At 38.6% G+C, this 57,671-nt stretch carries 54 protein-coding genes and 3 pseudogenes (1 of these 57 running past the window's edge); 19 read left to right on the forward strand and 38 right to left on the reverse strand.

Going from position 1 to position 57,671, the window contains the following annotated elements; all coding sequences use genetic code 11:
- A pseudogene (locus BTO22_RS15915) lies at positions 1-624 on the reverse strand (IS5 family transposase); the annotation flags it as partial.
- A 95-nt stretch (positions 625-719) separates the two neighbouring features.
- Between BTO22_RS15915 and BTO22_RS15920 the strand changes: the two are divergent.
- Positions 720-902, forward strand: a pseudogene (locus tag BTO22_RS15920) (IS1595 family transposase); the annotation flags it as partial.
- 13 nt (positions 903-915) lie between these two features.
- Here the strand turns inward: BTO22_RS15920 and BTO22_RS15925 are convergent.
- Positions 916-1,575, reverse strand: a complete 660-nt coding sequence (locus BTO22_RS15925; RefSeq protein ID WP_105056318.1) for an HAD family hydrolase — start codon at positions 1,573-1,575, stop codon at positions 916-918.
- A gap of 163 nt (positions 1,576-1,738) precedes the next feature.
- Complete coding sequence (locus BTO22_RS15930) at positions 1,739-2,353, reverse strand: LysE family translocator (RefSeq protein ID WP_105056319.1); 615 nt, start codon at positions 2,351-2,353, stop codon at positions 1,739-1,741.
- A gap of 77 nt (positions 2,354-2,430) precedes the next feature.
- On the opposite strand from BTO22_RS15930, the gene BTO22_RS15935 reads away from it, so the two are divergent.
- Complete coding sequence (locus tag BTO22_RS15935; RefSeq protein WP_105056320.1) at positions 2,431-2,955, forward strand: outer membrane beta-barrel protein; 525 nt, start codon at positions 2,431-2,433, stop codon at positions 2,953-2,955.
- Positions 2,956-3,030: 75 nt separating this feature from the next.
- Here the strand turns inward: BTO22_RS15935 and fruA are convergent, their stop codons facing one another.
- From fruA to fruB, 3 genes are read right to left on the reverse strand one after another with little or no spacing between them, the layout of a single operon-like run.
- On the reverse strand, positions 3,031-4,773 hold the full coding sequence (gene fruA / locus BTO22_RS15940) for a PTS fructose transporter subunit IIBC (RefSeq protein ID WP_105056321.1): 1,743 nt from the start codon (positions 4,771-4,773) through the stop codon (positions 3,031-3,033).
- 29 nt (positions 4,774-4,802) lie between these two features.
- A complete protein-coding gene (pfkB, locus tag BTO22_RS15945; protein ID WP_105056322.1) occupies positions 4,803-5,786 on the reverse strand; it encodes a 1-phosphofructokinase in 984 nt (327 codons plus the stop codon).
- Between the two features lie 3 nt (positions 5,787-5,789).
- Complete coding sequence (fruB, locus tag BTO22_RS15950) at positions 5,790-6,926, reverse strand: fused PTS fructose transporter subunit IIA/HPr protein (protein WP_105056323.1); 1,137 nt, start codon at positions 6,924-6,926, stop codon at positions 5,790-5,792.
- Positions 6,927-7,220: 294 nt separating this feature from the next.
- On the opposite strand from fruB, the gene cra reads away from it, so the two are divergent.
- Complete coding sequence (gene cra, locus BTO22_RS15955; protein WP_105056324.1) at positions 7,221-8,198, forward strand: catabolite repressor/activator; 978 nt, start codon at positions 7,221-7,223, stop codon at positions 8,196-8,198.
- Positions 8,199-8,236: 38 nt separating this feature from the next.
- On the opposite strand, the gene BTO22_RS15960 is transcribed toward cra, so the two are convergent.
- From BTO22_RS15960 to BTO22_RS15985, 6 genes are all read right to left on the reverse strand, one after another.
- Positions 8,237-8,863, reverse strand: coding sequence for a DUF2931 family protein (locus tag BTO22_RS15960; protein WP_258132635.1), 627 nt, complete (start codon positions 8,861-8,863; stop codon positions 8,237-8,239).
- A gap of 5 nt (positions 8,864-8,868) precedes the next feature.
- Positions 8,869-9,486, reverse strand: a complete 618-nt coding sequence (locus tag BTO22_RS15965; RefSeq protein WP_181044671.1) for a DUF2931 family protein — start codon at positions 9,484-9,486, stop codon at positions 8,869-8,871.
- The gene (locus BTO22_RS15970; RefSeq protein ID WP_181044672.1) at positions 9,483-11,285 is read right to left on the reverse strand and encodes a T6SS phospholipase effector Tle1-like catalytic domain-containing protein; all 1,803 of its coding nucleotides are present in this window, start codon (positions 11,283-11,285) and stop codon (positions 9,483-9,485) included. Before BTO22_RS15970 ends, BTO22_RS15965 begins: the two co-directional genes overlap by 4 nt.
- On the reverse strand, positions 11,282-12,079 hold the full coding sequence (locus BTO22_RS15975) for a DUF4123 domain-containing protein (RefSeq protein WP_105056325.1): 798 nt from the start codon (positions 12,077-12,079) through the stop codon (positions 11,282-11,284). The genes BTO22_RS15970 and BTO22_RS15975 overlap by 4 nt, the downstream gene beginning before the upstream one ends.
- A 5-nt stretch (positions 12,080-12,084) precedes the next feature.
- Complete coding sequence (locus BTO22_RS15980; RefSeq protein WP_105056326.1) at positions 12,085-14,121, reverse strand: type VI secretion system Vgr family protein; 2,037 nt, start codon at positions 14,119-14,121, stop codon at positions 12,085-12,087.
- 164 nt (positions 14,122-14,285) lie between these two features.
- Complete coding sequence (locus tag BTO22_RS15985) at positions 14,286-14,804, reverse strand: Hcp family type VI secretion system effector (protein ID WP_045104268.1); 519 nt, start codon at positions 14,802-14,804, stop codon at positions 14,286-14,288.
- A 366-nt stretch (positions 14,805-15,170) separates the two neighbouring features.
- On the opposite strand from BTO22_RS15985, the gene BTO22_RS15990 reads away from it, so the two are divergent.
- Genes BTO22_RS15990 through BTO22_RS16005 form a run of 4 tightly spaced genes read left to right on the forward strand, consistent with a single transcriptional unit; the run spans position 15,171 to position 17,454 of the window.
- A complete protein-coding gene (locus BTO22_RS15990) occupies positions 15,171-15,905 on the forward strand; it encodes a DUF1538 domain-containing protein (protein ID WP_105056327.1) in 735 nt (244 codons plus the stop codon).
- Complete coding sequence (locus BTO22_RS15995; protein WP_105056328.1) at positions 15,902-16,693, forward strand: DUF1538 domain-containing protein; 792 nt, start codon at positions 15,902-15,904, stop codon at positions 16,691-16,693. Before BTO22_RS15990 ends, BTO22_RS15995 begins: the two co-directional genes overlap by 4 nt.
- Positions 16,694-16,708: 15 nt before the next feature.
- Positions 16,709-17,059, forward strand: coding sequence for a P-II family nitrogen regulator (locus BTO22_RS16000; protein WP_105056329.1), 351 nt, complete (start codon positions 16,709-16,711; stop codon positions 17,057-17,059).
- Positions 17,056-17,454: a CBS domain-containing protein gene (locus tag BTO22_RS16005; protein ID WP_060992096.1), complete on the forward strand. Its 399-nt coding sequence runs from the start codon at positions 17,056-17,058 to the stop codon at positions 17,452-17,454. Before BTO22_RS16000 ends, BTO22_RS16005 begins: the two co-directional genes overlap by 4 nt.
- Positions 17,455-17,508: 54 nt before the next feature.
- On the opposite strand, the gene BTO22_RS16010 is transcribed toward BTO22_RS16005, so the two are convergent.
- Positions 17,509-18,636 carry a DUF3103 domain-containing protein gene (locus BTO22_RS16010; RefSeq protein ID WP_105056330.1) on the reverse strand — a complete coding sequence of 376 codons (1,128 nt, stop codon included), beginning with the start codon at positions 18,634-18,636 and terminating at the stop codon, positions 17,509-17,511.
- Between the two features lie 174 nt (positions 18,637-18,810).
- Between BTO22_RS16010 and BTO22_RS20270 the strand changes: the two are divergent.
- Both BTO22_RS20270 and BTO22_RS16020 read left to right on the forward strand, forming a co-directional pair.
- Positions 18,811-18,957, forward strand: a pseudogene (locus tag BTO22_RS20270) (ABC transporter ATP-binding protein); the annotation flags it as partial.
- Entirely contained in the window at positions 18,957-19,424 is a 468-nt protein-coding gene (locus BTO22_RS16020) for a transcriptional regulator (protein ID WP_105056331.1), read from the forward strand. The pseudogene BTO22_RS20270 and the gene BTO22_RS16020, both read left to right, overlap by 1 nt.
- 60 nt (positions 19,425-19,484) lie before the next feature.
- Here BTO22_RS16020 and BTO22_RS16025 read toward each other — a convergent pair whose 3' ends face one another.
- From BTO22_RS16025 to BTO22_RS16120, 19 genes are all read right to left on the reverse strand, one after another.
- On the reverse strand, positions 19,485-21,116 hold the full coding sequence (locus tag BTO22_RS16025; protein WP_105056332.1) for a methyl-accepting chemotaxis protein: 1,632 nt from the start codon (positions 21,114-21,116) through the stop codon (positions 19,485-19,487).
- Between the two features lie 112 nt (positions 21,117-21,228).
- Positions 21,229-21,519, reverse strand: coding sequence for a hypothetical protein (locus tag BTO22_RS16030; RefSeq protein ID WP_105056333.1), 291 nt, complete (start codon positions 21,517-21,519; stop codon positions 21,229-21,231).
- Between the two features lie 959 nt (positions 21,520-22,478).
- Entirely contained in the window at positions 22,479-22,892 is a 414-nt protein-coding gene (locus BTO22_RS16040; RefSeq protein WP_258132639.1) for a tyrosine-type recombinase/integrase, read from the reverse strand.
- Positions 22,893-22,955: 63 nt separating this feature from the next.
- The gene (locus tag BTO22_RS16045; RefSeq protein WP_105056335.1) at positions 22,956-23,840 is read right to left on the reverse strand and encodes a metal ABC transporter solute-binding protein, Zn/Mn family; all 885 of its coding nucleotides are present in this window, start codon (positions 23,838-23,840) and stop codon (positions 22,956-22,958) included.
- A 52-nt stretch (positions 23,841-23,892) separates the two neighbouring features.
- Positions 23,893-24,768, reverse strand: coding sequence for a metal ABC transporter permease (locus tag BTO22_RS16050; protein ID WP_105056336.1), 876 nt, complete (start codon positions 24,766-24,768; stop codon positions 23,893-23,895).
- Complete coding sequence (locus BTO22_RS16055; protein WP_105056337.1) at positions 24,768-25,532, reverse strand: metal ABC transporter ATP-binding protein; 765 nt, start codon at positions 25,530-25,532, stop codon at positions 24,768-24,770. Before BTO22_RS16055 ends, BTO22_RS16050 begins: the two co-directional genes overlap by 1 nt.
- Positions 25,532-26,455 carry a metal ABC transporter solute-binding protein, Zn/Mn family gene (locus BTO22_RS16060; protein WP_105056338.1) on the reverse strand — a complete coding sequence of 308 codons (924 nt, stop codon included), beginning with the start codon at positions 26,453-26,455 and terminating at the stop codon, positions 25,532-25,534. The genes BTO22_RS16055 and BTO22_RS16060 overlap by 1 nt, the downstream gene beginning before the upstream one ends.
- Before the next feature lie 22 nt (positions 26,456-26,477).
- Positions 26,478-27,035, reverse strand: a complete 558-nt coding sequence (locus BTO22_RS16065) for a DUF6162 family protein (protein WP_105056339.1) — start codon at positions 27,033-27,035, stop codon at positions 26,478-26,480.
- Positions 27,032-27,349, reverse strand: coding sequence for a hypothetical protein (locus BTO22_RS16070; RefSeq protein ID WP_105056340.1), 318 nt, complete (start codon positions 27,347-27,349; stop codon positions 27,032-27,034). The genes BTO22_RS16065 and BTO22_RS16070 overlap by 4 nt, the downstream gene beginning before the upstream one ends.
- A gap of 57 nt (positions 27,350-27,406) precedes the next feature.
- Positions 27,407-28,237 carry a DUF4198 domain-containing protein gene (locus BTO22_RS16075; protein ID WP_105056588.1) on the reverse strand — a complete coding sequence of 277 codons (831 nt, stop codon included), beginning with the start codon at positions 28,235-28,237 and terminating at the stop codon, positions 27,407-27,409.
- A gap of 50 nt (positions 28,238-28,287) precedes the next feature.
- A complete protein-coding gene (locus BTO22_RS16080; protein WP_258132679.1) occupies positions 28,288-28,770 on the reverse strand; it encodes a DUF2271 domain-containing protein in 483 nt (160 codons plus the stop codon).
- Positions 28,771-28,844: 74 nt separating this feature from the next.
- Positions 28,845-29,489: a PepSY-associated TM helix domain-containing protein gene (locus tag BTO22_RS16085; RefSeq protein ID WP_060992085.1), complete on the reverse strand. Its 645-nt coding sequence runs from the start codon at positions 29,487-29,489 to the stop codon at positions 28,845-28,847.
- A 160-nt stretch (positions 29,490-29,649) separates the two neighbouring features.
- Entirely contained in the window at positions 29,650-30,849 is a 1,200-nt protein-coding gene (locus BTO22_RS16090; RefSeq protein ID WP_374954027.1) for a tetratricopeptide repeat protein, read from the reverse strand.
- On the reverse strand, positions 30,849-31,469 hold the full coding sequence (locus tag BTO22_RS16095; protein ID WP_105056343.1) for an energy transducer TonB: 621 nt from the start codon (positions 31,467-31,469) through the stop codon (positions 30,849-30,851). The genes BTO22_RS16090 and BTO22_RS16095 overlap by 1 nt, the downstream gene beginning before the upstream one ends.
- On the reverse strand, positions 31,469-31,873 hold the full coding sequence (locus BTO22_RS16100) for an ExbD/TolR family protein (RefSeq protein WP_105056344.1): 405 nt from the start codon (positions 31,871-31,873) through the stop codon (positions 31,469-31,471). The genes BTO22_RS16095 and BTO22_RS16100 overlap by 1 nt, the downstream gene beginning before the upstream one ends.
- 2 nt (positions 31,874-31,875) lie before the next feature.
- Positions 31,876-32,379 (reverse strand): MotA/TolQ/ExbB proton channel family protein, encoded by a 504-nt coding sequence (locus tag BTO22_RS16105; RefSeq protein ID WP_105056345.1) that lies wholly within the window; start codon positions 32,377-32,379, stop codon positions 31,876-31,878.
- A complete protein-coding gene (locus BTO22_RS16110; protein ID WP_105056346.1) occupies positions 32,379-33,734 on the reverse strand; it encodes a MotA/TolQ/ExbB proton channel family protein in 1,356 nt (451 codons plus the stop codon). The genes BTO22_RS16105 and BTO22_RS16110 overlap by 1 nt, the downstream gene beginning before the upstream one ends.
- Before the next feature lies 1 nt (position 33,735).
- Positions 33,736-34,503: a DUF3450 domain-containing protein gene (locus BTO22_RS16115; RefSeq protein ID WP_105056347.1), complete on the reverse strand. Its 768-nt coding sequence runs from the start codon at positions 34,501-34,503 to the stop codon at positions 33,736-33,738.
- A gap of 110 nt (positions 34,504-34,613) precedes the next feature.
- Positions 34,614-36,716, reverse strand: a complete 2,103-nt coding sequence (locus BTO22_RS16120) for a TonB-dependent siderophore receptor (RefSeq protein ID WP_105056348.1) — start codon at positions 36,714-36,716, stop codon at positions 34,614-34,616.
- A gap of 358 nt (positions 36,717-37,074) precedes the next feature.
- Between BTO22_RS16120 and BTO22_RS16125 the strand changes: the two genes are divergently transcribed.
- Positions 37,075-38,166 carry a NapC/NirT family cytochrome c gene (locus BTO22_RS16125; RefSeq protein WP_105056349.1) on the forward strand — a complete coding sequence of 364 codons (1,092 nt, stop codon included), beginning with the start codon at positions 37,075-37,077 and terminating at the stop codon, positions 38,164-38,166.
- Between the two features lie 10 nt (positions 38,167-38,176).
- Positions 38,177-40,630, forward strand: a complete 2,454-nt coding sequence (locus BTO22_RS16130; RefSeq protein ID WP_105056350.1) for a molybdopterin guanine dinucleotide-containing S/N-oxide reductase — start codon at positions 38,177-38,179, stop codon at positions 40,628-40,630.
- Between the two features lie 110 nt (positions 40,631-40,740).
- On the opposite strand, the gene BTO22_RS16135 is transcribed toward BTO22_RS16130, so the two are convergent.
- Both BTO22_RS16135 and BTO22_RS16140 read right to left on the reverse strand, forming a co-directional pair.
- Positions 40,741-42,123, reverse strand: a complete 1,383-nt coding sequence (locus BTO22_RS16135; RefSeq protein WP_374954028.1) for a histidine kinase sensor domain-containing protein — start codon at positions 42,121-42,123, stop codon at positions 40,741-40,743.
- A gap of 9 nt (positions 42,124-42,132) precedes the next feature.
- Complete coding sequence (locus tag BTO22_RS16140; RefSeq protein WP_105056351.1) at positions 42,133-42,798, reverse strand: response regulator transcription factor; 666 nt, start codon at positions 42,796-42,798, stop codon at positions 42,133-42,135.
- A gap of 238 nt (positions 42,799-43,036) precedes the next feature.
- Between BTO22_RS16140 and BTO22_RS16145 the strand changes: the two genes are divergently transcribed.
- The 7 genes from BTO22_RS16145 to BTO22_RS16175 all read left to right on the forward strand — a co-directional run bounded on the left by BTO22_RS16145 (position 43,037) and on the right by BTO22_RS16175 (position 53,465).
- The gene (locus BTO22_RS16145) at positions 43,037-43,396 is read left to right on the forward strand and encodes a DUF3316 domain-containing protein (protein ID WP_105056352.1); all 360 of its coding nucleotides are present in this window, start codon (positions 43,037-43,039) and stop codon (positions 43,394-43,396) included.
- Between the two features lie 110 nt (positions 43,397-43,506).
- On the forward strand, positions 43,507-44,190 hold the full coding sequence (locus BTO22_RS16150) for a heavy metal response regulator transcription factor (RefSeq protein ID WP_105056353.1): 684 nt from the start codon (positions 43,507-43,509) through the stop codon (positions 44,188-44,190).
- A gap of 4 nt (positions 44,191-44,194) precedes the next feature.
- Positions 44,195-45,532: a heavy metal sensor histidine kinase gene (locus BTO22_RS16155; protein ID WP_105056354.1), complete on the forward strand. Its 1,338-nt coding sequence runs from the start codon at positions 44,195-44,197 to the stop codon at positions 45,530-45,532.
- A gap of 387 nt (positions 45,533-45,919) precedes the next feature.
- The gene (locus BTO22_RS16160; RefSeq protein ID WP_105056355.1) at positions 45,920-47,467 is read left to right on the forward strand and encodes a pyridoxal phosphate-dependent decarboxylase family protein; all 1,548 of its coding nucleotides are present in this window, start codon (positions 45,920-45,922) and stop codon (positions 47,465-47,467) included.
- A gap of 17 nt (positions 47,468-47,484) precedes the next feature.
- The gene (locus BTO22_RS16165) at positions 47,485-48,810 is read left to right on the forward strand and encodes a lysine N(6)-hydroxylase/L-ornithine N(5)-oxygenase family protein (protein ID WP_105056356.1); all 1,326 of its coding nucleotides are present in this window, start codon (positions 47,485-47,487) and stop codon (positions 48,808-48,810) included.
- Positions 48,811-48,822: 12 nt separating this feature from the next.
- A complete protein-coding gene (locus BTO22_RS16170; RefSeq protein WP_105056357.1) occupies positions 48,823-51,282 on the forward strand; it encodes a GNAT family N-acetyltransferase in 2,460 nt (819 codons plus the stop codon).
- Positions 51,283-51,305: 23 nt separating this feature from the next.
- Positions 51,306-53,465 carry a TonB-dependent siderophore receptor gene (locus tag BTO22_RS16175; RefSeq protein WP_105056358.1) on the forward strand — a complete coding sequence of 720 codons (2,160 nt, stop codon included), beginning with the start codon at positions 51,306-51,308 and terminating at the stop codon, positions 53,463-53,465.
- A gap of 118 nt (positions 53,466-53,583) precedes the next feature.
- Here the strand turns inward: BTO22_RS16175 and BTO22_RS16180 are convergent, their stop codons facing one another.
- The 4 genes from BTO22_RS16180 to BTO22_RS16195 form a co-directional block, all read right to left on the reverse strand.
- The gene (locus BTO22_RS16180) at positions 53,584-54,630 is read right to left on the reverse strand and encodes an ion channel (protein ID WP_105056359.1); all 1,047 of its coding nucleotides are present in this window, start codon (positions 54,628-54,630) and stop codon (positions 53,584-53,586) included.
- An 81-nt stretch (positions 54,631-54,711) separates the two neighbouring features.
- Positions 54,712-55,872: a glyceraldehyde-3-phosphate dehydrogenase gene (locus tag BTO22_RS16185; protein ID WP_105056360.1), complete on the reverse strand. Its 1,161-nt coding sequence runs from the start codon at positions 55,870-55,872 to the stop codon at positions 54,712-54,714.
- 102 nt (positions 55,873-55,974) lie between these two features.
- Complete coding sequence (locus BTO22_RS16190) at positions 55,975-56,457, reverse strand: methylated-DNA--[protein]-cysteine S-methyltransferase (protein ID WP_105056361.1); 483 nt, start codon at positions 56,455-56,457, stop codon at positions 55,975-55,977.
- Positions 56,458-56,475: 18 nt separating this feature from the next.
- Complete coding sequence (locus tag BTO22_RS16195) at positions 56,476-56,769, reverse strand: ArsR/SmtB family transcription factor (protein WP_105056362.1); 294 nt, start codon at positions 56,767-56,769, stop codon at positions 56,476-56,478.
- 107 nt (positions 56,770-56,876) lie between these two features.
- On the opposite strand from BTO22_RS16195, the gene BTO22_RS16200 reads away from it, so the two are divergent.
- Positions 56,877-57,671, forward strand: partial view of a permease gene (locus tag BTO22_RS16200; protein ID WP_105056363.1) — the 5' portion only. 126 nt of this gene lie beyond the right edge of the window; 795 of the gene's 921 nt are visible here — the first part of the coding sequence; the start codon lies at positions 56,877-56,879; the stop codon falls past the right edge of the window.

Consider the following 57,671-nt stretch of genomic DNA (forward strand, 5'->3'; position numbering starts at 1 on the left):
TTTGGTCTGCAATACTTCATGGCACTTTTTCGTGTCATAAGCACCGTCTGCTGATACGGAATGCACCTTTCTACGAAGTGGGTTCAACAGAGTTGGGAGAGCTTCACTATCACCAACATTGACGAGGCTAACTTCTGCGCTGACAACATCATGGGTATCGACATCAACGGCAAGATGCAGTTTACGCCACGTTCTACGCTTTTCTGCGCCATGCTTTTTCACTTTCCATTCGCCTTCACCAAAGACTTTCAGACCTGTTGAATCAATTGAGATGTGACGAACTGGACCTTTAGATTTGTTCTTATATTTGACCTTAACGGTCTTTGAACGCTTGCTGATACTAGTGTAGTTAGGGGATCGCAAAGGGACGTTCATCAAAGAAAATATAGAATCGATAAAACCTTGAAGCGCCCGTAAAGGGAGAGAGAAAATTCCTTTAATCATCAAAGCTGTTTCAATAGCTGTATCAGGAAATTGAAAGCCTCTACCACGTTTGCCATGGTGTTTTTTGCATTGCCACGCTTTAACGGCTGAGTCGTCAATCCAAAAAGTTACTGAGCCTCATTTGCACAAGGCTTCATTATACTCATTCCAGTTCGTTATCTTCTTCTTCGATTTACCCATAACATCACTATGCTTCTGCTCCATGGGAGCAGATCGCAGGATTGAGGAAAGGTTCAACTTATTTAGTCAACAACGCCGTTATTTACTATAATTGGTATAAAAATTCAATGCATGGGACTTACCATGCAAGAAACATATTCCTCGCTATTTGGGAGAGTTTTGTTTTAAGCTCAATAGACGCTTCAACCTTGAAAAAGTGCTTGTTCAGCTTAATTTACTCAAGTATTCAAACTGCACCGATGCCAGAACGACTGCTTAATCTGGCTAAATCTCGGTGATAATCAAATAGCTTTAAGCGCATTGCATCTTTAAATGTTCAAGTACATTAATCATTGAAGGCTTAATGTCGTGTCCAAGATCTATGACTTCGGCACTAGGCTCAACAAGATCTGGAATTTGATATGTGATCATACTTGCAGCTACCGCAGCACGCGTCCCATTATTAGAATCTTCAAATGCCAAACATACTTCAGGAGCGATCCCCAAACGTTCAGCCGCTAATAAATAAATTTCAGGGTGAGGCTTACTGTTCTCCACCTCACACCCCGTTGCTAACACGTCAAAATAACCATTAAGACCGGCTAATTCTAATTTTTTAATTGCAATATCATTTTGAGTTGATGTCGCGACAGCCATTGGGATCTTATTCACTTTTAACCATTCTAAAAGTTCAATCACACCCTCTTTAACTGGAGTAGCTTGATTTTGTACGATAGAAAAATAACGAACACGCCACGCCTTATTCAATGCAGGATAATCAACCTCTGGACCATAACCTTCACGGAAAAGCTCTTCAATACGCTTAGAGTTACAGCCAATACCAGAAAGATACACGTCTTCGAGAAATGGAACATTCTCAGCTTCACATGCTTGTTTAAAAACAGACATACAAACACGTTCTGTATCTAGAAGTAGTCCATCCATATCGAAAATTGCAGCTTGAAATGTCATGAGAAACCTTATGTATTAATAACAAAAATAATAGAATGCTTTTACGCATACACTGTATGCTCTTGAAACTTATTCGTAATACTAAGTGAAAACAGCCATCAAAAAAAGTGAACACTTATTTTAATCTCACTTCCTCTTTCGAGTCATACTTTAAATGAATAAGTTAAGTATAAAAAATAACTCGTAGTGCTAACAAAATTAAGACCACCCCAGAAAGGCGATCAATCCATTTAGCTTGAGCTCTAAGCTTATCAACAATCTTAGGTGCTGATAATAAACAGCTAATAATGGTATACCACAGGCCATCAATGATAATAGGAGTAACAACTATTATTGCTTTGTCTAATGGAGCGTTACCCACTGCAACAAATTGACTAAACAACGCTAAGAAAAATAATGCAATTTTAGGATTCAAAAGAGAGATAAGTAAGCCTTCTTTTGCGGATTCTAAAATTGACACTTGTTCTCCTGATTCAAGCTTTGCTGCTATTCCTCCAGTAGAACGCAATGCTCCATAGCCTAAATAAGCCAGATACGCAACTCCCAAATAACTGATCGTTTTAAACAAAATCGGGGATTGTTGTAATACAACCGCTAATCCGATCACAGTAACAAACGCATAAATTCCAATACCAATGGAGTGTGTCCATGCGGCAGCAATCCCATTAATTCGTCGACCAGATAACGTGTGCTTTGCAACTGTAGCTAAACTTGGCCCCGGCGACATTGCTCCCAACATTGATACCAATAATAATGAAAACCAAATAGTTAATGTCATTTCTTCTTTAATTCCTCTTTACAACATTGTCTCATTCACAATAAAATCACGCATTAGGTTAAAAAGACGAGTTTATAATGAAAAGGTTACTCCCATTTTTGTTGCTAGGTGCTACAGCATCTGCACAAGCAACAGACACTTTACACCAAATCTATATTCAGCCAAGTTTTGCTAACCTGAAAATTGATGACTCACATGGTAGTGGTTTAATGACCCAAGTCGGTTATAACTATCATTTCGCGCCGATGATAGCGATGGATCTAAGCTATTACATGACTGCATCAATGAATGATATCGCAATTGATAATGATAAAGCATCTGCTACGGGTGCGACTATTGCAGCAAAAATGTATTTTCCTATGTCTTACTACGGCTCCTTCTATGGAAAATTCGGCTTAAACCGCACTAATGTTGAATACCAATATAAAGCGAATAATCAAACACTAAAACAAGAGGCGGTATCAACTAAACCTTATGTTGCTGTAGGTACGGTAATGAAGCTATTCCCTTCTGTTACTTTCAACCTTGAATATCAGTATATGCCATTGGCTTCGGACGATTACATCTCTTCGATTGGTGCTGGCGTAAACTTCATGTTTTAGAACATTCTAAAAACATAAAAAATGGGCACTTCCATACATTTGGAAGCGCCCATTTTGTTTTAAATTACCTGTTTATTATGCAGCTACTGCATCTTTCTCATCCGCTTTGTTTTTCAAGAAAGCGTAAGTAAAACCAGTTACCGCAGTACCCGCTGCAATCGCTACCAAGTACATGAATACTGGCGTAATTGCGTTTGGAATAAGAAGTACGAACAGACCACCGTGTGGAGCAAGTAGTTGAGCACCAAATAGCATCGATAGACCACCCGTTAATGCACCACCCGCCATACAGCTTGGGATAACACGCATTGGGTCTTTCGCTGCAAATGGAATCGCACCTTCAGAGATGAAGCATAGACCAAGAACAAATGACGCTTTACCCGCTTCACGCTCACCGGCTTCAAACTTGTTTTTAGCAAGGAATGTCGCTAAACCCATACCTAGCGCAGGAACCATACCTGCTGCCATGATAGCCGCCATTGGACCATATGTTTGAGAAGCCAGAAGACCAACACCAAATGTGTATGCCGCTTTATTTACTGGACCACCTAAGTCGAAACACATCATACAACCAAGAATAACACCCAGAAGCACTGCGTTAGTTGAACCCATGTTGTTTAAGAACTCAGTCAGCGCAGACATGATGCCTGATACTGGACCACCAACAACATAAATCATTACAAGACCTGTGAACAAACTCGCCACAAACGGAATGATTAGAATTGGTTTAAGTGCTTCCATAGATTGAGGAAGAGATACTTTGTCCGCAATGAATTTTGCAGAGTAACCGGCAATGAAACCTGCCGCTATACCACCAAGGAAACCCGCACCAGTTGAGCTAGCCAACATACCGCCGATTAGACCCGGAGCCAGACCCGGACGGTCAGCAATCGAGAACGCAATAAAACCCGCAAGAACAGGGATCATCAACGCAAATGCCGCGCCACCACCAATATCCATTAATGTTGCTGCGATTGTATCCGGCTCTTTAAACGCTTCGATACCAAAGACAAATGACAGTGCAATTAGCAACCCACCCGCGATAACAACAGGAAGCATGTGTGATACCCCTGTCATAAGGTGTTTGTACATGCCTTTTTTCTCTTCTGTTTGAGAAGATTGTGCCTTACCTGATGATTGGAAAACAGTCGCATCAGAGAAGGCTTTATTCATCTCTTGTTCTGTTTTCTTTAATGCTAAGCCAGTGCTTGTTTTATATAGACGCTTACCATTAAAGCGATCAAGTGCGACTTCAATGTCAGCAGCAATGATAACTAAATCAGCTTCTGCAATTTCTTGGTCTGTTAATTGGTTTTTAGCACCAACAGAGCCACGAGTTTCTACTTTAATAATGTAGCCTTGACGTTTACCTTCTTCTTCTAGCGCTTCAGCTGCCATGAAAGTATGCGCGACCCCCGTTGGACATGCCGTAATCGCTACGATTTTCTTAGGCCCTGTTGCATCTGTCACTATTGCTGTTTCTGGTACAGTGACTTCAGATGCCGTTAGTTCTTTTGCATTGTTTACTGCATTTTCTAGCCAAACTTCCGAGTTAATTGCACATTCAGAAATTGAACCTTGATGTACTTTTTTGCCAACAAAGCGAGACGTATCAACAATCGAATTTGCAGCAATAACAATTGCATCCGCCGTATCAATTGCTTCTTGAGTTAAAACCTCAACTGGCAACACACTTGATTGACATTCAATCGTCGCTTTCCAATTTAGTTTAGTTGCTGCTTGCTCTAATAAACCTGCAGCAATGATGCTGTTTGCTACACCACTTGGGCATGCAGTAACGATAGCTATATTTTTCATAATCTGTCCTTAAACTAAGTCTAAACGCATTACTGCACGTTTGTAGAAATAGGGTTGTGTAGGGTTACTTGTTTTTGTAATTCTTTTACGTCTTCGACATTTGGTACACCAACGCCAACCTGCGATACAGCTAAAGCAGATAAAGCGGTAGCAAAAGATAAGATTTGTGAACGATCCCAATCTTGCTGCATATGACCCCAGCAAAGACCAGCAACTAAAGTATCACCCGCACCAACGGTACTTACTACATTCATTTTTGGTGGTTGCGAATACATCCATTCTGGTTGTACTTCATCATTCTTACCAAGCCACATCACGCCTTTTGAGCCTAATGACACGACGATATTTTCAATGCCTTTTTGTGCAAGATCTTGAGCCGCTTGCTGACACGCTTCTGGCGTTTCTAAATCACGACCTACAAATTCAGATAGCTCTTCATCGTTTGGTTTAATTAACCAAGGGTGAGCCTCTAAACCTGCTGCTAATGCCGCACGGCTGCTATCAAATAGGACTTTTTTACCCATTTGATGCAGCTTTTCAATCCACTCTGCGCACTGCTCTGGAGAAATGCCTTTTGGTAAACTGCCCGCTAATACGAAAAATTCATGTGTTTTTGCTAATTCAAATAAACGAACTTCAAACTCGGCGATAGCCTGCTGTGATACTTCAACTCCTGGGAAGTTGATGTCACTCACTCGACCGTCAGTTTCGACCAACTTCACATTAATACGAGTTGCACCATCAACACGAATAAACTCATCGTTGGCATTCATTTCTTCAAACAATTGACAAAATAGCTCTTCATTATCACGGCCTAAAAAGCCAGTAACCGTAACTTTAGCACCTAAGTCAGACAGTACTTTTGCAACATTAACGCCTTTACCTGCTGCATGAAGTGAGCCTTTACTTACTAAACTTACAGAGCCAACCGATAACGCATCTAAACTGCCTGTTAAATCTAAAGCAGGGTTTAGTGTGATAGTAACTACTTTGCTTTTTTGATTACTGCTCATCAATTAACCCTCACCTAAACCAGAAGCAATTGCAGCACCAATACCAGCAAGCGCTTCTTTTGCATCTGAACCATCTGCTGTAAATTGCAGTTCATGACCGTGTTTAACGCCAAGCGCAATCACTTTCATTAAGCTTTTCGCATTCACCGCTTTTCCGTCACCATTTACGTTTAATACGGTGATTTTTGATTCGTATTTTTTCGCTTCAGCAACAAGCATTGCGCCCGGGCGAGCGTGTAAACCGTGTGTATTTTTAATTTTAAAGGTTGCAGTATTATCCGCATCAGCGCTTAGTACAGCTTCTTCAGTAGACGCCGAGAACATGGCAAGTAACTGCTCAGACGTTGCAGACAAAATTGATTCTTGCTGTTGCTCTGCAACCATTTTCGTAATCGTCGTTAAGAACGCTTGATGAGAAGCATTACAAGAAGCAATAGCAATCAAACCTTTTACAGGCAAACTATTAAACTCACACCCATTTGCTGTTGTTACAATAGACATACCAGAGCGTTTCACTCCTTTGTCAGTACTTACCAACCATAAACCTTTACCTAGATGCGTAGGCTCTTTAGTGACTAACTCTGCAACAAATTGGCTTTCTGCATTACCACTGTTTTTTAGTAAACCACCCGCAACCGCACTCATTTGGATCATATCGCTTGCAGGGAATAATAATTGGATAAGTGATGCATCAAAATCGGCTTCAAACTGCACTTCACCGTTAAGTAATGCAATGATGTCTGCTTCTGTTTTTGCTTGTTTTAGCTTCTCTTCTACGCCATCAGCAGACAACACTTTCGTTAATTGCTTAAGAATACCTAGGTGCTCATCTGATTTAGCCGCAATACCAATGGCAACATAAACCACATTACTATCACCCCAATTAACACCTTGAGGAAAATGATGTACAGCAACACCAGTGTTATTCACTAAATCACGGGTATCCGTTGTGCCGTGTGGAATCGCAATACCGTTACCTAAAAACGTTGAGTTTTGTTGCTCACGATCTAACATTCCTTCTACGTACATCTCTGCAACTAAACCTTTCTCTGTCAGTTGCTTTGCAATCGCTTTGATTGCTGTTGTCTTATCTGTTGCTGCTTGCTGTAACGTAATGTCATTCTTTGTCAATGTCAGCATGGGTCTTAGCCTCTCGCTCTGTATTTGTGATTTATGCTCTGCTAAATCACCATTTTAGCCTTGCTTAAACGCAAGCTTAATCGATTCAGCAAAACAGTTAAAAAAAGTTCAGCAAATGCTTTCTACTCAGTAATATGCTTTATAAAAAGTAAAAACAACGTAAATATCACGTTTTTCAAATTTGCTGAATCCTTTCAGCTTTTATACTGGAACGATTCAGCATATAATTCAACTCATAAACTGATTGGATCTGAATTTATATGATCCGACCCACAGAATTTAAGGATCTTAGCCATGACATTAGATGAAGTAGCCAAACTTGCTGGCGTCTCAAAAACAACTGCAAGCTATGTCATTAATGGTAAAGCGCAGAAATACCGCATCAGTGAAAAGACTCAATTAAAAGTAATGGCGGTTGTTGATGAGCATAACTATCGTCCTGATCACGCTGCTTCTGCATTACGAGCAGGCAGCAGCCGTTCATTTGGATTAATCATTCCAGATCTTGAAAATACCAGTTATGCCAAGCTTGCTAAACTTTTAGAGTTCAACTCTCGTCAAGCGGGTTATCAGATTTTAATTGGTTGTTCGGACGATGATCCTGAAACTGAAAAGAACGTCGCTCATGCCTTAATTAGCCGTCGTATTGATGCACTCTTCGTGGCAAGTTGCTTACCTGATGGCAGTGACTACTATTTAACGATTCAAGAGAAAGGTACTCCGATTATTGCAATTGACCGCTCGTTAGATGATGAACATTTTGGTTGTGTGATCAGTGAGGATTTTGATGCGGCTTACGAGCTAACCAAATCAGTGGTTAATGAAAACGTAAAATCAATTGGCTTAATTGGTGCTTTACCTGAACTGAATATATCTCGTCAGCGTCTGCTGGGATTTGAAGCTAAAGCCAAAGAAAAAGAGTTAGTTAGTATTACAGGTCATGGTGAGCACTTTAACAGCGAATCGGGAAAAGCGGTTTTTGAACAGTGGATAAAAGAAGACACAGTACCAGATGCAATCATCACGACGTCTTATATTCTACTCGAAGGAATTTTGGATGTATTGATTGAGAAGCCAGAGTTAATGGGAACAGTAAAACTTGGCACCTTTGGTGATAATCGCTTGTTAGACTTTTTACCAATTAAGATTAACTCTCTACCACAACAGTTTGAATTAATTGCAGATAGTGCCTTAGCATTGGGGTTGAATGCTTCAGCAAAACGCTATCAAGCAGGGATTGAGTTAATTCCTAGAAAGATTGTTATTCGTTGATCATTAAATTGGCTGTTGCGGCAGCCAGTTTTTCTCACTCACCAAATACCTACTGGAACGCCATGCTCATCAACATAAGCTTGGGCTTCTTCACTTAACTCTGGATACACAAAATCATCAGCTACTTTATACTCTACGGCTTGTACTTTAAATTGAAGCTCGTTATCAAAGCACCCACCATTAAGAAATACAGAAATCATTCCATCTGGAGCTAAGCCTAATAAAATATTATTTTTATATGGAAGTAATAAATCATAATAACCGCAGCGTATATCGTGGTATTCACGCATTTTATTTCGAATATCGTCGGAAATCCTAATTGCTTTATTGTAAGTGACTTTATTCGCTAATGAATGCCAACGAATATAGACTAGTCCAGGTAATTCAGTACTTTGAATTGAATAACCTGAATGATAACGCTCAGCACCATCCCATTTCAAAGGACTCAAAGATTCAGTAGTATAATTACCAACCAAACCAGTCCATCCCCCTTCTTTCCTTTCTCCTGTAATAAGTAATATATCAGTAAGTGCTATATAGTTTTTAGGGGATACAGTTGAAACTGTCCACTCATCTAATTGCTGAGATTTAACTTGATGTTTAGCGGAACAAGCACTAATCAATAAACAAAAAGTAATGAGTAGATACGTTTTAACATTAATCACAATTCTCACCAAATACCAACGGGAACGCCATACTCATCGACATAGGCTTGAGATTCTTTTTTTAACTTAGGATACACAAAATCATCAGCTACTTTATCTTCTACGGCTTGCACTTTAAATTGAAGCTCGTTATCAAAGCATGTCCCATTCAAAAATACTGATATTATCCCATCAGGAGCTAAACCTAATAAGATATTATCTTTATAAGGATATAAACCGTTATTAAAACCGCATCTCATTTCATGAAATTCACGCATTTTATTACGGATATCTTCTGATACTTTGATAGTTTTATTGTATGTTTTTTTATTCGCTAATGAGTGCCAACGAATATAAAAAGAAGCAGGTAGTTTTGTACTACGAATTGTATAACCAGAATGATATCGATCTAACCCTTCCCAAGAGTTTGGATGTTTAGAGAACTTAGTGGATTTTGTAACCATCCCTCTCCATCCACCTTGCTTTTCCTCATCGACAATAAGTAAGATATCGACATATGCTGAATAATATTTTGGAGCCATCGTAGAAATCGTCCATTCATCTAATTGTTTCGATTTTCCAAGCTGACTATCAACACATCCACCTAATAATAGACCAAAAATAATTAATAAAAATTGATTCAAAATGGATACCCTTTTTGTTTTTTATGAGACCAAATTTGCCTTTCACGTTCATCATGTTGATTAACCCTAGGCTTCATTGTGTACATCCCTGTATCTATAGCCCAATGGTCTGAGCAATGAACGTAGTGTTTTAAAACGTAAGATGATAAAGATTCCGAAATTTCTTTGATAATAGCTAAACCTGAAATATTTTTTGAATGACTATAACAATCTTCATAATATGAGTAGAGCTCAGTTAATTTATCATCAACATTTAGAGTATTATTAGAGAGTGGCACTTTATTTTCAATCGCTATTTTATGCATTAAATTAAATGATAGTAGCTGAAGATCTGGCGAAATTTCTCGCGTCATGGATAGTGTTGCTCTAAATCGATAGTGCTTATTAGTGAGTATTGCTTTAACTATATTATTTTGCGAAAAACAACTTGTAGAAACAACATAAGGCAAAAATTCTTGTTTCATCTCTTCTATTTTATATGCTGCTTTATTATTAAATTGCTGTTCCGCATGCCAATCACCTTCACTAATGGTACGCAGATATGGTTTCATAATCATCACACTATCAATCGGATCTTTATATCCACCACCGATATCTGAATGAACGCCAAGTAAGGCGATTTCTTGATGTTCTGGGGCAACTGAATTTAATGAAAAATTATCTCTACACTCATGATGCGCGGTAAAATGCACCACTTTATTGGCAATGTCTTTAGGTAAATATAAATTTATACCATGATTATTTTCATCTGTTGTATCCAATAAATCTTTTATACAGCCAATAGCTGCCACAGTATCGTACAACCCTATAAAATTAATACTTACTTTAGAAGAGCTGTTTAATTGTAATTTTTCATATACCAACCCATCCATTTTTTTATAGATCTCATTAGCAAAATGTCGGGCTGTAGCTGCCCCTCGACTAAAACCAAAAATATCAAAGACAATATTTGATAAATTATGGTTAATTTCATTTTCAATTATCAGAGAAGCTAATTTTTCACACGCTAATTGTGAAATCGAAATAACACCACGATCACCTGTCCCTAATCCCATATCAGGAAAACGCTCATCCTCTTCTAACGCTTTCGTTCCTACCCCTTCCATATATATACTAAATACATTTTTTTGCTCTGAATCATAGGATTCACTTAAACGTCCTATATTCGTTATTGAATTATCATAACTACCGCGGTGTCTTTTCGAAAAGGAAGTTAAGTCTTCGCATACTCCTTGTATCTCATCCGGCACAAAATCGTCGTCTTCACACCGAGCGCCAAAATCAGCATTAAACGAATTGTTACCCGTTCCATCGAAGAAAACACCAAAGCGAATTTCTTGCTTAGTAAAATCTAAAATTTCAATAACGTAGCTTTCATTATGAACAAAACTTAGATTTCCTAGTTTTCCTTTATGGTGTTCTTCAGGGAATTGATAATCAGGTGCTTTACTCCATAAATCACCCAGTGTGACCTGCTGGTATACCTTGTTTACATCACCTTTTAAGCCACCTTTTTCTTCTTTAGAAAAATCAACAACTGGGGAGCTTTCTGATTCAACTCGCTTATCCCTGCCTTCAACAAGATCAATTAACTCTTGAGGCTCCATGCTAACTTTTATTGGGCCACTCGCTATATTCTCAATAAGGTTCGGGCCTGCTTTTAAACTTATGGTTTGAATGGTTCCAACAGCGTCTTCAATGGTGACTTCAATGCCCTCATAAGGTTGATTATTTTCATCTCTGAAATCCAATTCAACCCAATTGGTGACTTTTTCACAGGGAATACAACGATCACTCATATTTCACTTCCTTGTTGAAGGGCATTACTCATTGCTAGCTTCCCTGCTTTTTTAACCGTATTTATTTGCTTATCATCCAGATACCAAGCATCAAAAACAATTTGGTCTTCCCATTGTGTATTTTTAGCAAGCTGAACCATAGAATAAGCTTCTAATTCTTCGTTACTAAGTTGGTAAGATCTACCTTGCTTAAGAAATCCAATTAGCTTCAACTGAATATCAAAATTTAAGTTATAAACTGTTTTCATTAATTCAGGGAAACGCTGCCACGCTAAGCGTTCAACAATCCATGCGTGCCTTTTAAGTGAATACTGAGAATGGTGCTTTTCTATTCTCCACCATGGTTCAAGCTGATGAGTAAGCCTTGGGGCGCTATTCTTAAAGCTAACAGGAATATCATTAGATATAATCTTAATTCGATTTGCCGTCCCAAGAAACGTTGATAATTCTATTTGGCTAAAAGCTGACAGCATCGGCTCTAAAACCATACGATCATAGTAACGAAATAAAACTAATTCACCATCAAGTCCTGCAAACGTTAAACTTTTCCAATGTTGTATATGTGTTTCAATATCATCTGAGAAATAAATATGAAAACCCGACGGTTTCTTAGCAAAATAAGCTAGAAAGTCTTTGGAAGGATAAGGCAATAACCATGGACCAATCTCTTTCTGTGCATCAAACTCAGAATCTAAATACAGAGGATAAGCATCATTTCCACCAAAATGATAAAAGCGTTCAATAACATCCTTATCTTCAAGCGGATTAACAATAAGATAACTTTGCTCACGCATTGCTTTTATCCCTCCCCACAAGACTTAACTGCGATTGCATTGAGCTTTTGAGCATTCTGCATTGAACTTTTTGATGCTTTCATTGGCAGGGCGCCAGCTTTCTCTAACGCCTTCCCCATTGGTAACACAGCTGCTTTTCCTGCATAACCACTGCCACTTCCTGCGCTTCCGCCTGAGTTTAAATTAATGGCAGACCCAATAAGATGAACGCCTGCTGGGTCGATTTTTACTACACTGCCACCGGCTTTAATGGTGATTTCAGTTCCTGCCTCTAACACTATTTTTTGCCCTGATTTTAAGTGCAATTCAGAACCAATCTCTTCTAATCGTTTTTTTCCTACTTTGCTATGAACAGAACCATTAATTTGATGATGAGAATCTCCTTTAATGGTTTCGAATTGGCTTCCATCAACCGTGGTGTTTTTATTGTTTTTTATCTCATTAAACTGATTGTTATGTACTATTTTGTGCTCATCATTAAACACTTCTATCGTTTGGTTGTTCTGTATTTGGCCATCCATGTCTTTGGCTGCATGAATATAAACTTGCTCGGCGTCTTTTTTATCTTCAAAACGTAATTCATTAAAATTCTCTCCACCGAGAGAGCTTGATGTTTTAAAGGTACTGCGTGTCTTGTGTTCAGGCAGGGAGTAAGGGGGTTTATTATTACCATTGTAAAGAGAGCCTGTGATGATTGGTTTATCAGGATCACCATGAATAAAACTAACAATGACTTCGTGGCCTATTCTTGGTAACACAAATTGACCATACTGATTGCCAGCCCACCCTTGTGATGTTCTCAACCAACACGTGGTTTTTTCATTTGCTTGTCCATTTCTATCCCAGTGAAATTGTACTTTTACACGTCCAAATTCATCACAATAAATTTCTTCATTTTCAGGCCCTGTAACAATCGCTGTATCTACATTATGAATAAGAGGTTTAGGCTCTGATTTTATTTTAAAAGGAATGTGCCAAGGCAAACAACGGAAACTAGCATGATATTGAGAATTACCATCAGCAAGCGCTTCAAGCACTTGAGGTTGTTGCCCACTATGAAAAACTTGCGTCAATAACCATGTATTATTCCATTCTGGATTTGGATGTTCTTGAATAGGTTGAAAGTGACCTACCGTTAATTGAGCACAATCACTCTCACCGACCAATTCTATATTGCTATTTCTATGCTGCAAAAGTGATAACTGAGCCTGTTTAATGGCCGTTTCCGATGTCTTTTTATTCGCAGGATAATAATACTGCTCTAGCCCCATTTCTGACGCTTGATTATCTTTCTCTTCTTGCTGAGCCGTACCAACAGGATAACGTTGAGGGGTCTCAAAATGGTAATCTTTTACTGATACTTTACCAACACCTACCCTCTGTTTTTTAATTAATGAGGTAATGGTATTGCCATCTTTTACCATCCCATTGTCAGCAGCCACACAAAGAGGCTGAAGCTCGGTATAGGTTTCAGGACCATCAGAAATAATCAATTTTGACCCTAGTTCGGCATGCTCATAATAAGAAACGAGCCCTTCTTCTGCCATTAGCCTCTGTACAAACCCAAAATCCGATTCCCCATACTGCACACAATAATCACGAGGTTGATGAGTATTAAATAACTCAATCTCAAAATGGTTCGTTAAAATCCCCGCTTGCTTATAAATCTCAGCAATGATGTCAGGGACTGCTTTGTTTTGGAAAATCTGAAAGTTAGTACGGTAATTAAGAAGGGAAAAAATAGGGATAAGATTTAATTTATAAGTACTGTAACGAAATGACGAGCCTAATTGTTCTATAGACTCAATAATACCATGTACATATCTAGGAGCTAATGCAGGATCATTCTTATGATATAGAGTTAAGCAAACCGGTAATTGAAGCCACTCCCCTAAAGGTAATGCCGGATCTTCACATACAAAAGTAACGTCAAATTCATACCCATCACCCAGCGTCTCCTGTCCGGAAAACGCATAGACTTGTAAAGGCATATCTATCGTGGCGACATTAATTTCAAACTGAGCTTGGTTTGCATCCTGCATAATGATTCTTCCTGAAACACAAATGTATATTTAACTCATATAACAATGACATATTATTAATCAGCTAGTTACGTGAAAATTGGTAAACTAAAACGCAAAAAGGGAGAGCCATCATAAACAGCTAGGGTTGTTTATGATAATGACTCTCCCGAAAATGCGAGTGGCTACGCTTTCATTGCTGTACGCCAATCATCATTACCAGATGTACCTGCAACTTCATGTGTCCAATCAATAGCACGGTATGTCATGAATACGTCTTCTAAGTGTGTGAAGTGTGCTTGTGCAGGATCTTGACAGTTTGGCATTGATGCTGTGATATCAACGATAATCGCATCATGAAGAACTGTCGTGAAATAATGCTCTTGAGTACCCGTCGCTGAAGTGCGGTACCATTTGATTTCAACTTTTGGTAATTTTTCACCAGACGTTAATGCGTTATACATTAGCGGTGATGCTTTATCGAATACCTTAGTGATACGTACTGGCTTATGTACACGTTGACCTGTAGGTTGGCCAGATTGTGGATCGCGAGGCAATAACACTTGGTGTTCAAAACCTTGAACTAACACTTCATCTTCATGGCCTTCTTGGTAAATGTTACCTACAGAATCTTCAGTAAAAGTACCTGCAGTGATCAGTCCTTGTTTTTCGCCTTCGATACGCATATAAGCTGGGGTTGGCATACTATCTTCCTTTTAAATAAAATTAATAAATGTTCCCCCTCCCTATTGCTAAAGGTGTGCCAATTTTAATAACATTAAAAATCAATGAGTTGATAGAATAATAAATATATACGTAATAATTTTCGTTTGAAAAGCAATCAAAGAAGAACAAATTTGAATCAAACTAAAAAACATGCCAGATTAATTAGTATTAAATACCAAATACATTATTTTAGAACTGTTTCGCAAATACTCTCCCTACAATGCCAAGTTAACATTTCGAAACATTCTCTGCAAAAATAAACAAAAACCCACCTTTAATCACACTCTCATTTTAATTGGCACAGTATAAAGAATATACAGATGCGAACTTAAAAAGGAGAATAAGTGAACGCCATTAAAGCAATGTTAAGTGCCATGCTTGGAAGTTTTCGCGATCTCCTGCCTATTATTCTTGTTATCGCTTTCTTTCAATTGGCCGTACTACAAGAGCCCTTACCAAACCTTGGTTCTATCCTTTTTGGTTTGCTACTTGTGGTATTGGGTTTGACCTTTTTTATCTTTGGTTTAGAGATGGGGTTATTCCCTATTGGCGAATCGATGGCACAAGCATTTGCCAGAAAAGGTAGCGTGGCTTGGTTATTACTTTTCTCTTTTTGTCTTGGATTTGGTACCACCATAGCAGAGCCCGCCCTTACTGCGGTCGCTGCCGAGGCTGCTGAAGTCGCCGCAGAAGGAGGAATGATCCCACATACTGAAAACGATATGGATGATTATACCAATGGGCTTCGACTCACCGTTGCTCTGTCCGTTGGTTTTTCTATCGTGCTCGGGGTGTTACGAATTTTAAAAGGTTGGCCAATTCATATCATGATCATCGGTGGTTATATTACCGTGGTCGCTCTTACGTGGTTCGCGCCAGAAAATATAATTGGCATTGCCTATGACTCTGGCGGCGTAACAACATCCACAATTACAGTTCCCTTAGTTACCGCTCTTGGTGTCGGCCTTGCTTCTACCATTAAAGGGCGAAATCCCATGCTTGATGGTTTTGGTCTTATCGCTTTTGCTTCGTTACTACCTATGATTTTTGTCATGATCTATGGGATGGTATTAGCATGAACAGTTTAACTCTATTTCTTGAAACCTTCTTATCAACCATTCGCGATGTATTACCGATTGTCGTTATTATTTTTGGCTTCCAATTTGCGGTACTAAAAAAACCAATAGCCAATTTACCTAAAGTCATTCTTGGCTTCTTTTACGTAATATTAGGGCTATCTCTATTTTTAATGGGATTAGAACTCGCACTCTTCCCGTTAGGTGAATCTATGGCTGCACAATTAACCGCGCCTGACTTTATCTATGACGGTAAAGATCTATTAAGCCAAACCTTTGATTGGGTCGATTACTATTGGGTTTATATTTTCGCTGCAACGATCGGATTTAGTACTACCATTGCAGAACCATCACTCATTGCCGTTGCTATAAAAGCCAATGCGGTTTCTGGAGGAAGTATTAGCGTTAATGGATTACGTATTGCTGTTGCTTTGGGTGTCGCCTTTGGTATTTCTCTTGGTAGTTATCGAATTATTGTCGGTGATCCTATCCACTATTACATCATGGTCGGCTACGTCATTGTGGTGATTCAAACCTTTTATGCACCAAAAATGATTATTCCACTTGCGTACGATTCTGGCGGCGTAACCACATCAACCGTTACAGTACCTTTAGTCACCGCTCTGGGATTGGGGCTTGCCTCAACTATCCCCGGACGAAATCCCATGATTGATGGCTTTGGATTAATTGCCTTTGCCAGTTTATTTCCCATTATTTCCGTTATGACTTACGCACAAATCAGTGCTTATAAAGCCAAAACAAAATTTAGATCTCAAGAAAATACGAATTAATTTAGGAGAAAGCCTATGCGCTTTAAATTATTACTCGCTTTTGTAGAAGAAGCCAAAACAGATGCGGTTCTCGACGCTGCGCGTAATGCTGGAGCGACTGGTGCAACCGTGATTAATCATGCTCGCGGAGAAGGCCTCAATAAGAAAAAGACTTTCTTTGGTCTAACACTCGAAGTCCAAAAAGATGTTTTATTATTCGTGGTTGAAGAACACCTTGCTCGCTCTATTTTAGAGACCATCAATGATGTCGGAGAGTTTGATACTGAATCCGGCCAAGGAATTGCGATTCAAATTGATATTGAAGATGCCGTTGGCGTTGCTCACCAAGTCGAGACATTAACCAAGGTCGTTGAGGAAAAGTTATGAATAAAGTAAAAGTAGAAAATGTTATGTCCAACACCTATGTCATGGTTGATGGCTTAATGACGGTTGCTGAGGGAATTCAACTAGCAAAACAAAAACAGGTTAAAGCACTTATCGTAAAGAAACGTCACGATGATGATGAATATGGCATTGTTCTGATGAATGACATTGCCAAAAAAGTACTAGCTCAAAACCGTCCAACAGATCGTACTAATATCTATGAAATCATGACAAAACCAGCCCTTTCTGTCTCTCCTGATATGAACGTAAAGTACTGCGCTCGTCTGTTTGAGCGTTTTGGAATTAGTCGCGCGCCTGTTATTAAACATGGTGAAATAGTAGGGATGGTAAGTTACAACAATATTGTATTAAATGGCATGGCAGATCTTAGTCATTAAAAAAAAGTGACTTAAAAACATGAGCCTTTAAGTCACTGTTATTATAATAAATTACTATTCTTTTTTTTGAATAATTAACGGTGCAAAATCCGCTGTGGCGTTGTTCCCTGCACCTGAATGGTCTGTGTATTCTGTATCTTTCATTATGGTATAGAACACATCAACAAAATCATCATCATTAATGAACAAATCATCAGGAAGCAAAGCAATGATTGCACTTGTCATTTGAGGGATAATTAAATAAGCCTGCGCTTCTTTATCTGGAATAGTCGCTAAAAAGTCACTTGCTGCTTTTAGAATAGTTTGAGCTAATTCTTTGTAATCCGTTTTATCATCTTGTTCCATCAAGATAATATCCGCCGCACCCCAACGATAACGCTGCCAAAAAATCATGATTTGATTTGCAGGGTAAGATTGCTCGGCGTAATCAAGATACGGCATTTCAATCAGATCAATCGTTGGTTCATCACGATCAGGACTGACACCAGAAACAATCGCATACACTTCTGCTTTACCAGAGATCCATGGTTCATGATCATCCTTTAGCTGAATTTTTTTCAATATAGTCGTATTGATTTCCGTTGGCTCTGCTGGTGCACTTTGCATCATAGAGTAACGAGCGATTTTTTGTGCTTTCGGCTGTTCTTGTAATGCTTTTAACTCATCACGCATTAACGCCAAACCAGCTTTCAGTTCTTCGCGGTTATTGGTATCAACCACTAAAACAGGACGCTCTGGAATATCATAAATATCTAGGTAATGGACGTTGCCATCAACATCAAATGCTTCAATGTATTGCCATTCACTTTCTGCCCCTTCAGGTTCAAAAGCGAATAATGGACTTTGCCCCGCCTGCCAACGAGCAAGCATGCTTGGGTCAGCAAGACGCAATTCCAACAATTCGTCAGTATATTGCTGTAACCCGCGAGATTCGATCTCAGTATCATTAGCCGCACTCATTGCTGCCATAAAAGTTCGAGCTTGAGGTTTAGGTTGAGTAGGTAAATCAGACAAAGAGGCACTTAATTGATACTGATTAATCGTACCTTTTAAACTCTTCTCTAACTGTGGAAAAGCACGACTCAGCTCTTGAGCTAAGTCACGTTTAGACACTTCATCTTGCGCATTCGCTGAAACAGGAGTCATCAAACAAAGTACGAGTAGCGCTGTTAATTTGTTCATACAGCATTCCTTTTTATAATTATTGTATTTATTTACATCCGTTTACATTTGTCCTTCAAGCCTACTGTAACAAAACCACGTAAAAATTAAAGTCAATACTCTAAAATAAATACTTAATGCAATATCTCACTATTGAAACAGATAAATATCAGGGGGGATTTCACCAAAAAGTGAAATTTACCTTTTGGCAATTTGGTCGAAAATGAACCAAACTATTTTATAGACGCTGATGAAATACGAAAACGCAGCAGTATTGTAATAGAAGGGTGTAAGCAGGTTGGCGACAACCATTTCGTTAAACATTGGGATGAGGCAGCATAATGACATTAGATACTTGGTTAATCTCGATTTCTAATTGGTATGAAGCAAAGCAATATGACCAAATAGAAACGCTTGAAATACTCTTATACTCTGCGCCTAATTCGGTGTGGGGGCCAACATTGACTGACGAGCAAAGTAAAGCAATAGCCTGTTGGTTAGATGGCAGTTTAAGAGTATTTGAACACACCAAGTATCATGACAAAAAGAAAGCATACCAAATGTTGCAATACGCCAGTGCAAAGTTAGAAGTGGCCGCCTTTAACTCTGCAACGGATATTGATATTAAAGATTGGTGCTTAAAACGATTACAACACCTCACGGTACTCAGCTTGGAGTTTTGTAATCAACAACAAGATCAATCCACATGGAATAAGAAAGCTCATTCACTCATTGAAATGCACGTTAAATTAATGGTGAGCCTTTCTTGGAATGAAAGTAGCGCACCAAATTTAATATCCCCTCATTAATACCTTATACAAAGACAATAAAAAAGCAGCAGATTAACCCCTGCTGCTTTTCGTTTTTATTTAACTCACCTTAAAGAAAGACAACTCTTCGCTTTGTTTTACAGCCAATAGCGCTAATTCTTTCGCAGCTTGTTGTGTCTGATTCACTGCCGCTACATTCTCATTTACTAAGTCGAATGTTCTCGTGGTATTTTTAGCGATATCTTCCGTCACATTGTATTGCTCTTGTGAAGCCGTAGCCACTAAGGTATTTATATCTGAGATGGCTTGAACAGATTGAGCAATATCATCAAAAGAAACTTTCACATTATGAGATAATGCCACTGACTCTTGAATAGAATTAACATTTGCTACCATATTGTCATTTGCTTTTTCTGATTGCGCTTGCAGTGTAGAAATAATGCCTTGAATATTTTTAGTCGACTCTTGAGTTTTACCCGCTAAGTTCCGCACTTCATCGGCTACCACCGCAAAACCACGACCTTGTTCCCCAGCACGAGCTGCTTCAATCGCTGCATTCAAAGCCAGTAAGTTAGTTTGCTCAGAAATAGAACTAATCACATTTGTTACTTCTCCAATATCAATCGCGCTATTTTTTAGCTCTTCGATCATATAAGCCGTTTCTTGAACCGATTCATTAATGTTTTGAGTTAATAAAATAGATTGCTCTAGCGCTTTATTTCCTTCAGTTACATTATCAATTGCCTTTCTTGTTTCATCTTCAGCTTGAACCGCATTCGATGATACCTCTTTTGAAGTACTTGATAATTCACTAATCGCCGTCGATATTTCTTCTACTTGAGCTAATTCACTTTGAGTATTTTTAGCGGTATTTTGCATAACAGCAGTCAACTCTTCAGAAGAAGAACTCGTATTATCCGCTGAAATAGTGAGTTCATTAATAAGATTTGATAGCCTTCCAATCGATTTATTGAATTCTTGTTTAATTTTAAAAAATTCATTTCTAGATGGAACAATAGGCAACGGTTTTAAAACACCATCCGCCAATAAAGCAATAGCCGACGACATTTCATTAACGTTCTTATTGATAATATTATTTATAATAAAGAATAAAACGGCAGAAAAAAAACAACCTATAAACGTTAAGATTAATGTAATTGAAATTAATCCACTTAATGATTCATCCAACAACTCCGTTCTTTGAGCAAGGAATTTTTTTTCTTCAGCAGAAATTTTATCAAATACGATTCTAATTTCATTAACATATTTTTCTCCATCTGCTTTATCTATAAACTCTAGAGCTTCACTTAAACTTTTAGTATTCCGAATTTCTATCCCTTGATCTATAACGTTTTCTTTCCAATTTGAATAAGTTTTTATAAGTGCATTTAATCTATTCGTTTGATCTGTCGTAGAATTATTAGAAAAAAAGGTGGACAACCTCTCAAGATCTGAATTAATCGAACTTACTCCTATCTCATAAGGCATTAGTGATGATTTTTCATTAGTTAACATATACCCCCTGAAACCGGTTTCTATGTTAATCACTTGCTCTAAAGAATGCTGAACCAGTCCCATAATCGTGTATGTTTTTTCTACTGCGTCGCTGTTCTTTTTAATCTCTTCATTTGAATTATCTACAGAAACATAAATAGACATAAATGAAATGAATGTCACAAAGAAAGCAATAATCATGAGTAGTTTAGTTGGTAAATTTGCTAGCTTATTCATTTTAACCTTATAATATATATTTTATAATTTGATGCGTCATCACGTTCTCCTAACAAACAATTAAGACTGCACATCACTTTTTTATTTAATGTAAACATAAAGAAAATCGAACTTAATCGGTTAATAATCGAATGAAAAAACAGAATAAAACCATAAAAAAAATAGCCATATAATATTGATTTGATTTTTTATTAAACCCATTATTTTTCTCTTTCCTCTGAGGTATTGCTCTTAATAGAAGATCATGACCATGACTTCTTTTAAGGTTGTGTTTCATCCACCCCATATCTTCTTCACAAACTTCAAACGTGCAATAAACATCACAGCCACTGACTAAATTATTAGTACATAAATCTAAAAATGATGTTTCAGAATTAGCGACTAATATGTGTTTATTGCTCATTATATATATTCCTTAATTAACTAAAAATCCATAGAAAAATTAAAATTATAAAGACTAACCTCTATTTCTTTTTTGCAATCGCGATCAAACTCCAGAACCAATCCCCTTCTATTATACAGGCAGCGATTTACATTCACGAAAATAATGACAGTTTCGATTTCTTCACCACTAAAACATAAAATTATACCTTAAATAAATAATTTTAATTGTGAATGTGGCTGCTTTCGATATATCTATAGGTTATTTTTTAAAAAGCACATTAATGAATTAGCTGTATCTAATTTATCAAAAGTACCGTTATGTTTAATACTTCTATTCCAATTGCTCATCTTTAGCGATTTTTCCATTTTCAAATATGAATACAGAGTAAGATTTTTTTTAGATTGAATAATGCTATTCATATTTACGTGATCCATTTCTATGGGATCAAATGAGTTATCAGTTCGATAACCAGATTGATATACAGAATAACTATCGATTATTGACTCTAGAGATAAGTAGCCAAAAACATTGACCGCCTTATGAAATCGGCCGTAAACCCTTTTTCTCAACATGTCCATAATTAGAATTCATCGTAATATCATGAATAAACACACAATTCCAAGACGTAACAGTACACCTCAAAATAAACTACTTTAATTTAAGGAAATATGAAGCCGTATATTAATAAAATCCTACTTAACAAATGTAAGAAACTGTTCATTCCACATATTATCTATTAAATATCAATTAGTTACGGCTAAGTTGTTTCGGTGTATTAACGTTATCTTTTATACTAAACTATTTCATCCTATCTTTGCAAACCACTGCCTATCTTACTTTCTTATCTTTATCTAACAATCTCTTACATCTGTTAAATAAAGCCGTGTTTAAAATACACATGCATACATTTTTAATATGAAATACATTTGACTCATTATAAATAGTTAATATTAAGGTCATTATTTGTGGTCTAGTTATCATATGCGAGTTTTTCTCGATAAATAGACAATTAATTTTTTTTGAGCCAACTCAGTCTTATCTTTGAATAAACCTATATAGCGTAAACTCATGCTTTCAGATTGATGTCCAATAACGGTCATCAACAATCCAATATCTTTACCCGTAGCAAAATACAAATGTCGAGCGAAGCTCTTCCTTAATGTATGACACCCTACCTTTACATCAACACCAATCTCTTTCAATATCGCGGCCAATTTAGAAAAAACATACCAACAAGCTTGTCGAGTCAACAGTCCCTCCCCTCCTTTTGCACGATTACTTGAGAGCGTCTGACGATTAAAGATATAGTCATTAGCTAGCTCTTTATACTCTTGTTTTCGTTGTTTAAGAGTTATTAGAATAAATTCACTTAAATAGAAAGTTCGTGTCACTGGTGAAGCAGAGTCTATTGCGTGCTTTTCTGTTTAGAGTAAACTCGCCAAATTTAGATCAGGCTATAACGCTAATTGCCATCTCTGTAATGGCGCTTTACTGTTTATTCCTGCTCTGCCCCAACGATCAACCGCATCAACAACCAATACGCGATCCATAGGCAGCAATGCTTGCATCTGTTTGTTTGGCTTTTGAGTTGTGATAATCCAAACTGACTCATCTTCTTCAATTAATTCTTTCAACTGTGCTTTATCATCTTCTGTCCATTCAAGAGCAGGCTTTGTTAAGCGATCAACCACAAACAATTGATTACCAGAGGCAAAGTCTTCTAACTGCTCAGACAACAAAATAACTGAATCGATATCATTATCTAAAATCACTTTTTGTTGTTGATTAATTAATTGACGTACCGACAGCATAAATTGCTCTTGGTTTTTTTGGATCTGCTCTGATTTATCAGGCCAGATACGTTGAAAGTCATCACTAACAATCGCTACCATTCGGATTAAATTTGTTGGGTTTAACCATGCGTATTTTGAACTCGATCCATCAGATAAACGTAATGCTGCCACACCTTGTGCGCGAGGAGTGATTGCTTGAGAGGCATCAACCTCAATAATCTGAATATTGCTGTATCTTGCGTTCACATACAGAGGATCATCAGCCCATACCGCACCAATCGTCACAACTGCTTGGGCTGTTTTTGCTGAATCTTGAACGGCTTTAGACCCCTTGTTGGCAAACCAATTGGGTAAACGTTCAATTCCATAACGGTTTGGTGGTAAATATTTTGTCGTTAATGAAGTCTCTTTTAATAGCTCGCTTGATAGCATATACGTCACAGGCGTTGCGGTTAATACATCGGCTGCCATTGCTGCTTTCATATTAAATAGCGAAGCTACACATACACTAGCAATCACTATCCATTTCATTGAATTCTGTTTCATTTCTGATCCTATCTATACCTATGTTCTTCGATTATTATTGAGTTCTATTCTGTTAATTCTTACGAATAATTCGGTAGCTCGTCGCAAGTAAAAAGAAGAAAGCTGAAACGATAATAATCGCTGCTCCAGAAGGCACTGGCATTTCTAATTCCATCGGTAATACGGTGCCAATCAAGCACGATATTGTCGCTAATAACGCAGACATTAAGACAAAACTGCCCATGTTCTTAGTTAACAGTCGAGCTGTCGCACCAGGTATGAGTAATAACGCGCCAACTAAAACCGCACCGACAATTTTTACCGATGCAATCGTCACAAGAGTAATCATCATCACAAACAGGTAGTCATAAAAATTGGTTTTGTAGCCACGAACTCTGGCAATATCAGGGCTGATACAGGTTAATAAAATACGATTAAACGTCGGAATTAATACCACCACTATCAATAAACAACTGCCCGCTAAAATCGCAATATCTTGATCCGTCACCGTTAGGATGGAACCAAACAATACGTTCTCTAGCATGTGAATATTAATTTTACGTGCTACGTACATCAGTAATGCAGCCCCCACAGCCAATGCTAAGGCAAGGAACACCCCAACTAACGTATCGTAAGGCACATTGGTTCGGTTTCTCACAAAATGCAGTAACAAAGCAAAGATCATACAGAAACTAAATAAGCCGATAATTGGATTCTCTGCGGGCTCTCCCAATAACACGCCTAACGCGATACCTGTTAAGGCGGCGTGACCAACGGCTTCAGAGAAAAAGGCCAAACGCTTTGCAATCACTAACGTCCCCAACCCACCTAACAATGGTCCTAAAAGGACCGCAGCAACAATTGCATTAACCATAAAGGCATACGAAAAACTGTCACTTAAGAAGCCTTGCTCGACGCCATATAACGCCCACTGACGAAACAGTTCCATTATGCAGCCTCTCCATTATTAGTTTTTGATGCATCATACTGAGCACTTGCACCCGTATAATGATTGAATAATCGCTCAATTTTCTCAGGTTTTAATACTTCTGAATAACAACCAGAATCAACCAAATTACGATTAATAACATGCACATGTGCTTTAAGGCGACGAACAGCGGTGACATCATGATGAACAGCTAATACGGTTTTACCTTGCGCGATAAATTCATGCATTAAGGATTCAAGATAGCGAACCCCGTGTTCATCCATTCCTGTGGTTGGTTCATCAAGAACAAGTAGATCAGGATTATCCAATAACGCTTGTGCGAATAACACGCGTTGTTGCTCGCCACCAGAAAGTTGACCCATGCGGCGATCGGCACGATTAGACATGCCAACACGCTCTAACTGTGCCATTGCAAATGCTTCTTGGCTGCTTTTCTTGCGCCATAGCGCACTTAAAAATAGAGGCACTCGCGTTTGATTCAATAAAATGAAATCTTTCACCGTTAGTGGCAAACTAGATTCAAAGACTGCTTTTTGTGGTACATAGCCAATCACGCCTTTCTGCTCTGGCCACTCAATATTAATTTCACCTTGAAACGCGGTTAATCCTAAAATTGAACGCAATAACGAGGTTTTACCACCGCCATTAGGCCCCATAATCACATGGCATTGACCGGCTTCAAGACGTTGGTTAACCCCTTCTAGAATGGTATTTTCACCATAAGAGAGCCCAACATTGGTTAAGGAAATTGCTGGTCCTGACATTATTTAGCATCCTTATCTGCAACGAATTTCATGGCTTCGATTAGAGTGTCTAAATTTGATTTCATCTCGATTTCAACTTTATTGTCTTCATAAGGGCCATGCGTCATGTGAGAAAAACGATACAGCTGAACGCCTGTTGCCTCTTCAATCGTATCGACAAAACGGTTTGGCATGTTCAATTCATAAAATAAAACATCAATGTCGGATTCACGGATCTTTTCAATCGTGCCTTGCAGTTGGCTCGCACTTGGCTCTACGCCGTGAGCGGGTTCAATGACTGCTGCCACATCCACACCAAACTCTTGAAGAATGTAACCATACGCATTGTGCGTAGTTGCGACCTTCATGCCCGCCGTATCTAATTCACCCAGAGAGAGCATTGCATCACGCTTCATTAATCGGAATTTTTTCGCGTATTTACGTGCATTTTTACGGTAGAACGAGGCATTTTCAGGATCAATTCGAGATAACTCATTGGCAATGGTGTAAACCTTTTGAATTGTTGTAGATAAACCAACAAATGTGTGTGGGTTCACCGCACCTTTACCGACCGATTGCCCCATCGCGGGTAACAAAGGAACGTCTTTATTGGCTTCTAATACCATTAATTCGCTGTTGTTTGCCGCCGAAATTACTTTTAACGCAAAATCATCGTGTCCAATGCCATTAACAACAATTACATCCATTTTATTTAAACGTTTTAAATCGTTTGGTTGGGGTAAGTAATTGTGTGGATTAAACCCTGCATCAACCAAAGGAAGAATTTCTGCTTTATCTCCCACAACCGCTTTTACATAGCTGTAATAAGGCTGTAAGGTAATACCAATCACCAAAGGTTTTGTTGCCGACATCGCCGACGAAGAAAACAAAGAGAGTAAGCTAAGCAGAACAAAAGAACGTACGTATAAAATAGATTTCATCATTATTATTTATCTTTTATTGGTATCAATTTAAATGAGAGTCATGAGCAGGGAAGATAACTTGTACCCACTGCTGTTGAATGAGTTCGCTTTCATTCCAAGAGATAAAATCAGAAGAAGTAGACATCACATCAGAGTTCAGCCAAAGCTCAATATCATCGCCTTTCGCGTTAAAAATGAATGATGCAGCGCCTTCTTGTTTCGTTTTTAAACCCAAGTAAACCCCAGAGCCTAAATGCTGCCATTGGTGCATTCCACGGCGCTCCCAACTTTGGTCTTGTACAAAAGGCGGTAACCATTCATCTGCTAAGTAAGCAATCTCTGGCCATGAACTCTCTTTTGTTGATTCAGCCTGAATATCGTAAATTTCTTCATAGGCTAAACGTAGCTCAGCAATCATAGCTAAATCGTCTTGTGCTAAATCGGTGATAAGAACTTGGTGTGATTCAAGCTTTACGCCTTCATCGTTCGATTGATGATATGGCAACCCGACCACCGCAATAAGCAAAATGCACCCAATAATGAGTGCGATCCATTTGCCTTCTGCGCTTCCATTATCTGGAGTGACAGATTGAATAATCATTTCTCTGAGATCTCGACAACATCGACTTCAACAGGGCTTTCGTGTCCTGAATCAAACACTAAATAAAAATCCGTTTCAGGGTTTGTAAATTCTGCAATTGAGCGTTTATCTGTGGTTACTTTTGCAATCAAATTATCATCGTAATCATACATATTTACATCGTAATCAACGGCTTTACTGCCATCACTGTAGCCTGTTTCACACAGCACTTGATCCGATTCAAACCAACAGCTCATTAATGGAAAATGCGCAAAACTTGCAGAAGAAAAAAGAAGAGAAGAAACAAAAATGGTTTTCAGGTTTACTTTAGTCATGGATAAATCTCGATAAAAAAGCACCACGCGCCCTTATGGGGAGTGGTGCTAACTGCATTATTGAAGTAGAGCTTCAAACGTTAAGTGAACATTTACGCTTGCTTGTTCTGCAAGTGGATGGTCTTTCAATTCACCTTTATAATTTGATTTCATCAGGTAACGACCCGCAGTTTCAGGAGTAAAGGTGATCTTTCCTTCTTTATCACTCACTACGTCAATTTGTTCTTGATGATTGCGATATAGCGTCCCCTCACGAGTAATATCAGCCGTTACGCCCGCTTGAGGTTTACCATTAAAGAAGAATTGGAAAGTCACTGACTCGCCTTCAATAATGTCAGACGGGTGAGTTAATGGTTTAAGCTCTAACAAGGTATTATCAAGCTTCATCGCTTCTGTTGTTGGCTTACCCACTGTCACATAGCTTTCAGCACGAGTGAAACTCACTTGGCTTACGACATCACGCGATTTTTTAGGCAACACTAAATCACGATCAGCCTTGGTAGCTTTAATCCATTTCACCGTATCACGACGACCTGCTTTATATTGGGTGTAGTACGTCGGTTCATTATTGATACGAACTTTATGTGTGCCTTCTTCTTCAAAATAGAAATCGAACATTGAACGACGTTTGCCTTTAACCACAAAGTTTGGACGCTCGGTACGACCATCAGGCATAACTACTTGTGCTTGATCACTTCCTGCTGGTTTATCGAAAACAAACGTTCCGTGTGACGCGGTCACATCAAACGTAAGCCAATCACCACCTTCTTTAGATACTGTAAAATGAGAAGGCAATACCCAACGAGGGTGAGCGTTCGCAGTAGTAGCAACCAGTAAACCTGCTGCCATCACGCCAGTTAATACTGCGGCTTTGAACTTACTGTTCATTAATGTTGTTTTCATAATATGTTTAATTCCCTGATAAATAGACATCTAAATTATTTTTTATAATGGATGGTGATTTCGCCAGTCTCTTCTGTTGGCTTTAACTGATAAGTCATATCACTATTACCGAGTGTCATTTTTTGACGTAGGTAATTACGGCCACCATGTTCACGTACGACTTCAATGTGTAACGTGTAATCACCTTGCGGTAAGGCTTGACCAGAATCATCTTTGCCATCCCAACTAAACTTATATTTTCCTGCTGGTCGTGTTGCTGATGTAACTGCATCGATTAACTCGCGATCATAACGACCAACTTTTCTCCACCAGCTTCTTAAATCTTTTAGCCACTCATCTTTACCAACCCAAAGCTCAATCGTTTTTACTGACTTACGCTCGCTGTTTTCAATCCACACCGCTACATAAGGGCGTGCATACATGGTGGTCGTAATCGTCGGAAGCTCAAAAGCAACATCGACTTTTGCACTCTCAGAAATAGTCGCTGAATTAACCAAAAGAGGCGTCGTTACTATCATCGCTGCAATTGAATGACGTAAATAGGTAGAGAGTGAAGCCATTGTGATGTCCTTATGGATACAAGATAAAAGGGTTAAGGTACGGCAATAAAATACAATGCAAGCGTGATTGATGAGCCAAATGCCATCCACTTCATTGATGTCATCAGTGTTCTTTTTTTCGGTAAAATTAAGCACACGCCCGTAAGTACAAAAAAGACCATTAATAGCGCGGTAATATCAATGAATGCCTTCCAGACCTCACCGCTGTTTCGTCCTTTGTGTAAATCATTTAATAACGCAACAACGCCATAATTTGAGCTTTCGATGTCTGCTATGCCTGTCGTTAAATCAATATAAACAGACGCGTTATAACCAGGTCCTTTATAGTTTAATGACAATTCACCCTCAACTAATTCACCGTCTTCAACCTCGGTAAAAACATCGACATTAGAAGGCGTTCCAGAGAGGTCGGAATGCTGATTTAAGTAATTAAGCAAAGCGGCAGTGTTTGGTTTATTCCAAAATACTTTCTGATTTTCATCTAGAGAAAAAAGCACATTATTAGGAACAGAAAGAGTGGTATTTTTGATGTCTGGAGAACTGCTGACAAACCAATCAGGGCGATTTAGCGTGATCCCTGTGATCGAGAAAAATAAGACAACGAGTAGAAGCGCCATTGATACGTAGACATGTAAGCGACGCGCCCACAATTGTACTTGTTTATTTTTAAGCAGCATGAATAGACAGGATCAATTAATTATAATGGACGCCAATGTAATTGATAATGATTTGCGTTGACATTCAATTTACATTATTTACGTTTGTGGAAATTGTTAACGTCTATATTTATTGAAGAAGTGAAAGCCCTCATCATTAAATAAGGGCATTAAAGAAAGTTTACACTGAATTATTGGCTGTTTTTCTCAGTTGCGACAAATACTTTATCCATCCTTTTGCTTCATTTGATGGGGTAAAATCATTGGCTCTTTTCGCATGAAGTAACGCTGAATCTATTTGGTTCAATTTGTAATAAGCTCTTACTTTCGCTAACGCGATATCCTCGGTCTTTTTGTAATCTTTTACTTTATCTAAAGTTTTCAAGCCCTGTTTGTGGCGACCTTCTTGAATTTGCAATTGTGCAACCTGCCAATAAAAACGTGAATCTAGCGTCGCGGCTTTTGACCAAGTAACAATGGCTTTATCCCACTCTTTTGCTGCTTGCCAATAACTTGCTTGCATGGTCAGTAAATCAATATCACTTTGCGCTTCATCTAACTGACTTAGTACTTCAGCGGCTTTCTCTGGGATACCGCGTTGAGCATAAAGTTGAGCCAATAACTTCAGTTCTGATTGACTCAATTCTATCCCTTGTCGTTGAGCGAGAACCAAGGTATTTAACGCCTCTTTAGGTTGATTTAAGCGAAGTTGAATACTTGATAACTGCTGCCACCACGTCGCTTTATTTGGTTCTAATTCCAATAAGCTGTTTAATGTTGGGATGGCCGATTTCCATTGTTTTAATTGTAATTGTGCGCCTAGCTTAAGCACTAACGATTGGCTTTTTTCGCTTTCTTTCTTATATTTAGCAACACGTTCATGCTTATTTAATGCAGAAAGGACCTTTTCCCATTGAGCCAACTGGTAATGGGTTTGAGAAATACGGAACCATAAATCCCCAATATTCTGCTTTTCAGGGAGTGTTTTTGTTAATTGGTAATAATGCGGTAAGGCATCAGAAAAGCGTTGCTCAGTAAGTAAAAGATCCGCCAACATACGCTGAGTTACCCATGCCTGCTCATCGGCTAACTGCTTACTATTCACCGCTTTTGAAAGATAACTAACCGCTGAATTACTGTTGCCTGATTGCCAATAAAAAACACCCAACATACGTTGAATATAAGCTTTATCGTAATCGTTAGAAGGCGTGAGTACTGCCAATACATTAATCGCCTCTGGTATTTTTTCTTGCTGTTGTAATTGCAACGCTCGCTGTACTTTGCCCGCATTGTATTGACTAAGTTGCTGAGCTTGCACAGCCTCTGCAAAAAATAAAGCGGCGCTAAGAATAAGAACAGAAGCATGTAATTTTAATTTCATCATTTTGCTAACGTAAACTCCAATTTCACCGTTTGTCCAACTTGAGCAATGGCTTTCCCACCGACTATTTTTGGTTGATATTTCCATTTTTTCAACGCTTTAACGGCTTCTCTTTCAAACATTCTACGCGGTTTAGCGTCCGCCACTTTTACATCGGTTGGACGCCCTTGTTCATCAATGGTAAATGACATAACAACAAAGCCTTCAGCGCCTCTTTTCATTGCTTTTGATGGATAGCGAGGCTCAACACGATACAAAGGCATCGCTTGTTGATTACCGGTAAAATCTGCAAAACTCGGTGCATTAATCGCTAACCCTGAAATACCAGAATCCAAGCTCATTGGTGGCATTGAACTTTGTGGCGTCGCCATTGAGGTTTGAGTTTGAGACGCCATCGGTTTTGCCTCTGGTGGCGGCTCTGGTGTCTCTGGTTTTTCAGGCACTCGACGTTGACGACGTTGAACATCTTGATCTTGCTCTACCATCACCATATCAAAGCGAATCGTTTCACTGCTTTCAGGTTTACCGTTATGACCGTTGTCTACCATCCACGCCATAAACGTGAATAGCCCTACCGTCATAGAAAGCGCAATAGGCACTGCCAACAATAATCGCCACATTAATTTTTCTCCGCAGCCAATGCGATGCCTTTAACTCCCGCACCTTTAGCCGCATCCATGACTTTCACAACCGTACCGTTGTACGCATGTTCATCTGCTTGGATCACTAACGATACATCTGGTTGCTCTAGTAATAAATGCTCTAATGTCGCTTGAACTCGCTCTGCATCCACCATACGTTTATCAATGAAGATATCGTTAGACGCCGTGATTGCAACAAAGATACCGGCGTCTTTTTGACTTGATACATTACTCGCTTGAGGGCGATTTACTTCTACCCCTGATTCCCGAACAAATGAACTGGTTACGATAAAAAAGATCAGCATGATAAATACGATATCAAGCATTGACGTTAAATCGATTTGTGCTTCTTCTTGATTTGAAGAACGACGGCCAAGTCTCATGACTAACTCCTTAATGCTTTTTCTAAATGATGTTCTTTACGGCGGCATACTTTGGCTAAACGGGCATGGACAAACATACCCGCTAGCGCAGCAACCATGCCTGCCATGGTTGGTAATGTGGCTAATGAGATACCAGAAGCCATCAATTTAGGCTGGCTGCTGCCTTGATTTGCCATCACATCAAACACTGAGATCATGCCTGTTACTGTGCCTAACAAACCGATCATTGGGCAAATAGCAACAAGCACTTTGATGAAATTCATATATTGATTGAGCTGAAGATGTGCTTCACTTATCCAGCCATCACGGATCGTTTTTGCGTACCACGAATCGTGGTCGTCTCGCTGTTGCCATTTTTCTAAAAATACTTTTCGTTGCGCAGGAAAAGTAAATAATAAGAAAAACACACGCTCAACCACCAATAGCCAACACACGGCAACAACTGCACCCAACCACCATAAAATGGGGCCGCCTTGTGCCATAAAGTGAGAGAGAAAAGCCGTCATTACGCTGCCATTCCCATTGGTTTATTCAACGTTTCTTTTTCTGCTTGCTCAGCCACCAAACTCAAGCCTTGTTTTTCAAGAATAGTACGAATACTTTCCGCTTGTGAGCTTAAAATATTGTGAGTTAGTAACAATGGCATCGCTGCAACTAAGCCAAGCACCGTCGTCACTAGCGCCATTGAAATACCACCCGCCATCACTTTAGGGTCGCCATTACCAAATTGCGTGATCACTTGGAACGTTTCGATCATGCCTGTAACTGTACCTAAAAGACCTAACATTGGTGCCAATGCTGCTAATAGCTTCAGCATCGAAAGGCCTTTTTCTAGCCCTTGTTGCTCATCAACAATAGTTTCTAATAAGCGCAACTCTAAAGCTTCTACTGAACGATTCTGCTCTGCATCATAAACAGACAACACACGGCCTAGTGGATTCTGTCCTATGTTTTTTGGATCTTTTAATTGAGTACGGATTTGCTGGCGAACAACAAGCAATCTAACCCCATTAAATAATGAAATAAGTAAACCAATCGACAATAAACCCAAGATAATTTTACCCACAACACCACCCGCTTGAAGGCGATCTTTTAGGGTTGGGGAATTTGCTAGTTGATCAAGCATAATCCCACGAGAAGGGTCAGCAACCATCATCATTACTTGCTGCTGCTCCATTATAGATAATGTAGCTACAGAAGGAGCGAGATCGGGTTGTTGTGCATAATACGTCGCAACTTGTTTTTTGTTATCCCAATGTAAAAAGCCTTCATCACCAATCAATGCCATATTACCCAAGCGATACGCATTGATTTCAGAACGATGACCAGCACCATTAATAACAGTTATTGGTATTAACGATAAATCCGAACTTGCTTGCGCTTGTTGGGCCATGGTTTGCCATAAAGCCGTTAGTTGGCTCATTGATGGCAAAGATTTAGCCGCAACAATATCATTAATTATCTCAGCATTATTAGCATCAGTCATGCCTGTTACTGAGTTTTTCAATTCAACATCAAGGTCTTTTGCCGTCTGTCTAACCACACCAAAAAGCTCACCTAAACTGCCTGTCTCTAAATGCAATTGCTGCTCTAAAGTTGCTAATGTCTTTTCATTTTTACTAAACGTTGCGCTTAAAACATCACTCTCTTTTTGCAGTTGTTTACGTTCTGCAATGAGTGCATTTTTTTGAGCCTTCAAGCTCTGTTCAGTTTGCTTAAAACCAGATTCTCGCTGAGCATTATGTTGTTTTTGATCTTGGCTTGCTTGTTTTGTTTCTTGAACTAATTCTGAACTTGCCGCTACGCCATAAGTAGAAAAGCCCAGCAGTGAAATAGCTAAAATAAGTGGTTTAATCGTCATGTTATTTCACCTCTTTTAAAGATAAAGAGATAGGAAGAACCAATAAACTTGGTGCAATTTGTTTGTAAGCTAATGCGTAAGCTTTACCTAGCTCATCATTGAATGAAGAGTCAACCGCTTGCCATTGGTTGGTGTAGGTATTCCAACTCCAATATTGCGATGAATCTAAACGGCGAGCCATCAATGAAACACGACCTAAATGCAGCATATCGGCATCAATTAGTTCATCATTTTCTACGGTAATTTGCGTTTGATATGAACCTAATTTTGAACCGTAATCCATTTCAATTTGATACGCTTCAAGAATACGACGGTACTTCTCGGCATCGCTAACATCTGCTCTTGTCATCATATGCTCAAGCTTTTCGATGCGTAGTTGACGCTCTTCAATCTTGATTGGTTTATCTTGCTCAACAAGGTCGGTTAATCCTGAAAGCATTTTATACATCAATGGAACAACGCCTTGGCGAGTGTCTTTGATGGTTTCAATTTGAGTATTTAAGTTAGTCATTTCTTGTTGCTGACTATTCACCAAACCAGTGAGGTGATCACGATAGACCGCAAGATTCTTTACTTCTTCTTGAAGTCGCTCAATATCCGCTTTATACGCTAGCGTTGCTTCTGCGCTTTTATCAATTTTGCTTTGGCTAACTGCTGAAGCCGTATTTGATTTACTCTCGATAGATCGAGCTTGATCAAGAGTGTTCGCTTGAGCGGTTGTGATCACGGTAGCTAACGCTATTCCAATACTGGTTTTTAAAATATTCATATCATCTATTTCTTAACTGTTATTTTTTAAGATCTATCTCTTAAAGAATTTGCCTTCAAATAAACGCACTAAAGGGAGACCGAAGCCTCCCTTATATTTAATGCGCTAAATTAGTATTTAACTTGCAGTGTCGCCATGTAGTTTCGGCCCTCGCCAATAACAACATTTTGCGCACCATCGGTTGCATAACCATTTTTACCCGTTGAACCGCCACCCGCTAAATAATCAGTATCGAATAAGTTTTCAACATTAAAACGAGCTACAAAGGTTAAATCTTGATCGTATTTAATCGTATGTGCTAAACCTAAATCAAAACGAGTGTAGCCATCTTTCTTAAAGGTATTCGCTGCATCTCCGTAACGCTCACCCACATAAATAGCACCTAGATTTGCATTGGTATTATTTGTGAATGCATAACGAGTCCACACCGTAGCTGAATACTCAGGTACATCCGCAGGGCGGTTACCTTCATATTTTTCATCTTTTGCATATTCAGCATCTAAATAAGTAGCAGAACCACTCATAGATAACTGCTCAGTAATAAAGCCTTGTACTGCTAACTCAGCACCACGGTGAACTCGCTCTCCTGATTGTGTTTTTTCTTTCTTACCATTACCTAAATCAACATCAATCATAGAGTTTTCTTGTGTAATATCAAACACAGCACCAGATACGAACAATTGGTTATCCATTAGCTCCCATTTAGTACCTAGTTCATATAGTTTACCGCGTAATGGATCTAACTTTTGACCATCATTTACATATTCATTACCAGAAACTTCACCTTGCATTTCAAAGCTTTCAGAATACGTGGCATAAATAGAACCGGAATCTGTTGGGTGATAAATTACAGCCAATTTAGGAGAAGTAGCCTCTTCAGCTAAACCTTCTTCAACTTGTCGATCAAAACGAACACCCACAAGTGCTTGCCATTGCTCATTAAATGTAATCATATCTTGAGCATAGAAACCCCATGTATCGTATTCTGAATGAGTATCTCGAGGATCTTTATTTGGGTTACGAACAGGGGCTTGAGCTGGTTCACCAACCGTTGCTGTTGTACTGTTGAATGAATACTCTAAACGATCATAGCTATAACCTAACCAGTTGCTACCAAACAACATTTGGTGGCTTACACCTAATGCATCGAATTCACCAATAAGATCAATACTTGCTGTTTGGAATACCCAATTATCAGTACGATCACTACCACCCTGAGTATAAGTACCCGTCGTTGGATCATATGTTTCTTCTTTCGGGAAGCTTTCTACATCATGACGGTTAAAATCTTGGTAATTATAACTTGCATTAATACGCCATGTATCTGTTAGATTTGCAGCAACATCAATACCTATATTTTCAACATCATTTTCAATTTTTGACCACTGCGCATCCCAGATATGATCATCACCAATTACTGTTTTGCCATCTTTGATATATGCGCCAGAATCGACACTACCATCATCAATTGTACGGTCGTAATGCAGTGAAACAGTCACGTCTTCTGTTACATCATAATCTAAGAATAAACCACCAACAAAACGTTCAGTTGATGGGACTGTTCCATCACTGTATTCACGCCATGAGTTGTAAGTTTGTTTTGAAACAATTGCACGACCACGTAACGTTTGAGCATCATTTAATGAGCCACTCACATCAGCAGTTGTTCGTGAATCATTATTTGAGCCAAGATCTTGGCTAACACTTACTTGAGTTTCATAGGTTGGCTTCTTAGCCACCATATTAACTAACCCCCCCGGAGCTGATTGACCATAAAGCAAACCAGATGGACCTTTAAGAATTTCAACACGTTCTAGTAATTCAATTGGTTGACGGTAATGAGACCAATGCTGTTTTCCATCACGCAAAAAACCAGAGCTGCTGCTTAGCTCGAAGCCTCGTAACGTAAATTGTTCACGGTTACGTGTTGTTGCACCTGCACCAATACTCGCGTCATTCTTCAACACTTCACCAAGCGTACTTGCACGTTGCTCATCGATAAGCTGCTCATCAATCACGCTCACTTGCCCTGGAGTTTCTAGTTGAGTTGCCTCCATACGCATTGATGTTGAGTTTGTGTCGGCTTTATAACCGTAATCACGGCCTGTAACGACCATGTGCTCATCAGTAGTTGATGTGTCTGTTTCAGCGTAAGCAAGAGGGGTAGATAAAACTGCGCCAATAACGAGAGCCAACTGACTTTTAGAAAACATATTCCATTATCTCCAAATCTTTTATTAAACAAGTGATTAAATTCTGAGATGGAATATAAATGATAATTGTTACTATTTGCATTAAATTTACATTCTTTGCATTTGTATAGAAACCTCACTCTATTTAAACCAACCAATTTTATTAGTAACAAAATAAAAGCAAAGTTATCACAAACTAAGCAAACGTTTTATTTCGATAAAATAAAATCAAACATACCGCTATTAATAGAATTCTCAATTTTGAGCTTAACATTACACTTTCTGACATATATAAACTTTTTCTTACACGAAATTAACCCCAAAGTGGTAATATAAATTATGACCACACAAAGAATGTGGCTAAATTAAGGATCATATTATGAACAAACGCTATATTGCTTTAATCGCTGCCATTGGTATTGCCATTGGTTGGATAACCTTGGGCGGTACACAAGCCGTACTCCACGCAACGTCAACCACTGAATTTTGTGTCTCATGCCATACGATGGAAAAACCATTGCATGAATATCAAGGTTCTGTTCACTTTAGTAACCAAAAAGGCATTCGTGCCGAATGTGCTGATTGTCATATTCCTGAAGAACCAATTGATTACCTAATTACGAAAATTCGTGCGTCGAAAGACATCTATCACGAGTTTGTTACTGGCAAAATTGACACCGATGAAAAGTATGAAGAACATCGTTTAGCGATGGCTGAAACTGTATGGGAACAAATGCGTGCAAATGATTCTGCTACTTGTCGTTCTTGCCACAGCTTTGATGCGATGGAAACTTACGACCAATCAGCAAGTGCACAAAAAATGCATGCTTACGGAAGAGAAAACAACCAAACCTGTATTGATTGTCACAAAGGCGTCGCTCACTTTGCACCACAAGCAACATTAGATACCTCTGCGTTTGACCACCTTTTTGACATGGCGAAAAACACCAAAGCTGATGCTGAAAAAGTTTACCCTATCGAAAGCATCAAAATGGCTGACTTAGCAACAATCAATCCAACGGTTGAACTAACTACCGTAAGTAATGATGAAGGCAAACGTACAGTGACTGTTTCTGGCTACCAAATGAAGGGCGCAGAATCTGTTATCTACATGGGTGAAGGCCAACGTTCAATCATTGCGACTCTTACTGATACAGGCATCAAATCGCTGACACTAGGTGAAGCGAACACAGATGCTTATGGCAATGAATGGCGCACCGCTGAACTGACTGGCACAATCGAATCTCCTGTTCTTGCCTCTAATCAACCATTATGGGATTACGCAGAAGAGCTAGATAATGTCTACTGTGCAACGTGTCACGCGAAAATTCCGGCAAATCACTTCACAGTTAACTCTTGGGGCCCTGTTGCAAAAAGCATGGGTGCACGTACTGATATCTCTGAGCTAAATCTTGAGATCTTAACTAAATTCTTCCAAAACCACGCGAAAGACGTGGCAACTCATCAATAAGGGAGTGACTATGACTACTATTACTCGTCGCGGCTTTTTAAAAGGCGCAGGTGCATCTGCTGGTGCATTAGCGATCACGTCAATCGCTCCGTTATCTGTGAACGCCTCTACGCTTGGTCGTACAGATTCATTAATTCTAACCGCTGGTCGTATGGGTCCATTACTTTGTGAAGTCAAAGATGGCCAACTTATCTCAACCAAAAGTGGCTTAGCGCAAACGGTACCAAACAGCTTGCAACAAACTGGTCCATCACAGGTTTACACTAAAGCTCGTGTTAAATACCCAATGGTTCGTAAAGGCTATTTAGAAAACCCAAGCAACCCTCAAGGTCTACGTGGCAGTGATGAATTTGTGCAAGTGTCATGGGATGATGCTTACAAGCTAATCCACGAGCAACATATGCGTATTCGTGAAAGCTACGGTCCAGAATCAATCTTTGCTGGTTCTTACGGTTGGCGTTCAAGTGGTGTATTACATAAAGCTCAAACGCTACTGCAACGTTACATGAGCATGTCTGGTGGCTATGCAGGTCACCTAGGTGATTACTCAACGGGTGCAGCTCAAGTTATCATGCCGCACGTTGTTGGCTCTATCGAAGTATATGAACAACAAACGACTTACCCTGTGATCTTAGAAAACAGTGAAGTGGTTGTGCTATGGGGCTTAAACCCAATTAATACCTTAAAAATCGCATGGTCTTCAACCGATGGTCAAGGTCTTGAGTTTTTCCACCAACTGAAAAAATCGGGCAAGACCGTTATTATCATTGACCCAATGCGTTCAGAAACCGCTGAATTCTTTGGTGATAAAGCAGAATGGATCGCGCCTAATCCGCAATCTGATGTAGCTATGATGATGGGTATTGCTTACCAGTTAATCAAAACACAACAGCACGACACTGAATTCCTTGCTAAATATACGGTCGGCTTTGAACAATTTGAAGCCTACCTAATGGGTAAAGAAGACGGCATCGAGAAAACCCCACAATGGGCTGAAGCTATTTGTGGCGTTCCTGCAAAACAGATGGAGCTACTGGCTAAGATCTTCAAAGAAAACCGCACCATGCTAATGGCTGGTTGGGGTATGCAACGTCAACAACATGGTGAACAGCGTCACTGGATGCTGACGGTTCTTGCTTCTATGCTTGGTCAAGTTGGTCTACCGGGCGGTGGTTTTGGTTATTCATACCACTACTCAAATGGCGGTAACCCAACACGTGACGCAGGCGTACTACCAGCAATGTCTCCTACGCTAGGCGGAAGCTCTGCAGGTGGTAATGATTGGGCTGTTCAAGGTTCAGTTACGGCTTTCCCTGTTGCTCGTATTGTTGAGTGTTTAGAAAAACCGGGAACAGAATATCAACACAATGGCCATACGCTAACTTTCCCAGAGCTGAAAATGATCTGGTGGGCGGGCGGTGCTAACTTTACGCATCACCAAGATACTAACCGTTTGATCAAAGCATGGCAGAAACCTGAGCTGATCGTTATTTCAGAACCGTACTGGACTGCTGCAGCTAAACACGCAGATATTGTTCTACCAATTACGACCTCATTTGAGCGTAATGATATGACGATGACGGGCGATTACTCTAACCAACACCTTGTTCCTATGAAGCAAGTGGTTGAGCCACAAAACGAAGCTCGTAGTGATTTAGACGTATTCGCAGATATGGCTGAGCACCTAAAACCAGGTGGCCGAAATGTGTATATGGAAAACAAAACGGAGATGGAATGGCTTCGTGATTTCTATAAAACAGCACAAAAAGGCGGTCGTAACGCACGCGTACCAATGATGAATTTCTCTAAGTTCTGGGAAGCAAACAAGCTTATCGAAATGAAATGGAATGCGAAAAACGCAGAGTTTGTGCGTTTTGGTGACTTCCGTAAAGATCCGATCATGAATCCACTAGGGACGCCAAGTGGTAAGATTGAGATCTTCTCTAAAACCATCGAAAGTTACAAACTGGATGATTGTCCTCCACACCCAGTATGGATGGAACCAACTGAGTGGATGTTCAACTACACAGATGGTGAATTGCAGTTAATGACATCGCACTCAGCACACCGTTTGCACAGTCAATTTAACTATGCAGATCTTCGTAAGGAATATGCGGTACAAAACCGTGAACCAATTACGATTCACCCTGAAGATGCAAAAGCTCGCGGTATTAAAGATGGTGATTTAGTTCGCGCTTACAACCAACGTGGTCAAGTTCTGGTTGGTGCTTTTGTTTCTGATGGCATTAAAAAAGGCAGCGTATGTATCCACGAAGGAGCATGGCCTGATTTAGATCCTAAGACAGGTATGTGTAAAAACGGCGGACCAAACGTACTAACGATGGATATTCCAACCTCTCGTTTAGGTAATGGTAACTGCGGTAACTCTGGGGTTGTAAAAATTGAAAAATTCACAGGTGTAGCACCAACATTAACCGCGTTTACACCACCAATGAATGGGTAATATGATTTAGTTCATACCTATAAATAACAAACCCGAGCACGTAATGTGCTCGGGTTTATTTTTATATCGCTATAAATTTTTCAATCTCTTTATCGTCACTCGAATAAACGTTAAATAGGGAACAAAAGTGCTATTCTCAAGCCACCCTCTTTTCTATTCTCAGCAATGACTTTTCCTTTCATCACGACCATCGCTTCTTTCACAATCGCAAGTCCTAATCCATAACCTCCCGATTGTTTATCTCTCGCGGATTCTAATCGAGTAAATGGAGAAAAAATATCTGAAAGTTGATGCTCTGGAATGCCGAAGCCATCGTCTTCAACAATGACTGCAACATATTCTTTATCTTGCTCTAAATATGGCATAACGACCACCTGGATCGTCGCTGTTTCACCTGCATATTTAATCGCATTACCAATTAAATTACTGATAACACGAGTCACTAAACGTGGGTCTGCCATCACCATAGGGATAGGCTTTGTTGATGTCATTTCTAAGGTTTGATTTGGCTTTAAATCCACATGACGTTGAGCCACTTGAGCACTGCAGTGGCTTTCTAACATAACCGCTTCTAATTTTGTAGAGTACCGCGCATTCTCTAAACGGCTAAACTCTAAGATTTCACCAACTAACGTATTCATTTCTGTTGATTCATTATCTAAGCGATCCAACAAATGAACATGTTCGTTATCCGTTTTTTTTCTTAATAAATGCAAAGCTAAGTTATGTCGTGCGAGTGGTGTTCTTAATTCATGTGAAACATCACGAATAAGACGTTTTTGTTTCTCAGCCAGAGAGTGTATTTCACTCGTCATATTATCAAAGTCATGCGCAAGTTCACTAAATTCTCGTACCGAATGGCCAATTTCATCAGCAACTTTAATCGTAAAATCCCCTTCAGATAAACGGTGGCTTACTTCTCTTAATTTATCTAATGGTCTTTGCAAATAACGTGCGATTACCCATGAAAATAATCCTAATATTGCGCCTGATATTAGAATTTTAATAATACTAAAATACAACGAGAAATTATGTGCCGGATGATATTTATACGGCATTTGCATCACTATCGTGAGCCCATTATTAAGTGGGATTCCAATAATGGGTTGATTCACTTCACTATCAAGTTGGGTATTTAATGGACGTAAATACTTTAACTTAAATTCAAAATGAGGATGCATGTCTCTGTGTGTAATTGGATGATTGTTCTTATCCAATACGAACAAATAATATTCTTGAGCATTAGCCCAGTCAGCTAACTCATCCATGTCTCCCTCATCAATCAACACATTAGCTTGATAAGCAAGATCCAACATTTCCTCTTGAATTGATGATGGAATACGCAACATCGATTTCATCAACGCAATTTCAGCAAGACTTTGTAATGAAATAATAAGAAACAAACTCACAGCAAAAGCACTGAATAAGCGAAAAGCCAATCCGTTCTTATGCTTACGTATAAAAGGAGGGCAAGAACTAAACCAACGAGAAATCATCGCCATTTATCCATTAACCACTTTAATAAAGCTATATCCTCGACCACGCACTGTTTTTATATGCTGTTTTGATAAACCAGATTGCAATAACTTACGACGAATATTACTGATATGCATATCCAAATTACGATCAAACGGGCAAAGTTCTTTTTTCAGGATATTAACTTGAAGATCTGACTTAGAGACAACAACATCCATATTTTTAATTAGATATTGCAATAACTCCGATTCAGTTTCAGTTAGCGGTAAACGTAAAAATTGCTCAGAAAGATCTTCAGTCGCTCCCACATAACTTTGGCGCTGACGCTCTAACCCTACACGACGTAAAATAGCAGTAATACGAACTAACAATTCTGGCACATTAAAAGGCTTAGCAATAAAATGATCGGCCCCTGCTTGCAAGCCATCAAGCATCGACGCTTCATCACCCAATGCAGTCAGCATAAGAATAGGTGTAGCAAAGCGCTGGCAAATACGTCGTGCTACTTGATAACCATCAAGCTTAGGAAGCATCACATCTAATAAAACAAGAACAACAGAATGGCTCTGAATATACTCTAGAGCACTTTCACCACAATGCACACAATCAACATCATAGCCTTCATCTTGTAATACTTCTTTTAATAGATTACATAGCTCAATGTCGTCATCGACTACTAAAATACGGGACACGTTTACTTACCATACAAATAAAAATCGTTCGCATTCTAATCTCACCATCACATCAGCGCAATAAAGAATTTCAAATGACGCTTGTTTCTTCCTTCTTAACGATATTAATCATAAAAAAGCACAATAGATTACTTAAAAGCAAACATGACAAAAATGTCATATAACAGACCCCTTTATGTCACTTTCACCCAGCTATTATGAACCTACTTAAACAAAACAGCTCATTAAGGAATTTATTATGAAATCATTTAAAACACTGGCTCTATCAACCATTATTATTCTTGCAAGCTCAAGTGCAATGGCAAACCCAGTCGTTACTAGCGGTAACTACATCAGTAAGGCAAGCCACACTATTCTTTATACTGACCACGTTACAACTAAAGAGATAGCTTACAATCAAGCCTTAACTCAATTAAATAAGCTTGATAACAGCTCATCAGCTGAGCTGAAGAAAATATTAAAAGTCACTTCACAAAACATCAGCTTAGATGACCAGAGTTATATTACGGTTCAAGAAACCATGAACATGCAAGGACAAATACAATACACAGGGTTAATACACGCGAACTATCACTATTTAGAACATACCTCTAACTAATGATTAATTTTTTGCCCTATTATTTATTAATAAAGATATCATATAAGAGATATGCGACTATATTGTATTGATACCCAATGATTGTTCTCCAGATTAAAAGAAGTGACACGATGAAACTACTTATAATAGAAGACGAAACAAAAGCTGGAGATTATCTCAAAAAGGGATTAACAGAATCTGGTTACACTGTTGATCTGTCGCGTGATGGCGTTGATGGTTTATATAACGCAACGACATATCAATACGATTTAATCATCTTAGATGTCATGCTACCCAAACTAAATGGGTGGCAAATTTTACAAACTCTTAGAAATTGTGAAAATAACACGCCTATTATAATGCTCACGGCAAAAGACCAAATAGACGACAGAGTGAAAGGATTTGAACTCGGCGCGAATGATTACCTAATCAAGCCCTTTGCTTTTGCTGAATTAAAAGCTCGTATTGAAAATGCATTGAGATCTCAAGTACCCCATCCGCACTCTCAAAAAGTTAACGAATTAGTTTTATGTGATTTAAAGCTCGATCTTTTAAAGCACACCGCCACAAGAAATCACGATAATATCCTCTTAACAGCAAAAGAGTTCTCACTGCTTGAATTATTCATGCGTAAACAAGGTGAAGTACTCTCAAGAACGACCATTGCATCTCTTATTTGGGATATGAATTTTGACAGCGATACCAATGTTATTGATGTCGCAGTGAAACGACTCAGAGCGAAAATCGATAAGCCTTATGATACTCAACTCATTCATACTATCCGTGGAATGGGTTACAAAATGGATGAACTATAACTAGATGAAAAAGCATTATCTTTCAATGAAATTGAAGCTCACACTGATGTTTTTTGCAACCTCGGTGTTTGTTTTTATCAGTTTAGGTTTTACTATTCAATATCTAGTTCAATCCCATTTTTATGAAGAAGACCTTCGGTTAATCGATTCTAATCGCACTTCTATTTTTGTATTATTAGAGAATACAAACATTAGCAGCTCCGAGATTTTTGCCTCATTAAAAAGCCGAGGAATATATATTTGGCTTGAAAAAAATGACGCTACTCTCAATCAAAATACCAATATAATTCCTAATGACAGTGCATTTATACAATCCAAAAAAATGAATGAATGGCGTTATAATGACGGTACATTTCGAACGCTGTATTATCCATTAAATAATGACAATTATATCGGGTTTCTAATGGGTATTAATATTGACCACCACATTAGATTTAATAAAAGGCTCAATGGTATTTTGATGTGGTCTATCGGTATTGCGAGCCTGCTTTCTTTTCTTTATAGCTTTATGATTGTAAATATGGGGTTTAAACCACTTCAATCTTTGCAAGACCGAATTAAACAAGTACAGCCGAATAAACTAAACATTCGACTTTCTGATGCTAGCTTACCTAATGAGCTGATTGAGTTTGCAAAGATACAAAACCAAATGCTTGAACGATTAGAGCTTGGGTTTGAGCGATTAAGTGATTTTTCATCTGACATTGCTCATGAGTTAAAAACACCGTTGGCTAACATTGTCACTCAAACGCACGTTACCCTCTCTCAACCAAGAGCTCCTCATGAGTATCAAGAGATATTATCATCCAATCTAGAAGAACTAGAGCGTATTAATAAAACCATAAACGACACTCTTTATCTGGCAAAATCAGAGAATGACTTATTATTAAAAGATAATGTCCAATTAAATCTGAATGAATTATTTATGCCGATTGTTGAGTATTACAGCATTGTTTCGGAAGAGTCCGGTAACACTATCTACCTTTCAGGCGAAGGGACGCTATTTGGTGATAAATCGATGTTCCAACGTGTAGCGAACAACTTATTATCAAACGCAATTCGTCATGCCGAGCCACACAGCTCAATCTATATTGATATCAAAGACACTGTAGATGAAGTGGCAATATCTATTTCAAATACTGGGGATTGCATCTCACCAAAAGATCTTCCATTTATTTTTGAACGCTTCTATCGAGCAGATAAATCTAGACAACATGTAAGCAGCTCAGGTGCTGGGCTTGGTCTTTCTATCGTCCGAGCAATAGTGAACGCTCACAACGGTAATATTACTGTTCAATCTTCTAATCGAAAAACAGTATTTACCTCCGTATTTTACAAATGACCAATGATATAAAAATCTAATTAACCATATATTATTTGATCAAGCCAAAATAAAAACATAACTTGTCATTATTCTTAATAAAAATATATATTCTTATCATCATCTCCTCACAAAATTCAATCTTAGTATTGATATAACCCCTATATTTATCTATTAATTAAAAATATATAAAAAAAATAATCTCTTTTAAAATAAGCTCAAGCCTTATTCTAACTAGGTAGAAGATAAATTTAAGTAAAACCACAAAATAATAATGGCAATGATAACTATTCCCATTTGTACTTTATCATGATAGATTCCTGTCACTCTAAAAAATAGAGATAAATGTTATATCTCAGTTAATTACATGAGATTTCATTCGACATTGATAAATGCATAGAGAAAAGTATGGATTCTAACTATTTTGAAAAAAACGCCAATGATGACCATTGTTTTGAGAAAAATAACGATTTAAATAATATGGATTTCTTTAATTCCAGCTCTTTAGATCGTTATAAACACATAACAGAACTCGGCCTCAATACACTTATTAAAACATTAAATTCAACATCTCATCCTAACTCTGGAATCTCACCAATAGAGCTAAAGGAATCTTTTAATAAAATAGATTTAGATTCGCCTCTAATTAATATTAATGATGTTATTAACGAACTTGATGACCTCTACCTGAAGCATGCCGTCTATTTCCATCATAAAGATTACTTAGCCCATTTAAATTGTCCTGTATTATTAACATCGTTATTAGCAGAACAAATCAGTAGTGCAATTAATACCGCTGTAGAAACATGGGATCAAAGTGCTGGTGGAACTTTCATTGAACAGAAAGTAATAGATTGGCTTGCATACCGTATAGGTTATTTAAAATCCGCAGATGGTGTATTTACCACGGGTGGCACACAATCTAATTTAATGGCATTACTACTGGCTAGAGAGCAATGCAGCGCGAAACTTAATGATGCGCAGAAAAAATCATTACACGCCAATACCAACAAGTTTCGTATTCTTTGTTCTGAATACAGCCATTATAGTATTCAAAAAGCGGCATTCGTTTTAGGCTTAGGTCAAGATGCAGTGGTGAGTATTCCAAGTAATAAACAACGCCAAATGGACCCCGAAGCATTGTCATCAACATTAAATTCATTGGTAGAACAAGAGTTAATTCCAATCGCTGTCGTTGCTACCGCAGGCACAACCGATTTTGGTTCTATCGATCCTATTGAAGATATTGCTTCTCTTTGCCAGCAATATCAGTGCTGGTTGCATGTAGATGCTGCATACGGTGGTGTACTATTGATTTCTAATCAATTTCCTCACTTACTCAACAGCATCGAAAAAGCGGATTCTGTTAGTATCGACTTTCATAAATCATTCTTCCAACCTTTATGTTGTTCAGCCCTTGTAGTAAGTAATGGTAAATCACTTTCTCACCTTACCTATCATGCTGATTACCTTAACCCAAAACACCAAGCGGATAATGGTATTCCAGATCTTGCTAATAAAAGCCTACAAACATCACGTCGATTCGACGCTTTAAAGATTTGGCTCACTTTACGAGCTTGTGGGCCTGAAGCCATCGGAAAACTGTTTGATGACTTAATCCTCAATACTAAAGCTGTCTACCAAGGCGTCCAACATCTAACTGATATTGAATTTGCCCAAGAACCACAGCTAACTACGCTAGTCTTTAGGTTTGTCGATCATCGCCTAACCCCAACCGAACAAGACACCTGTAACAAGGCAATTCGAGAGACGCTTTCTAAATCAAGAAGAGCATTAATTGCAGCAACCGTAGTTCAAGGTAGTCAATATCTAAAGACAACAATGCTAAATCCTCAAACTCCCATTGAAAGCATCATTGAGGTATTTGAGGTCATTAATGCTTATGGTCACTCAATCGCCGAGCAACTTCTCACTAACGTAAAACAAAGTGCCTAACTATAAAAGGATATACAATGAACAAAACAATATATGATATTTTAGGTGTTGGTATTGGGCCATTTAATCTTAGCCTTGCCGCCCTATCATCCTCTATTTCTGATTGTAAAAGCATTTTTCTTGATGCACGTAGTCGCTTCAATTGGCACCCAGGGATGATGCTTGAAGGAACAAGATTACAGACACCTTTTATGTCTGATCTCGTCACCATGGCTGACCCAACCAATGAATACAGTTTTCTTAACTATTCAAAGTTAAATGGTCACCTTTATCCTTTTTATATAAGAGAAAACTTCTTTTTAGTAAGAAAAGAGTATAACCAATATTGCCAATGGGCTTGTAACCGCTTATCAAACCTAAAGTTTAATAGTTGCGTTACTATGATCAGTTATGACGAAAATGAAGCACTATATTGTGTACAAACACAAGATACCTTACTTAACCGTGAAGAAACTTACTACTGCCATCATTTGGTTTTAGGGACAGGAACACAACCTTACCTACCTGACTTTTGTAATGAGAAGGAGCATGAAGTTATCCATTCAGCTAATTACCTAATGCATAAAGCTGAATTGAAAAAATCTACGTGCATTACTGTTGTCGGGAGTGGCCAAAGTGCCGCTGAAATTTTCTATGATTTATTAACCGATATTGATATAGAAAAATACCGCCTTCGCTGGTTAACTCGTTCTCCCAGATTCTTTCCACTAGAGTACACAAAACTCACATTAGAAATGACGTCTCCGGAATATATTGACTATTTCCATCAACTTGAACCAGAACAACGCCGAGCCTTAATTAAAAAGCAAAAACACTTATATAAAGGCATTAACGCCGATTTAATTAATGATATTTATGATCTTTTATATATTAAACGGTTATCACATGATTGTGCTGTCGAGATGATGACGAACATATCAGTTAACGCTTTATCACACGAAAAATCACACGTAATACTTAAATGCCAACATAGTGAAACTCACAATAATTTCCAATTAGAAAGTGAACATATTGTGATGGCAACAGGTTATGAATATCAATTGCCTCAATTTTTGGATGGCATTAGTAGCCATTTACGCTTTGATTCACATGGAGAACTTGATGTTCAGCGAAACTACAGCGTTGATAGAAACAACAAAATCTTCGTACAAAACGTTGGATTACATACTCATGGACTTACTTCCCCTGACCTTGGAATGGTGTGCTATAGAAACGCCACAATTTTAAATCAGGTACTTGGCAGAACCCACTATAAAGTAGAAAAATCCATCGCCTTTCAGCAATTCTCTCCTCCAAATTGCGAAAGTCATTTATATAACGCAACCACTGAAGACTCACTCTAAAAAGAGATAACGATGACAAATTTAGTAACTAAGGCTCAATGCAGCTTTACGGATCGTTACGCGCTAAAAAAAAGAAAAACAATCAACATCTCTGAATTTGAATTCAGAAATTACAATGAAGACACCGATTTTAACGTTATAAATCAGTGGCTATCTCTGAGTTACTCAAAATATTGGGGAATGAATGATCTTTCCACAAAAGCACGTAAAGCAGAACTAAAAAACACAGACCATAAATTTGGATTGGTGGGGATAAAACACGGAAAAATACTCTTTTATACAGAATTATATCATCCAGAAAAAGACGAAATAGGTGGGCACTACCCTGTACACGAAGGAGACTGTGGCATGCACCTAATTATCGCTCCTGTTGATATACCAGAGCATGGTTTAAGTCAAAAAGTCATTACCGCAATCTCGTCATTAATTTTAGAACACTTGTCTTTTACAAGACTTGTTGTTGAACCTGATATTAACAACGAAAAAGTGCATCGTTTAAATCATTCCGTTGGCATCGAATACAGCCAAATCGTTCCACTTATTAGCAAAACTGCAAAGTTAGGTTTTGCGACTAAATATCAATTTTTACAATCACAAGGGAAAGTATCTCCAATGAAAAACAGCAATAAAAAGCCATCACTATCTCTCGCCACTTCTCATTTAACGGCTGAATATTGGCAAAAAGCAAATCAACACTTAATCGCAAAAATGATCACAGAGTTAAGCCATGAGCAAATCATCACTCCTCAAAAATTAGACGACGAATCAAATACAGAAGTCGCCTCTTGGCACATCACGTTCAATTTAGACTCAGGAACATCAGAATACCTCTTCCGCGCTCGTCAATATCAACTTGATCATTTATTGGTTGAACCGCAATCAATATGCTGCACCAAGGATGATAAACCTCAACCACTTGATGCCATCTCTTTTATTCTTTCTTGTCGCCATCTTCTCGAGATCACGGATGCATTATTACCTACATATTTAGAGGAGATCACCAGCACCCTTTACAGCAAAGCTTATAAGCTAATGCATCAACATAAAACCGCTGACCAATTAGCAACAGCAAGTTATCAAGAAATTGAAGCTGCCATGACTGAGGGGCACCCAGTCTTTATTGCCAATAACGGCAGGATTGGCTTTGATATGTTGGATCATGTTGAATTTTCACCAGAAAGTGGGCAACCATTAAACTTACAATGGATTGCGGTACTGCGTGAGAAAACAAGCTTCGCAGCCATCGAATCACTAAATTACGACACGCTCATTTTTGATGAGTTAGGGGAATCACAGCTGAATGCATTTAATCAACAACTCTCCCTGCTGGGGCTTGAACCATCACATTATTACTTAATGCCTATCCACCCATGGCAATGGAGAGAAAAAGTATCACGTATCTTCGCGGCTGATATTGCTAACCAATATTTAGTACCGCTAGGCACCACAGAGGATAAATATCAAGCGCAGCAATCTATTCGAACCTTTTTTAATCTGTCATCGCCAGAAAAGTGCTATGTAAAAACAGCCTTATCCATTTTAAACATGGGGTTCATGCGTGGCTTATCTCCGTATTACATGAGTCGAACGCCAGCGATCAATACGTTCATTGCAAACCTTATTGAAGATGACCCTTACTTTACTAAAAAGCAGTTTTTTGTTCTTAAAGAAATCGCAGCAATTGGGTATCACCACGACTATTATGAGCAAGCCACTCAAACAGATAGCCCTTATAAAAAAATGCTTTCTTCTTTATGGCGCGAAAGCCCATACGCACCAGATCAACATGGCAATGTACTGGTAAAAAAACAGCAAAAACTAATGACAATGGCAGCACTGCTACATATTGATGAGCAGGGTAAAAGTTTAATTTCAGCATTAATGGCTGATTCTCCACTTTCTGATCACCAATGGCTCAAACAATACATGGATCTTTACCTACACCCCCTTCTGCACAGTTTTTTTGCTTATGATCTTGTCTTTATGCCACACGGTGAAAACTTAATTTTAGTCCTTGAAGATAACGTTCCAGTAAAAATAATAATGAAAGATATCGGAGAAGAAGTTGCCATTCTCAATGGTGAAAAAACACTGCCAAGTGACATGACTTGCTTAGCGGTTGAATTGGAAGAACCGATGAAGCTTAATTATATCTTACTCGATATTTTTGATTGTATTTTCCGTTTTATCGCTCCATTACTTGATCAACAAACTGAGGTTTCGGAGTCTGACTTCTGGGAGATAGTTTCAAATTCAGTCAAAGATTACCAACAAGAACATCCACAATTTAATGCTAAATATCAACGTTACGATCTTTATTGCAGCACGTTTGCACGTACTTGCCTAAATAGAATTCAGTTAAACAATAATCAGCAAATGATTGATCTTGAAGATAGAGAAAAAAACTTACGTTTTGCTGAGGATATTGCAAACCCTCTCGCTCTATTTGCTGAGACTCATCGCATTACTTAGTCCACTGACTTTTAGGCCAAACAATGAAACATAATAAAAGAACAGTATCAACGACGATCCCAGCACAGTCACTCATTTATGGTTTTTCTTGTGTTTTCGCTTTACCAGTAATAGCTGAAGACAGCGACACAATGGAAGTCATGACGATTACCGCTCACAAACAAGATATCGCAAACTACAAGACAGGAGAAACCTCTACCTCAACAGGAATGGATTTATCCTACTTAGAAACTCCACAATCAGTCACATCAGTCAGTGAAGAAGCAATGAAAGAGCAGCAACTCAATAGTGTTGTTGATGTAATGAATAGTGTATCAAGTGTTTATGCTCGCCCTATGGACAACGATAGGTATACCGTATCAGCACGTGGTGTAGACATCAGTACTATTCTTTACGACGGTGTCCCAATAACTTATGACACCCGCTTTAATTACGGTGATAACTTAATGGACACCGCTATTTATGAGCGTATAGAAGTTGTGCGCGGTGCCAATGGTTTAATGATTGGTGCTGGGGAACCCTCAGCATCTATCAACCTCATAAGAAAACGTCCTACTCATGATTTTAATGCCAACGTTAGCGTAGGTACGGGATCTTGGAATTTAAAACGAGGTGTTGTTGATATCTCTGGCAGTGTGAATCGCGATGAAAATATCAGAGCTCGTCTTGTTGCTGTTCACCAAGAGCGTGACTCCTACTTAGACAGATATGAACAAAAAAGAAGTACATTGTACGGGGTCATTGAGGCTGATTTAACCAATGACACCTTATTAACAATCGGAGCTGATTATCAGAATAACGAACCAAAAGGAACTATGGCAGGGGGGCTTCCTCTGTTTAATAGTGATGGTACAAGAACAAATTACAGCACCTCAGCAACGACGGCGCCCGACTGGGCATCAGCCAAAACAAAGTCATTAAATTCTTTTGTGAGCCTTGAGCATAACTTCAATCAAGATTGGTCATTAAAAGGAACTTATACCTATGGCAATAATGAGCTAGATTTTAATTATTTATGGCCAACGGGATTCCCCGACCCAGATACGAATCAAGGCATGATTCCTGGGACAATTAATTATATTGATGGAAGTCGAAAAATTAATAACCTCAACCTTGCCCTCAACGGTTATTTTTCTTTATTTGGGCAAGAACATCAAATGATCGCAGGTTTTAACAACCAAAAAATGACATTTGAGAATACTTATTATAAGGGACTAAACCCGCAATCTGATATTGGTGATTTTACTGACCCTAATTGGTCTTACCCTCAACCAGAATGGAGCAAAGAAAAAAGTTGGGAATCAACGGGAGAAACAACACAACAAGGGTTTTATATCACCTCTCAAATCAATGTCACAGAACAATGGTCTTTAGTGCTTGGTGGGCGATTGAGTAATTGGGAAACAGACATGAATGACTTTGGAAGCATTCATCAAAATAAAATCAGCAATGAATTTACCTCATTCCTTGGTACTACCTATGCAATAACCCCAGCACTTGCTTTATATGCAAGTTATTCTGATATTTTCACTCCACAAAACGTAAAAGGTAAAAATAATACCTACCTTGATCCAATTGAAGGAAAAAACTATGAGACAGGAATTAAAGCGAGTCTTTTAGATGAGCAATTAAACCTATCTCTCAATAGGTTCAATACCCTACAAGATAATTTAGGCATCAAAACTGATGAAACAGATCCAAACACAAATATGCCTATTTATCGTGGCGTTGACGGAACCGAAACCAAGGGGGTTGAGTTTGAAACCAATGGTGCTATTACTAACAATTGGAACGTAATGCTTGGTTACACCTATTTCAAAACAACAGATCAACAAGGAAATAGACTCAAAACAGATGTTCCTAATAAACAATTAAAACTATTTACGACGTATGAACTAGATGGTGTTTTACAAGGACTTAAACTTGGCGGTGGTGCTCGTTGGTATGGCAGTATTTATAAGGAGGTAAGCGGTATTCCTAATATAGGAGATACTACAGTGAAACAAGACAGCTATGCTATATACGACCTAATGATGAGCTATGAAATAAATAAACACTTTAACGTAAATGCAAATGTGAAAAACCTTCTTGATAAACAGTATTACAGTCAAATGGGGATTTATAACCAATATCATGCAGGAGAGCCTCGCAACATGAGCGTTAACCTTAACTACCAATTTTAAGATCTGAATTTTTCATTAAGTTACTATTAACATTTAATTGGACCACCCTGCCTTGCGGTAGGGTGACGACCATAATTATATTTAAATGCTTAGTCTTTTGCTTTTTATTTATAAATCACTAATTACCCGTAATTCGTTTCCAATCAAGATCAATAATTCGTTCATCAGCAATGTAATAAATCATATCACCAGACAACAGCACGGTATCTAAACTTGGGTTAATTTTGCAGCCTGTATTCTTTGTCTGAATAGCAATAATAATGGCTTCATATTGCGCTTTGAATGGTGAGTATACTGATTCAATCGTAAACGCATCAACACCACTTGGCACTTCAATCGAATATTGAGTTTGACCTTCATGAGCACTAACTAACTCAGAATGAATAAAACTAGAGCCTTTATCCATAACGGATTTAGCGACCAACTCTGTAGAAAGAGAAGATATACATTCTGAATTTGGACAATACTTATGTAATAAATCACGCTTAATTGGATCTTCAAAATGAGCCACTAAATGTGCATCACTGTTTTGCTCGGCAACAAACAAGCTTACCGTAAGTGTTACGTCATCTAAATCAGTATCCACAATCACAGCACTGGCTTTTGAGAGATTTGAGCGTTCCATTTCTATGGCATCAGTAAATGAATTAACACGTACAAAATGAACATCTGAATCAAATGGCGACTCTTCATATTCGCAAGAGACCACCACCACCTCACGACGACCTTGTTCTTCACGTTTTAACATTTCGAGCAAATGAGAGGTTCTCGCACTATTGATGCCAATAACGATAATGTGATTTTCTAAGTTCAAATTTTGTTTCCCTCTTCTATTTGTTCGCCAAAAATCGGTAAAAAACACTGCGGCTCGACCTACAGATAATGCAAATAATCCCACACCACATGGGATAATAAACAACCCTGAAAAAAGACGGCCATGATCGCTTGTTGGACTCAGATCGCCATATCCCACCGTACTACTCGTTGTCACTAAGTAATAAAAGAAATTAGCAACATTCTCTGTTAAATGCAGTTCATTTGTCAGTAATAATCCAGCCCAACTAAGTAATACATAACAAGAAATTAAAAGCATTAACGTATATGCATTTATTGCCATAAAATGCTTATTTACTAGATTAGTAAGAACTTTAATAATGGCGTGCATGTCGTCCTCTATTGTGTACTTCTTGGATAAATTTCATCGTATCGTTAAATCCTTATCTCTGAAATACGAAAATCAAATAAACTAAAACCCCGTCCCAACTTGAAAGTATAGAGCGTTATCTTCCTCGCTTTTTGCCACATCAATTCCAGCTCGCATTCCATAGCGACGCGCAATTAAATAGCGAAAACCTGCACCATACGCATAATGATTATCTTGTGAAAACAGAGGGGTTTCTGTATCAGTCGCTGAACCTACCCCACCAAAAATTGACGTTGACCAACGAGAAGTGAATTGCCACGTTAATTGAGACTCAATCGTTGCTGTCACCTCTCCTTGATAGCGGTTACGAGCAATTCCTCTCATGTCTATATCTGGATAAGCTGATGGGGGTAACGCTCTTTCATCAGTGGTGATCCCTTTAAAACTTCCTTTAACACCAACATTCCATTCCTTGTTTATCGGGAAATAATGCTTACCGTTAAGTGAAATCAGCTCAAAATCATAATCACTGCCAATAACGTCATTAAACACATTATATTCTGCGACATAATTTCCCCCCTCGGTAGGGTATAAGAAACTATTTTGGGTATCGTATTCTGCGATCAATCCTAAGCCAGAGACATTCGGTGTTAAATTTAACCATTTGGCGGCAATTTCATTGAGATATTTACGATTATTCACGCTTAATTCAGGACGAATAAAGGTTTGTGTTATTCCTAGAAAAAGAGGGGTATCCTTAATTCTAAATTGGAGTTTTTGCATCGCCCCTCCACCTTTCATATTCATTTCAAATCCGTTTGATGATTGTGCATAAGAACCATAAAAGTTCATATTCATATCACCATAGAACATACCTCCCATATAACGAATATGATCTTTATTCCACGAACGTCTGTGGCCAATAAACATCGCTTTTGTGCCATTTTCAGTAGTAAAGCCACCGGCAACGGTAATCGCAGGGGTTAATAATTGAGCCCCACCATCGACCGATTTTTCTGCCATGCTTTTCCGTTTTAATTTTTGCTCTTCAGATTCATGTAAGAAAACGCCCATAAAGCCACCACCATAACCCAATGCGGGCTCAGTAATAACAATAGGTACAGGCAGAAAACCATAAGCATTTTCCGCAAGGTATTCCCCCATGTCTAATTGACCATCTAAGGGATCAAAAAAACTCACTGCGATAGCTGAGCAACTTACCGACATAAGAAAGGAAATGCAGATGGCACGACACTTTGACATAACTTCCCTTTTAAATAACAAATAGACTCCCTTTCTATTTATAGACCATTTTTTACTTTAACTAATCTTCTTTATTTTAACGATGATAGGTTAAACAAAAAATTAAACTGTGTTGTGTTTTTTCTCAAGCGCTAATAATGCTTGTTTAATGTCTAATCCCCCAGCATAACCCGTTAAACTGCCATTTTTACCAATCACTCGATGACATGGCACAATAATAGAGATTGGATTTTTACCATTAGCGCCACCTACCGCTTGAGACCCCTTTGGATTTCCTACCGCAATCGCAAGATCTTTGTAACACCAGGTTTCACCATAAGGAATCGTAGTTAGCGCTTTCCATACTTTGTTTTGAAACTCAGTACCACTTGCAGCAAGCGGAATAGAAAACTCACTACGTTTACCGGAAAAATACTCTTGTAGCTGAGTAACGGTTAATTTCAGTATAGGATGATCATCTGCTTGTGTTCCAAAATCACTAAGCTCTCTAGTATGACTCTCATACCATACCCCTAACAGCCCATCATCATTCGCATTAACAGTAACAAGACCTATCGGACTTTTAAATTGTGTATACACATTCATTTTATCATTCCTTATGATTTAACACGTTTCGTCAAAACAACACTCATCTTGTAAAAAACCTATTACGGAAGTTAGGTTCTCATATTCTGCCACACAAAAAAGAATCCTTCCTTCTCGACGCTGAGAGACGAGCCCTGCAGAGACTAAACCTGAAAGATGATGAGAAAGTGTTGAGCCCGGAATGCCTAATTGTTCTTGAATAGAACCAACAGCAGCCCCTTGATGCCCCGCTCTTACTACCTGTTTAAAAATGGCTAAACGTGTGGGATGCCCTAATTCTTTCAATGCTTTAGCAATAACTTCAATATCCATGATTACATACTCTTAAAAACTATATTTCGATATTACTAGAAATAACTTGATCACGCCAATAATTACGAGTATATTTCGACTATTCCAGAAATATAGAGATTTAAATTATGTTTACAATTACACAAGATATGGTGATGGACACCTTAAATATGTTCGCTTTCTTAGCGGCTGAATTAACCGTATTGTTCCTTTTAATTAGTTACCTTGTTGGTGTATTGCAGGAGTACATTCCACCAGCGAAGATCCAAAGTATTCTTAGTGGTAAAAACGGCAGAGGTTACATCGTTGCTGGTTTGCTAGGCGCAATAACGCCATTCTGCTCATGCTCAACCATTCCTTTCCTGAAGGGGCTACTACGAGCTAAAGCCGGTTTTGGTACAATGATGGTGTTCTTGTTTGCAAGCCCATTATTAAACCCAATCATTATTGGTCTATTCGCTGTCACGTTTGGACTGAAAGTAACTGTGTTCTACTTTGCTATCGCAATGGGTGTTTCCGTTATTGCTGGCTACACGTTAGAAAAATTAGGCTTTGAGAAATACGTAAAAGAAACTGCGTATATCGAACCTGAAGCAAAAGGTTGCGGCTCAACGTGTGGTGGTGCGAAAAAAGCACCAGAAAGTAAGTGGATGAAAATTTGGAAAAGCACATGGGCTGACTTTAAAAAAGTATTACCTTACTTAATTGGTGGTATTGCTCTTGGTTCAATGATTTATGGTTTCATGCCAACAGAATTTGTGGCAAAAATTGCAAGTGAAGATAATCCATTTGCTATCCCTGTAGCGGCTGTTATTGGTATCCCACTTTACATTCGTGCTGAAGCGGTTATCCCACTAAGTGCAGCACTAGCAGCAAAAGGAATAAGCCTTGGTGCAGTAATGGCGTTAATCATTGGCAGTGCT

Origin of the sequence: Aliivibrio sifiae, assembly GCF_002954705.1 — a bacterium.
Lineage (GTDB): Bacteria > Pseudomonadota > Gammaproteobacteria > Enterobacterales > Vibrionaceae > Aliivibrio > Aliivibrio sifiae_A.

Excerpts from the sequence above, each read along its gene's own strand:
- BTO22_RS15925 (WP_105056318.1), bottom strand. The coding sequence starts at position 1,575 with ATGACATTTCAAGCTGCAATTTTCGATATGGATGGACTACTTCTAGAT.
- BTO22_RS15930 (WP_105056319.1), bottom strand. The coding sequence starts at position 2,353 with ATGACATTAACTATTTGGTTTTCATTATTATTGGTATCAATGTTGGGA.
- BTO22_RS15935 (WP_105056320.1), top strand. The coding sequence starts at position 2,431 with ATGAAAAGGTTACTCCCATTTTTGTTGCTAGGTGCTACAGCATCTGCA.
- fruA (WP_105056321.1), bottom strand. The coding sequence starts at position 4,773 with ATGAAAAATATAGCTATCGTTACTGCATGCCCAAGTGGTGTAGCAAAC.
- pfkB (WP_105056322.1), bottom strand. The coding sequence starts at position 5,786 with ATGAGCAGTAATCAAAAAAGCAAAGTAGTTACTATCACACTAAACCCT.
- fruB (WP_105056323.1), bottom strand. The coding sequence starts at position 6,926 with ATGCTGACATTGACAAAGAATGACATTACGTTACAGCAAGCAGCAACA.
- cra (WP_105056324.1), top strand. The coding sequence starts at position 7,221 with ATGACATTAGATGAAGTAGCCAAACTTGCTGGCGTCTCAAAAACAACT.
- BTO22_RS15970 (WP_181044672.1), bottom strand. The coding sequence starts at position 11,285 with ATGAGTGATCGTTGTATTCCCTGTGAAAAAGTCACCAATTGGGTTGAA.
- BTO22_RS15975 (WP_105056325.1), bottom strand. The coding sequence starts at position 12,079 with ATGCGTGAGCAAAGTTATCTTATTGTTAATCCGCTTGAAGATAAGGAT.
- BTO22_RS15980 (WP_105056326.1), bottom strand. The coding sequence starts at position 14,121 with ATGCAGGATGCAAACCAAGCTCAGTTTGAAATTAATGTCGCCACGATA.
- BTO22_RS15985 (WP_045104268.1), bottom strand. The coding sequence starts at position 14,804 with ATGCCAACCCCAGCTTATATGCGTATCGAAGGCGAAAAACAAGGACTG.
- BTO22_RS15995 (WP_105056328.1), top strand. The coding sequence starts at position 15,902 with ATGAACAGTTTAACTCTATTTCTTGAAACCTTCTTATCAACCATTCGC.
- BTO22_RS16000 (WP_105056329.1), top strand. The coding sequence starts at position 16,709 with ATGCGCTTTAAATTATTACTCGCTTTTGTAGAAGAAGCCAAAACAGAT.
- BTO22_RS16005 (WP_060992096.1), top strand. The coding sequence starts at position 17,056 with ATGAATAAAGTAAAAGTAGAAAATGTTATGTCCAACACCTATGTCATG.
- BTO22_RS16010 (WP_105056330.1), bottom strand. The coding sequence starts at position 18,636 with ATGAACAAATTAACAGCGCTACTCGTACTTTGTTTGATGACTCCTGTT.
- BTO22_RS16020 (WP_105056331.1), top strand. The coding sequence starts at position 18,957 with ATGACATTAGATACTTGGTTAATCTCGATTTCTAATTGGTATGAAGCA.
- BTO22_RS16025 (WP_105056332.1), bottom strand. The coding sequence starts at position 21,116 with ATGAATAAGCTAGCAAATTTACCAACTAAACTACTCATGATTATTGCT.
- BTO22_RS16030 (WP_105056333.1), bottom strand. The coding sequence starts at position 21,519 with ATGAGCAATAAACACATATTAGTCGCTAATTCTGAAACATCATTTTTA.
- BTO22_RS16045 (WP_105056335.1), bottom strand. The coding sequence starts at position 23,840 with ATGAAACAGAATTCAATGAAATGGATAGTGATTGCTAGTGTATGTGTA.
- BTO22_RS16050 (WP_105056336.1), bottom strand. The coding sequence starts at position 24,768 with ATGGAACTGTTTCGTCAGTGGGCGTTATATGGCGTCGAGCAAGGCTTC.
- BTO22_RS16055 (WP_105056337.1), bottom strand. The coding sequence starts at position 25,532 with ATGTCAGGACCAGCAATTTCCTTAACCAATGTTGGGCTCTCTTATGGT.
- BTO22_RS16060 (WP_105056338.1), bottom strand. The coding sequence starts at position 26,455 with ATGATGAAATCTATTTTATACGTACGTTCTTTTGTTCTGCTTAGCTTA.
- BTO22_RS16065 (WP_105056339.1), bottom strand. The coding sequence starts at position 27,035 with ATGATTATTCAATCTGTCACTCCAGATAATGGAAGCGCAGAAGGCAAA.
- BTO22_RS16070 (WP_105056340.1), bottom strand. The coding sequence starts at position 27,349 with ATGACTAAAGTAAACCTGAAAACCATTTTTGTTTCTTCTCTTCTTTTT.
- BTO22_RS16075 (WP_105056588.1), bottom strand. The coding sequence starts at position 28,237 with ATGAACAGTAAGTTCAAAGCCGCAGTATTAACTGGCGTGATGGCAGCA.
- BTO22_RS16080 (WP_258132679.1), bottom strand. The coding sequence starts at position 28,770 with ATGATAGTAACGACGCCTCTTTTGGTTAATTCAGCGACTATTTCTGAG.
- BTO22_RS16085 (WP_060992085.1), bottom strand. The coding sequence starts at position 29,489 with ATGCTGCTTAAAAATAAACAAGTACAATTGTGGGCGCGTCGCTTACAT.
- BTO22_RS16090 (WP_374954027.1), bottom strand. The coding sequence starts at position 30,849 with ATGAAATTAAAATTACATGCTTCTGTTCTTATTCTTAGCGCCGCTTTA.
- BTO22_RS16095 (WP_105056343.1), bottom strand. The coding sequence starts at position 31,469 with ATGTGGCGATTATTGTTGGCAGTGCCTATTGCGCTTTCTATGACGGTA.
- BTO22_RS16100 (WP_105056344.1), bottom strand. The coding sequence starts at position 31,873 with ATGAGACTTGGCCGTCGTTCTTCAAATCAAGAAGAAGCACAAATCGAT.
- BTO22_RS16105 (WP_105056345.1), bottom strand. The coding sequence starts at position 32,379 with ATGACGGCTTTTCTCTCTCACTTTATGGCACAAGGCGGCCCCATTTTA.
- BTO22_RS16110 (WP_105056346.1), bottom strand. The coding sequence starts at position 33,734 with ATGACGATTAAACCACTTATTTTAGCTATTTCACTGCTGGGCTTTTCT.
- BTO22_RS16115 (WP_105056347.1), bottom strand. The coding sequence starts at position 34,503 with ATGAATATTTTAAAAACCAGTATTGGAATAGCGTTAGCTACCGTGATC.
- BTO22_RS16120 (WP_105056348.1), bottom strand. The coding sequence starts at position 36,716 with ATGTTTTCTAAAAGTCAGTTGGCTCTCGTTATTGGCGCAGTTTTATCT.
- BTO22_RS16125 (WP_105056349.1), top strand. The coding sequence starts at position 37,075 with ATGAACAAACGCTATATTGCTTTAATCGCTGCCATTGGTATTGCCATT.
- BTO22_RS16130 (WP_105056350.1), top strand. The coding sequence starts at position 38,177 with ATGACTACTATTACTCGTCGCGGCTTTTTAAAAGGCGCAGGTGCATCT.
- BTO22_RS16145 (WP_105056352.1), top strand. The coding sequence starts at position 43,037 with ATGAAATCATTTAAAACACTGGCTCTATCAACCATTATTATTCTTGCA.
- BTO22_RS16150 (WP_105056353.1), top strand. The coding sequence starts at position 43,507 with ATGAAACTACTTATAATAGAAGACGAAACAAAAGCTGGAGATTATCTC.
- BTO22_RS16155 (WP_105056354.1), top strand. The coding sequence starts at position 44,195 with ATGAAAAAGCATTATCTTTCAATGAAATTGAAGCTCACACTGATGTTT.
- BTO22_RS16160 (WP_105056355.1), top strand. The coding sequence starts at position 45,920 with ATGGATTCTAACTATTTTGAAAAAAACGCCAATGATGACCATTGTTTT.
- BTO22_RS16165 (WP_105056356.1), top strand. The coding sequence starts at position 47,485 with ATGAACAAAACAATATATGATATTTTAGGTGTTGGTATTGGGCCATTT.
- BTO22_RS16170 (WP_105056357.1), top strand. The coding sequence starts at position 48,823 with ATGACAAATTTAGTAACTAAGGCTCAATGCAGCTTTACGGATCGTTAC.
- BTO22_RS16175 (WP_105056358.1), top strand. The coding sequence starts at position 51,306 with ATGAAACATAATAAAAGAACAGTATCAACGACGATCCCAGCACAGTCA.
- BTO22_RS16180 (WP_105056359.1), bottom strand. The coding sequence starts at position 54,630 with ATGCACGCCATTATTAAAGTTCTTACTAATCTAGTAAATAAGCATTTT.
- BTO22_RS16185 (WP_105056360.1), bottom strand. The coding sequence starts at position 55,872 with ATGTCAAAGTGTCGTGCCATCTGCATTTCCTTTCTTATGTCGGTAAGT.
- BTO22_RS16190 (WP_105056361.1), bottom strand. The coding sequence starts at position 56,457 with ATGAATGTGTATACACAATTTAAAAGTCCGATAGGTCTTGTTACTGTT.
- BTO22_RS16195 (WP_105056362.1), bottom strand. The coding sequence starts at position 56,769 with ATGGATATTGAAGTTATTGCTAAAGCATTGAAAGAATTAGGGCATCCC.